Here is a 57671-nt window from a genome sequence, read left to right as displayed (position 1 = left end):
TGATGGCGTTCCACTCCTGGTTGTTGTTGCCGATGTAGTGGTAGATGCCGAGGGTGATCGGCTTGTGTGTGGCGCCGCCCGCGAGGGTGCTGGCGAAGACGAAGTCGGACCAGGACCACAGGAAGGCGAACAGGGACACCGTGACGACGGCGTTGCGGCTCATCGGCAGGACGATCGACCAGAAGGTGCGCAGAGGGCCGGCGCCGTCGGTCTTCGCGGCCTGGAGCAGTTCGCCCGGGATGCCGGACATGAACGCGGTGAAGATGAGGACCGCGAAGGGGACGGCCAGGGTGGAGTCGGCGACGATCAGGCCGGGCACGGACTGGAGCAGGCCGAGCTGCAGATAGATGGCGTAGAAGCCCATCGCCATGATGATGCCGGGGATCATCTGGGCGGCCAGGAGGAGGAAGCTGAGTACCCCACCGCCGCGCGGGCGCAGCTTGGCCAGCGCGTAACCGGCGGGCGCGGACAGGGCCACGGTCAGTGCGACGGTGCCCAGGCCGATGACGAGGCTGGTGCCGAGGTAGGGCAACTGCTCGTCGAGGACCCTGCGGTAGCCGGCCAGCGTGCCGTGGACGGGGAACAGGTCCGGTGGGCTCTTGCGCATGTCCTGGTCGCGGGTGAAGGACACGTTCACCATCCAGTAGACAGGGAAGAGCATGATCCCGGTCAGCAGGAGGCCGATCGTCGTCTTTCCCCAGGTGCGCTTCCCGCTTCGTGTCATGTCAGCTCGTGTCATGTCAGCGCCTGCTTTCTCTGCACCCGGACGTACACCAGGCCGAAGACCAGGGCGGCGACCACGAGCAGGTTGCCGACGGCCGCACCCGGGCCGAAAGCGGGCAGCAGGTTGCCGAAGCCGAGCTGGTAGGACCAGGTGGCGAACGTGGTGGACGAGTCCGCCGGGCCGCCCTTGGTCATGATCCAGATGATGTCGAAGACCTTGAGCGTGTAGACCAGCCCCAGCAGCAGGGTGATCGCGGACACGGGGCGCAGCAGCGGGAAGGTGATGCTCCAGAACCGGCGCCAGGCGCCCGCCCCGTCGAGGGCGGCCGCCTCGTACAGACCGGCGGGGATGGACTGCAGGCCGCTGTAGAGCACGACCAGATTGAACGGGACACCGATCCAGATGTTGGCGATGATCACCGAGGTCAGCGACCACGACGGTGACGTCAGCCAGTTCACCGGGTCGATGCCGACGGCGTGCAGGGCGGCGTTGACGACACCGGAGTCGCTGTTGAGCATCCATGACCAGGTGGAGGCGGACACGATCAGCGGCAGCAGCCAGGGCACCAGGAACAGGGCGCGCAGGGTGGCGGAGAGCCGGAAGTGCTGGTTGAAGAAGACCGCGAGGGCCAGGCCGATGGCGTACTGGAAGAACAGGCACACGGCGGTGAACACCACGGTGTGGAACAGGGCGGGGGCGAAGGTCGAGTCGTCGAAGACGGTGCGGTAGTTGGCCAGGCCGGTGAAGGGTGCGTCGCCCTGGACGAAGGAGCGGACGGTGTAGTTGCGCAGGCTCAGATCGAGGTTGCGGTACAGCGGATAGGCGTAGAAGAGGGCGAGGTAGAGGGTGACCGGGGTGAGGAAGGCCCAGGCGGCCCACTGCTGGGAGCTGGGGCGGCGCCGTGCCCGGGGCGGCGCGGTGGGGACCGCCGTGTGGTCGGGCACGGGCCGGCGATGCGGCACTTGTGTCGTGTGACTCATCAAAAGGCCCTGGAGTGCGTCACTTGACGGCGGACTGAGCGGTGCTCAGTGCGTCCTTCGGGGACTTCGAGCCGCTCAGGGCGGACTGCACGGCCTTCCACAGCTGCTCCGAAATCTTCGGGTACTTGATGCCCAGGTCGTCGCTGGTGCGGCCCCGGGCGGCCTTGACCGCGTCCACCCACGGCCCCAGCTCGGGGTTGGCCGCCACCTGCTTGTCCTGGACCTCGGAGGTGGGGGCGACGTAGGAGAGGGTCGTGTCGGTGTCGTACAGGTTCTGGGTGCTGGTCAGGCAGGTCGCGAGTTTCTGCGTGGTGGCGTAGCGGTCGGTCGAGTCCTGGACCGGCACGGTGACGAACTCGCCGCCCGTCGGGGCCGACGCCTTGCCTCCGTCGATGCCGGGGATGGGCAGGACGCCGTAGTCGAAGCCCGCCTTCTTGGCGTTGGCGAGCTGCCAGGTGCCGTTCTCGCTGAACGCGTAGTCGCCGGTCGCGAACTCCTGCCAGCTGGTGGTCTGGGTGTTGTTGAGCACCGAGTTCGGGGCGTAGCCCTTGGCCAGCCAGTCCTTCCACAGGGACAGCGCGGAAACGGCCTGGGCGGAGTCGAGCTCGGTCAGCTTCGCGCCCGAGCCCCAGAACCATGGCAGGAACTGGAAGCTGCCTTCCTCGGTGCCGATCGCCGAGAACGTGATGCCCTTCTTACCCGCCTTCTTGACCTTCTCCAGCGCCGCGGTCAGCGACTTCCAGTCCCTGATCGAGGCGATGTCGACCCCGGCCTCCTTCAGGACCTTCTTGTTGTAGTAGAGGGCGAGGGTGTTGGCGCCGATGGGGGTGCCGTAGGTCTTGCCGCCCGACTGGCCGGCCGCGAGCAGGTTGGGATCCACCTTCGAGGTGTCGAGCTTGTTGTCGTCGGTGGTGGTGAGTACGCCCGCCTCGGCCAGGGTCGACACCACCGGGTTGTCGACGATGAGGACGTCCGGGGAGTTGCCCTGTTGCGCGGCCAGCAGCGCCTTGTTCGCCAGGTCGCTGGTGTCGAAGCCGGTGCGCTTGACCTTCACGCCCGCCTTGGTGCCGCACTCGTCCAGCAGCTTCACCCATGCCGAGCCCTTGTCGAACTGGGGATACGGGTCCCAGATGGTGTACGTGCCGCTGTCAGCCGCTTTCGCCCCGGTGCCTCCCGAGCCGCAGGCGGTGGCACTGGCCGCGACGGCCAGGGCGGTCAGAGCTGCGGCGGTCAGGCGACGCCGTCTGGAGGAGCTGTTCATGGCCGGTTCCTTTGTTCTTGGCATGCGGGTGCCGAGGGCTGGGAGTGCCGATGGGCGTGAGGAGGTGAGCGTGGGGTGCGGTCAGGGGGTCGTATCGGGCCAGGTGTCCGCCGCGGGCGTGGCTCCCGAGGGCCCGGTGCTGGCCCGCAGGGAGATGGGCGGCGTGAGGAGATGGTGCCGGGGCGGCGCGTGGGGATGGTCGAGCCGCTCCACCAGCAGCTCGACGGCGAGCCGGCCCATCTCGGCCGCCGGTACGTCCGCCGCGGTGAGCTGCGGGGTCACCGTCTCCGCCCAGCGGCCGGCCACCACTCCGGTGACGGAGAAGTCGCGCGGTACATGGCGGCCGGCCAGGGCGAGCCCCCGGTAGAGGCCGCCAAGCGCGGCCTCGTTCAGCGTGACCAGGGCCGTGGTGGCGGGATCGTCGTGCAGGATGCGCTGTACGCACCTCTGGCCCGAGGCGGCGTCGTCCCCGCAGCAGTACGTCCGGACCGTCAGCCCGCGCTCCGCGGCCGCCTTGGTGAAACCGTCCAGACCGCGGTGCGCGGACTCGTACCCGGCCCGCAGCAGCTGCTCGGGACGGTTGACGAAGGCGACCCGGCGGTGGCCGAGATCCGCCAGGTGGTGGACGCACGCCTGCACCAGCGCGGTGTGGTCCAGGGCGACCCACCGGACGCCCTCGGGACGGGCGGTGCGGCCGATGGTGACGGAGGGGAAGTCCAGAGCGGCCAGATGATCCACTCGGTCGTCCTCCAGTCTGATCTCCATCAGGATCGCCCCGTCGACCCGCCGCTCCCCCAGCAGTCGCTGGAACGACCGGTCACTGTCCACGCCGCTCGGCGACAGCAGCACGTCGTAGTCGTAGGCCGCGGCGGCCTCCACCACACTCCCGATGAAGTCCAGCTGCATCCCCGTGTAGTGGTTTCCGGCCGGCGGGAAGACCAGGCCGAGGGTGCTGGTCCGCCCGTTGGCCAGGGCGCGGGCACTGGCGCTGGGCCGGTAGCCCAGCTCGTCGACGACCTGCTGGATCTTCCGGCGCGTGTCCTCCGACACCGGGCGCTTGCCGCTCAGCGCGTAGGACACGGTGCTCCGCGAGACACCGGCCCGCCGCGCGATCTCACCGATGTTCACGGCAACTCCTTGCTCGAACCAGTTCGACGCTTCACAGGAGAAGCGCCCGCCGGTTGTCGGGTCGTGGGGCGGGAGGAGAGGGGCGCCCCGGCCGTCGAACCGGTTCGCGTGAAGCGACGGTAGAAACCGCCCGAACGCCTGTCAACACCCTGGACATCACTTTCTCGATCCATCCAAAAGCTGGGAATCGCAGTTGCGTCGCAGGGATTGCTGGTCAGGTTTCCCGGTGCTAGCTTCGCGAACCGGTTCGACGAAGCGATCCTTCCGGCAACCCTGGGCGCACTCCGTACACCCCCGAACTCTCCCGCCGGGCCGCGCCCCATGGACGAGCAGCCGACCGAGATCGGCCGACCGGAACCGCCAACTCAAGGATGAGGACGCAATCCATGCCATCCGCTGACAGATCCGCCCGGCGCCGGGCACCGGCCGCCGTGGCGCTGGCCCTCGGCGCGGGCCTGCTGGCCGCGCCGACCGCCCCCGCACAGGCGGCCGACACACCTCAGCCCACCGCCCGCTACACCTTCGACCAGGACGACCTGTCCTCCGGCAAGATCACCGACAGCTCCGGCAACGGCCTGACGGCGAGTCTGGTCAACGGCTCCACCGCCCAGTCCGTCGCCGGCACGGGCGGGGGCAAGGCGCTCGCTCTCCCCGGCGGGGCGCCCACCTCCACCGGCGCGTACGTCCGCCTGCCCCGCGAAGTCGTCGGCGACACCGACAACTTGACGGTCTCCGCCCGGGTGAAGTGGGGCGGCGACACATCGTCGTGGCAGCGGATCTTCGATCTGGGCACCAACACCACCAAGTACCTCTTCGCCACCCCGTCCAACAACAGCGGGCTGCTGCAGACCTCCGTGACCACCGGCGGAGGGGGTGCGGAGACTCAGATCCGCGGCTACGCACCACTCCCCGCCGACGAGTGGCGGACCGTCACCGTCACCCTCGACACCACCGCCGGCCGGCTCACCACCTACCTCGACGGCGTGGCGGTCTCCTCGGCCGCGACCGGCGTCAAGGCCAGTGAGCTGTTGGACACTTCGGCAACCGCAGCCGGCTACATCGGCAAGTCCCTCTACCCGGATCCGCTGTTCAAGGGCGCGATCGACGACTTCGCCGTATGGCACTCGGCGCTCAGCCCCGAGCAGGTGGCCGGTATGGCCGGGGAGGTGCCTGCCCTCCAGCAGCTCTCGAAGACGTCGTTCGAGGTCCGTACGGCGACCGGGACCGCCCCGTCCCTCCCCGCCGCCGTCCGCTCCTCCTTCTCCGACGGCTACGACCGCGACACGCCGATCACCTGGGACGCCGTGGCTCCCGACAAGTACGCCCAGCCGGGCACCTTCACCGTGGCGGGAACGGCCGCCGGGCGCGCGGTGGAGGCGACCGTCACCGTGGTCCGCGAGGGGCAGCTCACCGTCGACCTCGGCTCGGACACCGGCGCGTTCCACGGCGGCGCCTCCGGCACCCTCTACGGCGTGTACGGACCGGACGTCCCCACCAACAACCTCATCGAGGGCATGGGCCTGCGCACGGTCTCCACGAAGGCGCAGGACGGCCCGCAGCACCCCGGCGCCGACGCTCTGGAGGTGGTGGGGCCGCTGGCCGACTCCACCGACGGCGACGTGTACATCTACATGACCGACATCCACCGCGGTTTCCCGTACGAGTGGCCGGGCGACACCCCCGAGGAGAAGCTGAAGCTCTACAAGGAGAAGATCGCGGCCCAGGTCGACCAGGTCCTGCACCTCCCGAAGGAGTACCAGGACAACATCGTCTTCGTGCCGTTCAACGAGCCCGAGGGCAACATGTTCGGCACCGGGGAGTGGAGCTACAACAAGGTCAGCTGGCTGAGCGACCCGGACGACTACTTCGCCGCCTGGGACGACGTCTACAAGCTCATCAAGCGCAAGATGCCCGGCGCCCGCATCGCCGGCCCCAACACCAGCGTCCTGTACAACCAGGTGAAGGGCTTCCTCACCCACACCCTCGCCGCGGGCACCCTCCCGGACGTCATCACCTGGCACGAGCTGAGCCACCCCGAGGCGGTCCGCGAGAGCGTCGCCACGTACCGGGGGTGGGAGAAGGAACTGTTCAAGGGCACCGACAAAGAGGGCACCCGGCTCCCCGTCAACATCAACGAGTACGCCTTCAACTACCACACCTCCGTCCCCGGCCAGATGATCCAGTGGGTATCCGCGATCGAGGAGTCCAAGGTGGACGCCGACATCGCGTACTGGAACATCGACGGCAACCTCTCCGACTCCGCCGTGCAGTCGAACCGCGCCAACGGCCAGTGGTGGCTGCTGCACTCCTACGCCTCGATGAGCGGGCACACGGTGAAGGTCACCCCGCCGTTCCCGGGCGAGAACTACACCATGCAGGGTGTCGCCACCGTGGACGAGAAGAAGCGGCAGGCCCGGCTGCTCGTCGGCGGGTCCACCGGCAAGGGCCACATCACCTTCGCCGATGTCCCGAAGAAGCTCTTCGGGAACCGTGTGCACGCGTGGGTGCGGGAGATCGAGTGGAGCGGACAGGTGGGCGACAGCTCCGGCCCGAAGCTGCTCACGGAGACGAACCTGAAGGTCGGTGACGACGGCAAGGTCGTCGTCGACTTCGGCGACGGCGGGCTGCCGAAGCTGAAGGAGTCCTCGGCGTACGAGATCGTCCTCAGCCCGGCCGGGAAGGCGAAGGACACGCAGTCCACGCCCGTGCGCTGGCAGGCTTCGTACGAGGCGGAGGACGCCGCCCACACCGGGTCCGGCTACTCGAAGAACGGCCCGGAGGGCTCGCCCCGCGACGTGTCGAAGTTCTACACCTCCGGCGGCTACGACGTGGGCGGTCTGCGCACCGGCTCGGACGTCACGCTCGACTTCACCGTGGACGTACCCGAGGACGGCACCTACGACCTGGGCGTCTTCGCCAACTCCCTCAACACCTTCGACAAGGTGAAGGAGCAGGGCCCCACCAACGTCTTCCTGCGCGTGGACGGCAAGGCGGACAGCGAACGGGAACTGCACCTGCCGCTCGGCTACAAGTGGGTGGTGTGGGACCACACGGACACCAAGGTCCACCTCACCAAGGGCAAGCACACCCTGACACTCGCCGCGAAGAGCCTCGACGGCAAGCGCGCCACCAAGGGCGACGCCATCGTCGACCGCCTCACCCTCGCCCTCCCCCGGCCTTCCGCCGCCACCCAGGTGTACGAAGGCGAACTGGCCTGGCCGGGCGGCGGCGCACGGCCCGTCTACGACCTGCCCGAACAGGCCGGAACCCCCGCCACCGGCTCGGGCGCGATCCAGCTCCCGAAGAACGGGACCGCCACCTTCTGGGTCTACTCCCCCGCCGACCGCGAGGCCACCCTCAAGGTCGACACCCTCGGCGGCGCGAACGCCCGGCTCTCCGTCAACGGACACCACGTCCTGGGCCTGTCCAGTGGCAAACACAGCGTCGCGGTCTCCCTCTCCGGCGGCATCAACAAGGTGACACTGACCGGAGGCTCGTCCGCCACCCTCGTCGACCGCCTCACGGTCACGCCCACCGAGGGCACGCTCACGGCGCGCACATACGAGGCCCAGGACGCCAAGCTCGCGGGCTCGGCCACACTCACCCCGCTCTCCCTGGCCACCGACGGCACGGCGATCACCGGCATCGGCGGCGACCCCGGCAACGGCAACACCGCGACCTTCACCGTGAATGCCGACCGGGCCGGCCTGAACGCGCTGCGCATCCGCTACTCCAACCCCGAGCAGTCCGAAGCCACCCACTACAACCCGGACCCACTCGCCCGCCACGCCGACATCACCGTGGACGGCGGCAAGGCGCAGCGCGTGACCTTCCCGCACAGCTTCCACCAGAACAACTTCTGGGAGCTGACCGTCCCGGTACGCCTCGAGAAGGGAAAGAACACCATCACCTTCCGCTCCGAGGAACTGCCGAACTTCGACGGCACCACCTACGCCTCGGACACCTTCCCCGGGGCACTCCTCCGTTCCCGCTACGCACCGCTGATCGACCGGATCACCGTCGCGCCGTACGCGCAGGAGGTGCGATGAGGTGATCACCCGCCAGTAGCCCAGTAGCCCGGGTCCGCCATGGTCGGCGGCCCCGGGCTACTGGCGCGTGATACGCGTCAGGCGCCACTTCAAGCCGCGGAACTGTCGCGCAGGAACCCCGCGAACGCCTCGGCAGCAGAGCGCGTCAACCAGCCGCGTCGGCGCGGAGTATCAGGTCGAGCAGCCCGGGGAAATGGTTAAGCGCAGCCGCAGGAGGCCCGCACAACGAGCTGGCACGGGAACCTACGCTGACGTTCGTCCTGGGCGTGTTTGACCTGTGCGGACTCTTCGACCGCGTCCATCGCAGCGCGAGCCATGGCCATGCGGTCCGAAGCGACAGTTGTCAGCGGCGGATCGACCAGAGCCGCCTCTTTCACGTTGTCGAAACCGACTACCGCCACCTGCCCGGGCACATCGATGCGCAGCTCACGCGCCGCTCGCAGTATGCCGATCGCCTGATCATCGGTGGCACAGAAAACAGCCGGTGGGCGGCTTGCGTCCCTCAGCAGTTCCAACCCCGCGCTGTAAGCGTGATACCGGGTGTACGGAGTGTGGAAGAGGAGACCTTGAGTAGGGAGTCCAGCCTCCTGCATGGCCTGTCGCCATCCCACGACATGATCGGCGACCGGGTCACCGGGCTCCAGGGTTTCCTCGGGGCCTCCCACGCAGGCAACGCGCTCATGGCCATGCTCCAGGAGGTGCCGAGTGGCCAGCCGCGCCCCGCCGACATCGTCCGTGACCACGGTGGTCCCGCCGATCTCCTTGAGGTGGCGGTGGAGGAGAACCACCTGTCCTTCACGCGCCTGGATCTCGGCCGCTGCGTGGTCGCTGGGGCCTTGGCTGATCAGGATGAGGCCTGACACTTGCATGTCCAGAAAGGCGCGAAGGTAGTGCACCTCGCGCTCGGTGCGGTAGTCGGAGTTACCGACAAGGAGCATCTTCTCCCGTTCGGAGGCAACCCTTTCCACCGCGTGAGCCATCTCTGCGAAGAACGGCTGGCGTGCGTCGGGGACGATGAGGCCTATGAGGTCGGTACGGCCACTGGCCATGGCCTGGGCCATCCGATTCGGGCGATAGCCAAGCTGTTCAATCGCGAGAAGAACACGCTGCCGGGTGGCAGGAGCAACCGGGCGGGGGCCGTTATTGACAACATAGCTGACTACCGCGGTCGAGGTCTCGGCAAGCCGGGCCACATCGTCACGCGTCACCTTGGGCACACCCACAGTTTATGCGGAAGACAAACCGGTAAGCCACAGGCCAAGTTCCTCCAATGGTTCATCACACGTGCTGCTGGGACGTCCAGCCCGGGTAGGCCGAAGGGCCAACTACCTTCTGGAGCGACGATCACCTGTTCAAGGGAACAACTTCTCCCTTGTTCGTTTCTGCGCGCCGTTCCTCTACGCTCAAGGAGGTCATCAACTGCCACATGACATCTGCCCGGTGACGGAGTCGGCGTGGGGTGCGCGTCCCCGCTCCACGTCGCCACTGGACGGCTTCAGGCGCAGCCATGGGTCGGGTCACCCGGACGCCGACGACCCCGTGTGGCGCGCCCCGCCGGGCGGCGAAAGGGATGCGTCGTGCCTTCGGCTTCGGCGAACTACCGTACTTTGCTGCGCACTTCGGGTGCCGCAGCCTTCTTCCTACCCGCCGCTGTCGGGCGTATAGGCATCGCCATGACGGGGATCGGCATCGTCTGGCTGGTGCACGCACGCACCGGGTCGTACGCCGCCGCGGGTCTCGTCACCGGCGGGTTCGCCGTCGCGGACGCCGTCGCCGGACCCCAAATCGGGTGGCTCGTCGACCGATTCGGGCAGGCGCGGGTGCTTCCCTGCGCACTGGGCGCACATGCCGGGGCCGTTGCGCTGCTGCTCACCGGCGCCGTTCCGGACGTCGTCGCCGGAGTGCTCGTCGGGGCAACACTGCCCCAGCTCGGTGCCCTGTCCGCCGCTCGCTGGTCCGCCCTGCTGTCCGGCGAACGGGCTGCCGCGCTGCCCACCGCCTTCGCCCTGGAGGCCCTCGCCAACGGTGTGTCCTACGTGGCGGGCCCGGCCCTGGTGAGCGTCCTTGGTGCGGCGGGACGCCCGGGCGCCGGGGTGCTGCTCGCCGCCGCGCTCGTTGTCGGCGGCGGTCTCGCCCTCGCAGCCCAGCGCCGCACCATGCCGCCTCTCACCGGCCACTCCGAACGCCGGCACGCCGGACGCGCCCTGCTCCGCTCTGCATTCCTGCGGCAGGTCGCGCTCGGCCTCGTGCTCGGGGTGTTCTTCGGCGCGATGCAGGTGTCCGTCGCCGCGTACGCCGTCGGACGGGGCACGCCGGACGCGGCAGCACTGCTCTACTTCGCCTCCAACTGCACCAATTTGGTGGGCGGTTGGGCCTACGGAGCATGGCGCCACGGCGACTCACCCCGGCGCCACCAGGCCGCGGCCGCCGCCTGCCTCACCCTCGCGAGCCTCCCGCTGGCCTTCCTCGACGCGCCCCTCGCGGTCGGCGCCGTCCTCGCCCTGACCGGACTCGCCGTGCCGGTCCTACTGATCCTCGCCTCCGTCCTCACAGAGGCGTCGGTCCCGCGCGCCGTCCTCACCCAGGCGTTCACCTGGGGCAACTCCGCAAACGCGGCAGGAACAGCGGGCGCCGCGGCGGTGGCAGGGCGAGTGGTGGACACGGGCGGTGCGCACGGCGGTTTCGGTGTGGCGGTAGGGGCCGCGGTGGTGATGACGGTCCTGGCGCTCAGCGGTCTCCCGCGACGGGCGACCCGCCTGTGTCGTACGTGAAGCACGTGCCAAGCGAACCGTCTGACTCCCGAGTCAGCCGATCAAACGGTCACTGACCGCAACGACACCCCTTGGACTCATCCATCTGGGCGGTGTGGGGGCGGGCGACGGAGTAGCGGGTGGTGCCGTTGTCGTGACCGAGGTTGTCCGGCACGCCGACGACGTCCAGGTGGAGGGCGCGCAGGCGGTACTCCCCGCCCCACTGCTCCCACTCCGGGGCTATGTAGCCGTCCAGGTGGGCCCACAGCCGGTCCGCTACGTCTTCGTTGGTGGCGTCCTTGAACGGGAGGCGGGTGAGTTCGTGGATGCGACGCAGCATGGCTGCGTTCGTCTCCTCGAAGGAGGGGTATCCGTGACGACCCACGGTGTCGTAGACGACGGTGACGGCGCCGGTGTGGGAGTGGGCGCGCAGGCCCATGGGCCGGTTGACGTTGGTGAAGAAGATGGGGAGCGGGCCAACTGTGACGGTGCCGATGAGGCCGGTGGTCTCGAGGGACATGGGCGGTGGTCTCCTGTCGTGCTGCGTGGTCACTGGCGGAGGCGCTGTTGAGGTTGGGTTGGTAGTGGTGTCCTCTCCGAGATACAGGTGCGGTCCGGGGGGCGGGTGTTGCGGGCGCGGGTGGCGAAGGCCCACCCGCCAACCCACAAACCAACCACTACCGGAAGCCTGAGCCGAAGAAACCGCCTCATACAGGTAGCCGTTTCGCCGCCTGAACGGCCTCGGCCAGCGTGTCAACGACGGGCACTCCTGCACTCATGAGATTGGCGCGGCTGTGCGAGCCCCCGGTATAGAGGACGGCGCGCGCTCCCGCGTGGGACGCCGCGACAGCGTCGTCCACTGCGTCCCCAATCACCACCATGCGGCGTGGATCGACATCGAGTGCCGCGACATGGTGTGCCAACTGTTCCGCCTTACCGGTGCTGGTCTGTCCGGTCCTCCTGCCGTCCACACGGACGAAGTGCTGTTCGATGTCGTGCGTGCGAACAAGCGGAACCAGGGACTCGTGCGGGGCCAGGGAGCACAGGGACTGCGTATGGCCGGCTTCCTGCCATTCGACCAGCAGCTGCTTGGCGCCGGATGCAAGCACGGTGCTCTTGGTCAATGCCTCATAGTGCCGGTAAAACGAAGCATCCATGATGCGGCACTCAATGTCCGTGGGTACTCGTCCCAGCAGCCGCGCGTAGAAGCGAGGGACCGGGACGCAGAACAGATCTCTATAGCGCTCAAGGGTGAGGGGCGGTAGGCCAACCTCTGCGCAAGAGGCGTTCACCGCCGCAAGCATGACGTCTACGTCGTGTAGGAGCGTACCGTTCCAGTCCCAAACGATGTGCGTTAAGTGACTCCCCATGAGGGTTGACAGTACATGGTTTAGGGGGAAGTTGATGGGGCTCGTTGAAAATGGCTCTGACCGCGCTTTCGTGATGAGGCACACTGGTAAAGGTGGTGTCCTCACCCTGTCAGTAGGCTCATGACGTGGGTTCTGTTCGAAGCCTCCACGACCTGGCCGGCTTCCGGATCGTATTTCAACGCCGTCAGCGAGGGTTTGAGTCACTGTTGGCTGTGCCCATAAGGGACACGGAGGTTGACTGTTCATCCCCGCTGGAGAACTGCGACGAGTTCTGGACCAGCGGAAAAAGGGATGCGATGGCCAGTGCCCCTGTGGAACGGGGGGAAGCCAGGCAGGCTGTCCTGATTTCATGCAGCACCGAGAGATAGCCCGTGTGAGACTTCGGTAACTGCTTACCACCCCTCGGGTCTTCTCGCCGGCTGTGCGTGCGGTCTGCTCGAACGAAGGCTTCACTGTGGAGTCTGGAATGGAGTGACGCAATGCTCCTCGGGTCCTGCGGCGGCGCCTGCCATGAGTGCACAGGAGGATAAGTGATTGACATTGCCGTTATCTCCGGCATTCCCCACCTTGGCCAGCTTTCCGCACTCGGCAGCATTGACATGGCACTGACTCACCTCGTTCTCGACCATCCCGCCTATGCGGAACATTTCAGATCCCGCTCACGGGCAGGTGTTCAGGTGATCCTGGACAACAGCGCTTATGAACTGGAGGAGTCCACCGGCGCCGGCATGTCCGCTGGTCCCGTCCTCCGCGCCGCAGAGCTTATCGGTGCCCACGTCGTCGTCTGTCAGGACGTGTTGTTCGATGGGCCTGCCACGATCAGCGCCACTCAGCAGTTCCTTGAGGAAGCCCGCAAGCACAGCGAGGGCGAAGTCCCCAACAAGTTCATGGCAGTGCCCCAGGGTCGCACCAGACAGGAGTGGGTGTCCTGCTATGAAGAGCTTGTGGCTCTGCCGGAGATCGACGTTATCGGACTGAGTAAACTCTCCGTAGCGCGCTGCTTCGAGGCCGCTGTCGCCGAAGCGCGGCTGGAGTGCGTGGCCGCCTTGCTGGCCCGTGACGCCCCCAAGCCATTTCACCTGCTCGGTGGCGACCGATCGCTGCCCTGGGAACTTGCCCGTCACCAGGCTATGGGGCATGACGAAGCCGAAAATGGCGGCGTGCGGAGCAACGACTCCTCGTTCGCCTTCTGGTACGCCGCGATGGACATCTCGGTAGATTCCGAGGGGCGCGCTCACCGGGAAGCCGAGAGCAAGCCCGACCTTGTGGCTGCCACACTCACCGACGAACGCCTGAACCACGCGCTGGTGAACGTGGCACGACTTCGCCGCGCCGCAGGTCTGCCGGAGCACAACCCTTCTTCGGAGCCAGGCGGCGTCACATGGCAGCCTGAACAGTGATAGCCGCCCTCGCCGCTGCCTGTGCCACAGAGTACGGGTGGGCCGTCGCCAAGGTGCCTGCCGCCGACACAGCATCCGGGTCCTGGGCGTGACCGCGCACCCGACCGCCTACAACGCTCATGCTTCGGCGACGACTGGGACATGCGGATGCCGCCCGAGGTGGCCGGGCGGCATGCCTCCGGCGAGGCGGACCGGCGCGTCCTGACCGAGGTCGGCCTGCCGCAGATGGTCACGGATCTGCTGGTCTTCGGGGACATCGCGACCGGCGAGCCGCGTACGGTGGCCTCGGTCTTCTCGAGCGTCGCCGAGGAACGGGTGAACTTCGGGGACGACCTGGTGATCGCCAGCGGCATGGGTGGCCTCACCTGCCTGTCGGGCAAGGACGGCCGCGTCTACTGGTACAAGCCGGGCGACGCGAAGCGCAACGGCGGTCTGATCAACAGCACGCTGGAGTGCTTCGTCGAGACGCTGTGCCGGGTCTCGCTGCTCTTGGCCGACCTGCACCCCGGGGACGAGTCGGAGGTCGGCGAGCTGCTGCGGGCGCTGATCCCCGAGGTCAGCGCGATCGACCCGCCGTCGTTCGAGAGCCCGGTCCAGTACTGGCAGCTGCTGCTGATGTTCAGCCTGCGCTCGATCGCCGCGGAGTAGGGCCTACCGCGAGCCGGCTGCCCGCAGCTCGGCGTGGACACCGGCCACCAGCCGGTCCGTTGATCCCCGCCCAGCGTGTCGGACGTTCCCGCTCAACGGCCCTGCCCGGGTGGGTGGAGGGACTGGTGTCCTCGTAACCGCCACACGACCGAGCAGGGCCACTCTGATGAGCAGGGCCACTCCGATGTTCAAGAGCCGCCGGAGCGGAACCCACGTGAACAAGCCTCCGGGTGCGCGAGCCGGACCATGAGCTCTCTGACCCCGATGGGCGGGCGGATCAGCGCAGTCCGGCGAAGAGGTCGTTCTCGGGCACGGCCGCGCCGGTGGTGTCCTGGACACGTACGAAGGTCTCGACGCCCATCAACTCGGTGAACCTCTCCTGGCCCATCCTGAGGAAGAAGATGTTCTCGCCCTGGCTGGCGTGCGCGGCCAGCGCATCGAACTTCTGGCCGCCGAACGCGGTGGTGTCCACCCAGGTGGTGATCTCCTCGTCGGGCAGTCCGATCTCGGCCAACGCGGCGGCCTCAGCGGGATCCGGCTCCTGCCCGTCCGCACCGAACTCGCGCATGACCTCCCCGAACCGCCGCATCATCGAGTGGGGCGCCGTCGTCCAGTACACCTTCGGTGTCAGCGCGGTCATCGCCAGCGCCGCCATCGTGATGCGGTTGGCCTGGATGTGGTCGGGGTGGCCATAGAAGCCGTTCTCGTCGTACGTGACGACCACATCGGGCTGATAGCGCCGCAAGAGTTCCGCGAGTCGGGCAGCACCCTCCTCCACGGGTGTCTTCCAGAAGGAGCCCGGTGCGTCATTGGCCGGCCAGCCCATCATCCCGGAGTCGGCGTAGTCCAGCATCTCCAGATGACTGACCTTCAGGACTTTGCAGCTTGCCTCGAGTTCTTGACGCCGCATCAAGGCGACGGCCGCCCCATCGTGTCCGGGATCGCCCGGCTTGACACCCTCAGGTCCGTCACCGCAAGCGCCGTCGGTACACGTCACGAGGACCGTGCGAATGCCCTCCGCCGCGTACCGCGCGAGGACACCTCCTGTTCCAGTGGCCTCATCGTCGGGGTGGGCGTGTACCGCCATGAGCGTCAAGGGCAAGTCATTCATAAACAGTCCTCCTGTGCGAAAAGGCCTTGGTCCGAGTCCGCAGCGGGCATATGGCCTCTGTGTTCCCCACCCGTGCGGCGCCGCTCTCTTGGCAGTGCAACAGTGGCGGCCGGACCGGCTGTTCCCGCCGCAGGTGTCGTTCGCCGGTGATGGGGAGTCGGTCGGGGCATGCGGCGCGGGCTGTGCGTGTCCATCGTTCGGCGAACGCGTTGGACCGGGGCTCTGCGGCGGAGTCGGGATGACGGCTGTGCCGTTGCCGGCGAGCCGTCCGACCGTCCTCATCGCGCAAGCCGGCCGAGGAGACCCCCGCCGCGTACAAGGACGTCGACGCGGTGGCCACCGCCACCGAAGGCGCCGGGCTCGCCAGAATCGTCGCCCGGCTGATCCCTTCGGTGTCGTCGAAGGATGAGAAGGCCCCGCGAGCGCGGAAGGCATACGGCGCCGAGGGCTGCCCGCTTCTCGTGGGCCCGGATTGCACGGTGCGCGACTTCTCGCCGCTTCTCCGTGTCTGTTTCTCGCCCTCGGTGCCACTTCCATCACACCACCACACGGCCCGGAAGGCCAGGGCCGGCCGTCACGCCGGGGCAGGGGTCTCGTGGACGGTCCAGTCCGGCGCGACAGGGACGCTCCGACTGCGGACACTTGGGTCAAGGGGCCGCAAACCATGACCATGGGGAGAGCTCGTGGCCGGATTCCGGGATTTCCTGCTGCGGTTCCGTCCGGTCGGCTCGCCGGGCCGGGCGGCGCCCGGGGGTGTCCCGGCGGACCGCGCCGCCGAGCTGGCCGCCGAGCTGACGCCGCCGCTGTCCCTGCTGGAGGAGGTCGAGGCCGAGGCGCGGCGCATCCGTGAAGAGGCCGCCCGCGTGGCGGCGGACAGACGGCGGGACGCCGAGCGGCAGGCCGACACGATCGTGGGGCGGGCACGGGCGCGGGCCGACGAGGTGCGGGCGCAGGCCGCGGCCCGGGTCCGCCGCGCCGCGGAGGCCGAGGCGGCGGAGTCGCTCGCCACCGCGGAGCGGAACGAGGCCGAGATGCGTTCCCGGGCCCGGGCGCGGATGCATGTCCCGACTCCCTTCGGACACTCACTCTTCGGCCTGCTCGTGTCCGCCACGCGGCGGAGCCGGCAGTGCCCATGTGCGGCTCCGCCGCGTGCGGACACTGCCAGCCTCGCAGCCCGCGTCCACCACCACATGAGCCGCATGGCCCCGCTCACCGGACCCCGGCCCGGCGCGAGGGCCATCGGGTACCCACGCGAGGGCCTTCCGCCCATGCCATCGCTCGCCGAACGTGAAACGCTGGACGAAGGAGACCGGCGGAGAGGCGGGGATGCCGATGCGTGCTCATATCGGCGACCACCTGATTGTCGAAAGCCCGACCACGGGTGCGACCAGGCGCGACGGCGAGATCGTCGGCGTCCATCACCACGACGGGACGCCTCCGTACGACGTGCGCTGGTCGGACTCCGGACAGGTGTCTCTCGTGTTCCCCGGACCGGACGCCCATATTCGGACAGAAGCACCTAAGAGCACACGGCCGCTCTCCGACGCGGAGGTGACGGCGCTGGTGCGGGACGCCTCGGCCGCCCCCTCGATGCACAACGCACAGCCCTGGCGATTCCGGTACTACCGCGGCAAACACCTCTTCCACATCACCGCGGACCTGACCAGGACCCTGCCACACTCCGACGCAGACCTCCGCGCCCTCCACCTGGGCTGCGGCGCCGCCCTGATGAACCTGCGCGTCGCAGCCGCGCACACCGGCCGGCCACCGACGACCCGGCTCCTGCCCGACCCCGACGAGTCGACCCTGCTCGCCGCCGTATCACTGACCGGGCCTCCCCGCGACGAAGAAGACCTGGACGCCCTCTACCCGGCCGTCCACACCCGGCACACCAGCCGGGCCCCGTTCGCCGAGACCGAGATACCCGAACCCGTACGCACCACCCTCCGCGAGGCGGCCAAGGCGGAAGGCGTCTCACTGTCCTTCGCCTCCGGATGGCATCTGCAGACGGTCCTGGATCTGACCCTGGAAGCCGAGGCACGCAACCTCACCGACTCGGGCAGCACCGATGACCTCACCCACTGGGCCCGGCTCTCCGAGCAGACACCGCGGTCCGCCGCCGAAGGCGTACCGCCGTACGCCTTCGGCCCCCGCCGGCGCGGCGGCAAGGCCCCCGTACGGGACTTCGCCGGCGGCAAACCCGTACCCGGCCGCGAAAGCGCCGACTTCGAAACCTCCCCCCAGTTGGCACTGCTGGCCACCCCCGGCGACACACCAAAAGACTGGCTGCGCGCGGGCCAGGCCATGGAACGCGTCCTGCTGACCGCCACCCTCGAAGGACTCTCCAGCTCCTTCATCACCCAGGCCCTCGAATGGCCCGACCTGCGCTGGCCACTGCGCGACCCCGTAGCGGGGGCAGGACACGTACACATGGTGCTGCGCCTCGGCTACGGCCCACCAGGCCCCAGAACACCACGGCGCCCGACCCGCCACACACTCGACATCCAGCCCTGACCACGTGTCCGCCACGAGGTGTTGTCAGGAGACGCGTGCCCCCTGAGATCGTCCGGCACCGGTGAAGTGGCATTCGACGTCCACAACCCCTTCCACCGCCCGGATGAGACGTGCGGCCACGGGAATCATCGCGGTGTTCGGGATCTGTCCGCCAAGAGTGACGACGCCCTCGACCACCCGCACGTGTACGGCATGGCTCGCCCCGGGGAAGAGATAGGAAATCACCGTCCGGCGAACCTCTTCCTCGATGTCCTCGTCCGGCCGGAGGAAGACTTTGAGGAGATCGCCCCGGCTGACGATGCCCTGGAGTTTCCCCTCGCTGTCGACCACGGGAAGCCGTTTGACCCGCCGAACGGCCATGATCCGGGCCGCTTCGGCCAGCGTGGCTTCTGCATGGACGGTGACCGCCGGGGCGCTCATCACCTCCTCCGCCGTCACCGCCCCCGCCTTCGCCAGGTCGGGGAGGCGCCGCAACTGCTCGAAGCGGTCCGGATCGCTGTCCCGGAACTCCTCCTTGGGCAGGAGATCCGCCTCGGAGACCACACCGACCACTCGCCCCTCGCCCTCCAGGACCGGCATGGCGCTCACCCGCCACTGGCCCATGGTCCTGACCATTTCCTTGAACGACGCATCGCGCCCGACAGCGACGACCGTGCGCGTCATCACGTCACTCACCTGGTGCGGAGTCTCGGACACGGGAACCTCCTCGTTCCGCCTCTGCCTCACTGAACACTCGACGTACCGGCCACCCCGCCACCTCGATCCCCCATGTGCGGATCCGGGACGGTGAAGACCGGGCACCGCGCGTGGTGAAGCACGCCCTGACTCACCGAACCCAGCAGCATGCCCGCGAACCCGCCGTGCCCCCGCGTCCCCACCACCAGGCCGACCGCGTGGGCGGCCGCCTCGGTCAGTACCTCCACCGGGTGGCCCTTGACGACCTCGTGGTGCAGCTCCACCTCCGGGTGGGTCGCGGTACGACCCGCGACCGTCTCGGACAGCACACGGCGGCATTCCCGCAGCGCCGCGTGCTCGTCCACACGACCGCCGTGGCATCCCCCGCCTGTTCGCGTAGGACCCACGCCGGGTCCCCTTCCGCCAGCAGCATGGACACCTCCACCTCGGGACGCCGGGATTCGGCGAAGGTGACCGCTTTCCTGAGTACCTGGTCACCCGCCGCGTGCAGCGCCTGGTTCCACTCCTCCCAGGACGGCCGCACCTCCCTCGACCGGTATCCCCCGGTCGGAACGCCCTGGGCGTTCACCAGCCGCAGCGGCAACCGGCGCCGGGCCGCCTCGTCCACGGCCCAGGCAAGCGCCATCCGCCTGGCGGGGTCGGGATCGACGCCCACCACGACCGGCCGACGCCCCTGCGGACTCGTCATCGCGGTCTCCCGGGAACCAGGCTCGTCCCTCCCTTTCGCGCTCTCACTGTCCAGCCTGCCCCCGTCTGCCGCCGGTCACCATCCGGCGGCAGCGCCACTGCCGGGTGCCACGCCGGGGCTGGGACGGCCCAGCCCGCAGCCGACATCCCGTATATCCGGATTGCACCCTTGTGTGGCTGCCACCACGATGAGGTCATGGTTCCGATGGGTCCTGCGGACCGTTTCGACGCGTTCCGGGCCCTGGCCGACCGGCGCGGGCGGCCGGGAGACCGGCTGATCACGTCGCTGGCCGAGGCCAGGGCAGGAACGGCGGACAGCCCCGAGGGCTGGGCTCCGAACATCGCCGCCGGTTTCGGTCTGCCCGCTGCCGCCGCGCTCGGACCGGCCGGTTACTACGCGGACCTCGCCGCTCCGCACGGCCGCCGGCACGTCCGGGTCTGCGCGGGCACCGCGTGCTTCGCCGCCCAAGCCGGACGGCATCTCACCGAGGTGGAGCGGGAGCTGGGCGTTCCCGCGGGCACGGCCTCACCGGATGGCGAGACGTCGGTGCAGGCGGTCCGCTGTCTGGGGTACTGCTACGCGGGCCCCGCCGCGCTCGACGGTGACCGGCCCCGTGCGGGCCCGACGCTGGCCGGTCAGCTCGCGGGGCGCGAGCCGCCCCGGGCACCGGAGATCCCGGTGGCCGACGGCACGGGCGCCCCCGTGCTGCTGGCGGGTGTGGTGGCCGGTGAGCCCGCGTGGCAGATGTGGCCGCGGACGGTAACAGCGGGCTCCCCTGACGAGGTCCGGCGAGAGGTGGCCGCGTCCGGGCTGCGGGGGCGTGGCGGGGCGGGGTTCCGGGTGGCCTCGAAGTGGGAAGCGGCGGGCCGGACACCGGACACCGTGGTGGTGGTCAACGGCGACGAGGGCGACCCCGGCTCCTTCGCCGATCGGCTGCTGATGGAGGCGGATCCGGAGCGGGTGCTGGAGGGCCTGGCACTGGCCTGCTTCGCGTGCGGGGCGCGCCGGGGTGTGGTGCTGGTGCGCTCGGAGTATCCGCGTGCGCTGACCCGCGTGCGGGAGGCGGTCGAGCGGGCTTACGCCGCCGGACACTTCGGTTCTTCCGTTCACGGAACGGCCACGGCCATGGACGTCGAGGTGGTGGAGGGGGCGGGTTCGTACGTCGCGGGTGAGGAGACCGCGCTGATCGCGAGCTTGGAGGGGGACCGGGGGTGCGCCCGGCCGCGCCCGCCCTACCCGACCCGGCGCGGGCTGTGGGACGCGCCGACGGTGGTGAACAACGTGGAGACCCTGGCGGCCGTCCCGTGGATCGTCTTCCGGGGCGGCGAGGCGTACGCCCGGCGGGGGGTTCGAAATGAGACCGGTACGAAGCTGGTCTGCCTGTCGGAGCGGTTCGCCCGGCCGGGGGCGTACGAGGTCGAGCTGGGCACCCCGCTGTCGCGGATCGTCACCGAGTTGGGCGGCGGTCTGCGGGAGGGGTGCGAGCTGACGGCTCTCCAGGTCGGCGGGCCGCTGGGTGGTTTCCTCGCCCCCGACGCGCTGGACGTGCCGCTGACCACCGCCGATCTCACGGCCCGGGGCGCCGCTCTCGGCCATGCCGGACTGGTCGCCTTCGACCAGCGGGTGACACCGGAAGAGGTGTTGCGGCACATCTGGCGGTTCGCCGCGGCCGAGAGCTGCGGCGCCTGTTCGCCCTGCCGCGTGGGCTCGCGCCGCGGCCTGGAGCTGGCGTCCGCCGACACTCCGCCCGGGGAGGAGTGGGAACGGCTCGCGCGTGTTCTGGCCGAGGCGAGCCTGTGCGCCTTCGGCCGGCGGATCCCACCCGCCGTACACAGCCTCGCCCGCGCCTACGGGGACCGGCTGGCGGGATGGGCCCCATGACCGGAATCGAGATCGAGGTCGATGGCAGGGGCATCGCCGTCCCCGAGGGGGCCTCACTGCTCGCGGCGGTGCGGATGGCCGGAATCGAGCTGCCCACGCTCTGCTCCGACGACCGGCTCAGCCCCGCGGGCTCCTGCCGTACCTGTCTGGTGCGGGCCGACGGACACATCGCGGCGGCCTGTGTGACCCCGGCCGTGTCCGGTGTCCGCGTCGAAACCGCCACCGACGACCTTCAGCGGCTGCGTCGGGACGCGGTGGAGCTCATCGTCTCCGCCCTGCCCTCCCGTGCCCTCGCGACCGGCAACCCCAGCGAACTGGCGCAGGTCTGCCGGTCGACGGGTATCGGTCCCGAGGCGGCGCGGGGTGCCGGAGGCCGGGGCGGGGACGACTCCCATCCGTACGTCCACCTGGACCGGGATCTGTGCATCGCCTGTGGCCGGTGCGTCCGCATGTGCGCCGAGGTACAGGGCACCTTCGCCCTCACCCTGGTCGGCCGGGGCGCCGACACCGTGGTCGCCCCCGGCACCGGCGGGCCCTGGGCCGAGTCGGACTGCGTGGCCTGCGGCGGCTGCGTCGACACCTGCCCCACCGGCGCGATCACCGAGCCCGGACCGGGGCGCGGGCTCACCTCCGCCCACCGGCCGCCCGCCACCAGGCCGACCGCCACCCGTACGACATGCGGCTACTGCGGTGTCGGCTGCGCGCTGGACGTCGTCACCCGCGACGGCGAGGTCGCGGCGGTCCTGCCCGCCCGGGACGGCCCCGTCAACCAAGGGCACGCATGTGTGAAGGGCCGCTTCGCCCACGGCTATCTCACCTCCCCCGAACGGCTCACCCGGCCCCTGCTGCGGCGCGACGGCCACCTGGAGGCCGTCGGCTGGGACGAAGCGCTCGGCGAGGTCGCCCGCGGACTGCGCGCGGCCATCGGCGCCGGGGGCCCGGACGCCGTGGCGGCGATCTCCTCGGCCCGTGCCACCAACGAGGAGAACTACCTCGTCCAGAAGTTCATGCGGGCCGTGGTCGGCACGAACAACGTCGACAACTGCTCCCGGCTGTGCCACTCCCCGTCCGCCGCCGGCCTGACCGCCTCCTTCGGGCTCTCCGGCGGCACCGACACCTTCGACGACGTCGAGCGGTCCGACTGCCTGCTGGTGGTCGGGGCCAACCCCGTCGAAGCCCATCCGGTGGTCGGAGCGCGACTGCTCCGGCGCGTGCTGCGCGGGGCCAGGCTGGTCGTCGCCGATCCCCGCGCCGTCGGCCTCGCCCGCCACGCCGACGTGCATCTGCGCCCCCGACCCGGTACCAACGTCGCCCTCTTTCACGGGCTCGCCCACGTCCTGCTCGCCGAAGGCCTCGCCGACGAGGGGTTTCTGCGTGAACGGGCCACCGGCCTGCCGGAACTCGCCGAGTTGCTGGACGACTACCCGCCCGACCGGGTCGCGGAGATCACCGGCGTCCCCGTCGCGGACCTGATGGCCGCCGCCCGGCTGTACGGCCGTGCCCGACAGCCCGCCATCGTCTACGGACTGGGCGTCACCGAGCACCTGCACGGCACGGACGGGGTGCGGTCCCTGGCCAACCTGGCGATCCTGCGCGGCGCCGTGGGCACCGACCGCGGGTACGGGATCAGCCCGCTGCGCGGCCAGAACAACGTCCAGGGCGCCTCGGACATGGGCGCGCTGCCCGACTTCCTGCCCGGCTACGGAAAGGTGACCGACCCTGCCGTACGGTCCCGGGCCGAGGCGGTGTGGGGGACACCGGTTCCGGGGCGGCCCGGCCTGCGGATCCCGGACATGTTCGCCGCCGCGCGGGCGGGGGATCTCCGGGCCCTGTGGGTCATCGGCGAGGACGTCTGCGCCACCGACCCCGACACGAACCGGGTGGCCGAAGCCCTGGACACCTGCCCGCTCGTGATCTGCAACGAACTGTTCCTGTCCGAAACCGCCCGCCACGCCGACATCGTGCTGCCGGCGGCGTCCTGGCTGGAGAAGGAGGGCACCTTCGTCAACTTCGACCGACGGTTCCAGCGGGTCAGGCCCGCCGTGCCCCCGCCGGGCGAGGCACGTACCGACTTCGAGATCGTCCACGCCGTGGCGACGGCCATGGGCACCGCCGTCGGCTGCCCGACTCCGGCCGAAGCCCTGGCCGAGTGCGGCCGGGTCGCACCCGTCTTCGCGGGCCTCTCACATGGCCAGCTGGACCGCGACGGTGCCATCCCCTGGCCATGCCCGGACCCGGACCGCGCCGGCGAAGCCAAGCTGTACGAGGAACGGTTCGCCACACCCGACGGACGCGCCCACCTCGCCGCACCCCCCTATCTGCCGCCGGGCGAGCAGCCCGACGACGACTATCCGCTGATCCTGGTCACCGGGCGGCGCTGGGCCCACTACAACTCCGGGAGCATGACCCGCCGCGGCGCCAACCTCACGCTCGATCCGACCGACTTCCTCGACCTCAACCCCGACGACGCCCTCCGGTACGCGGTGCGCGACGGCCTGCCGCTCACGGTGGAGAGCCGCCACGGCCGAGCCCACCTCATCGCCCGGATCAGCGAACAGACAGCCCCCGGCCAGGTCTTCTGTTCCTTCCACTTCCCCGCGAGCGGAGTCAACCGCCTGACCTCCGGCCACGCGGACACCGTCACCTCCTGCCCCGAGTACAAGGTCACGGCGGTGCGCCTGACCGTGCCGTGACCGCGTCCAGGGACACCGCGGTTCCCGCCGTGACCCGCGGAGCCGGACATCCCCCAGCCTCGGGGGGCGACGGGTGCTCTCCCGCGGCCCTGTTCCGTCAGCCTCGCTGAGGAACGACGGCGACCGGGCACTCGGAGTGATGCAGCAGGGTGTGGGCAACCCTGCCGAGCTGCAGACCGAAGTGGCCGTGTCGTCTCAGAGCGCCGACGACAATCAAGTCGGCACCGGCCGATGTCTCCACGAGGGCCTTGTGAGCGGGGCCTTCGACCGGCCTGCGATGTACATCGACTTGAGGATGCTCCCTCACCGCCTCGCGTAGTGCGTCGGTGAGTTCGGCCGAGGCCCGTTCCTCATGTACTCGAGCCGCATCGTCCGCGAGCAGAGGGTGGTCCACGTGTTCATGGGCCGGACAGCGCCAGGCCCGTACGGCCTCCAGGGCGCAGCCGCGGGCCTCGGCCTCGCTCAAGGCGAACCCCACTGCGTCCGAGCCCTTGGCCGGGTCACCGACCCCGACCACCACCCGCCCGAAGGCTCCCCGCCGGTTCTGCTCCGAACCACGGACCACAATGACCGGACACTCGGCGCGGGCGGCCACCGTGAGACCGACCGACCCCAGCAGCAGCCCGGCCAGCTCGCTACGGCCGCGAGAACCGGTGATCAGGACACCTGCCTCATGGCCCTCGCTCAGCAGCGCGGAAACGGCATCGTCGGGCATGACCTCGCCCGACACCTTCACCTCTGGATCGCGAAGCGCGGCCCGTTCCGCGCACGAGGCGATGATGTGCTCCGCCATGAGCTCTTCGGCGGGACGATCAGTGCTGAAGGACGGACGCCCTCCCTCATAGCGCTCCCACCGGGAGGCGTAGACAAGCCGCAGCGGCAGCCCGCGGCGTGCCGCCTCGTCCACCGCCCAGTCCACTGCCTCCAAGCTGGAATCCGACCCGTCGACGCCCACGACCATAGAGGTTTCCATCGTCCCTACCGCCTTCCGTCCCGGCAGCCGAGCACCCCCCGTAAATACCCTCGCACCGCTCAGGTGCCATCGCGACACACGGACCGCTCTCAAAAGCTGGGCAGCCCGTGGCCACTCACCGGCCGACCGGCCCCATGCGCCGGGCACGTGAACGCCCAGATGGTGCCATCGACGGCGGAAGCTGAGGTGGCAGCCTGTTCCGTACTCTGGCGGCATGCGCATGCGTCCCACTTTGAGCTGGACCCCTGCCGAGGACCTGCCGCCGGGCAGCACGGATCTGGAACCGGTCGCCAAAGCGCTGAGCACCGGCGGTGTGCTGGTACTCAGCGGGGCCGGCATCTCCACCGAGTCGGGCATCCCCGACTACCGGGGCGAGGGCGGGAGCCTGAGCCGGCATACCCCGATGACCTACCAGGACTTCACAGCCGACGCCCAGGCCCGGCGCAGGTACTGGGCTCGCAGCCACCTCGGCTGGCGCACCTTCGGCCGCGCCCGCCCCAACACCGGGCACCGGGCCGTGGCCGCGTTTGCTCGGCATGGCCTGCTCTCAGGTCTGATCACCCAGAACGTCGACGGCCTTCACCAGGCCGCCGGCAACGAGGGCGTCGTGGAACTCCACGGAAGCCTGGACCGGGTCGTCTGCCTTTCCTGCGGCGCCCTCGGCCCGCGCCGCCAACTCGCTCGACGACTGGAGGAGGCCAATGAGGGCTTCGAGCCGGTGGCCGCCGGAATCAACCCGGACGGTGACGCCGACCTCACCGACGAACAGATCGGGGACTTCCGCGTGGTGCCCTGTACGGTCTGCGGCGGCATCCTCAAACCGGACGTGGTGTTCTTCGGCGAAGCCGTTCCGCCACGGCGGGTCGAGCACTGCCGCAAGCTGGTCCACGAGGCGACCTCGCTGCTGGTCCTGGGGTCCTCACTGACGGTGATGTCCGGGCTCCGGTTCGTCCGCCAAGCGGCCCAGGCCGGAAAGCCGGTGCTGATCGTCAACCTGGCCCCGACCCGGGGCGACCAGCACGCCGTCACCCGGGTCGCGCTCCCGCTGGGAACGGCCCTCACCGCCGTGGCCGGCCGACTGGGCATCCCGGAGTCGGCACAAGCCTGACGCGAAGCACCCCGGCTCCCCCGGTCCCGCTCAGCATCGCGACTCCTGGCGGCGCAGTCGGTCGACCCGCTTGGCCCCCTGGTCTCGCTGCTCGACCAGACCGGCGCCACGCAGGACCGCGCCCGAGCAGGCGCGCAGCGCCTTGGAGGTGGCGGGCCATCGCCAGGCTGGACGCGGACTTCCGGCTCGGACGGTCGGCGGTCGGACTGGACAGACCCCGCCCGGGAAGTAGGCGCCCGCCGCGCCCTTCCATCGTGACCTCGCCGTCCGGAGCGGTCCGCGGCTGCTCGATCATCGCGTCGTGCGGCAGCGTCACCGCCCGAAAGGGGATCACCTGACCGGAGAGTTCCGCGAAGGGGTTGACCTTGGGCCGGACCTGCCAGCCGTCGTTGAAGGACGTGGTGTGCCGGAGCCCTGGGCAAGGCGCCCGCTCCCGGGCTCGTACTGGGCGGCGTGTGCGGAATCCAGTTCGGCGCCGTCTTTTCGCCCCGGATATACCCGCAGGTAGGCGCCCCCGGCGCCGTGTTCCTCCGCTTTCTGATCGCGGGCGTACTGCTGTGCCTGCTGTGGTGCCGACGACGCGAGGCGTTCGACGCGATGAAGGGCACCTGGGGGACGGTGATGGGCCGGCTACACCCTCGTCTCCTCCCGCATGGCACGACGGATGAGCGGCGGCCAGGGACTGGCGGCCGCGGTGCCGTGGGCCGGACTGCCGAGCGCCCCGTACGGCGTCGCCCACGCCGGGAGCGCGCTTCTCGACCCCCGCGTCCTGGCGGTGGCGGCATTGGTGGCGGTCTCCGCCGGCGTGCCGCCCTACTCGTTCAATCTGAAGGCTTTGCGCCGGATCCCGCCCCGCGTGTTCGGCGTGCTGACCAGCATGGAACCGGCGGCCGGCGCCTTGTTCGGATTCCTCCTGCCCGGGCAGCGGCTCACCGCCGCGTTCCCCCGCCACCGGCAACCGTCCGCGCGCCGGTGCTGGAGTGTCCTCACCGTACGATGAGAGAACCGTCGGCGGTCCTCACGGCACAAGGTCGCAGCGAGGTGTTGTCCCCACGCCGGGCAACCAGAGGACGGTTCACCATCCGGCCGGCGGCAGCCAGCCGGGCCGGCAGAAACAGGCAGAGATGAGTGAGCAGCGCGACCGCAGCGACCCCACCGGTACGGCAGTCGGCGCATCCGCGTCGGACCATTACCGACAGCGCCGCCGGCGACGGGTTCTCTGGCAGCTCGGCCTGTGCGTGGTCGCGCTCGTACCCTGGACTGTCTACCTGGCGGTATCGCTGCCGGATCACTTCGAGGCCCGGTATTGGCCCATGGTGTGGGTGGGCTTCGACGTAATGCTCCTCGCGTCGCTGGCCGCCGCGGGAGTGGCGGTGTGGCTGCGGCGGCAGGCTCTGGTCCCGCTCTCGTTCGTGGCAGCAACGCTCCTCGTCTGCGATGCCTGGTTCGACATCTCCCTGAGCTGGGGGAAAGACGATGTCTGGTGGAGCCTCGCTTCGGCAGCGCTGTTTGAGCTGCCGCTCGCCGCCCTGCTCATCGCGCGGGCACGACGGGTGCTGAAGATATCGGCCCGGCTGGCCTGGCAACGGCTCGGCCTGCCGGGAGATCCACCACCACTGCACAAGATGCCCCTGTTCGTCGCCCTCGCGTCAGTGCACGGCGGTGAGGCCCCGACGAAGGGCGGGAGGCTCGGCCTGCACGAGAGGGCATCAGGCACGTAGAGCGCAGGTCACGAGGCCGGCGCAGCTCCCGGTTTGCCCGGAGTGGCCAGCATCAGCATCATGCGCGACGAGATGCCCGCCGAACGGCTCGGCTCAACACCGCCGCCCGCACAACCAAGGGGAAAGCCAACCGAGTTGGGCATGGTGGCGACGTGCCCGCGCGGGCTGGAACCCGGCCGACGCCATCCGGGCCGCTTGCGCATGGAGCCGACACACTTAAAGTTAAATCAACGGGTTGATTTAAAGAGAGAACGCGACCCACCGCCGCCCCTTGCCATTCACTCCGCCACGACGTCACACCCGAGGAAGCGAGCTCGGCCCACCGCGCCCTGCTGGAGTATGTCGCCGGCCAGGTCGACGAGAAGCTCGCCCAGCCGGGGGACGACCTGCTGTCCGAGCTCGCCACCCGCGTCCACGACAGCGACCTCACCCACCAGCAGGCCGCGTCGATGGGCCTGCTGCTCCTGGGCGCCGGCCACGAGACCTCCGCCAACATGATCGCGCTGAGCACCGTCGCACCGCTGGAACACCCCGACCAGCTGGCCATCGTCCGCGACACCGATGACCCCAAGGTGCTCGCGAGCGCGGTGGACGAACTGCTGCGCCACCTGACCATCATCCACCTCGGCAACCGCCGGATCGCCCTGGAGGACATCGAGATCGGCGGCCGGACCATCCGCGCCGGGGAGGGCATCGCCATCCCCAGCAACACCGCCAACTGGCAGGCCGACGTCTTCCCCGACCCACACCGCACGGTCGGTATCGCGCCGAGCATCACCGCCCCAGCCACCGGCACGACCTGATGACACATCACGACGGCGGCGGCCATATCCGGCCAGAGTCCCGCCCCTCCTTGAAGCGGGACACCCTCAGAGATACTTTAAATAAGTCCATTGCTTTAAAAGCGAAACGGACTGCGTCCATCCCCCACCCGAAGAGGCCAGATGAGCCAGAACGACCCCGCCGTCCGCCTGCCACTGCCCACCGACGGACCACTGGACCCGCCGCCCGAATGGGAAACGCTGCGCGCGCAGTGCCCGGTGGCCGGCGTGGAACTCCCCAGCGGGGACACCGGCACCCTGCTGACCCGCTACGACCACATCAGGACGCTCCTGTCGGACCCCCGCGTCTCACGCCCGACCCCCGCAGACAACAGCGCGAGGATCGCCCCGGAAGGGCGCGGCGGCGTGTCGACCAACAGCGACATGGCGCTTTCGATCCAAGTCAACGGCGAAGGCCACCAGAGGTGGCGGCGGCACGTGGGAAGGTATTTCACCGCCAAGCGCATGACGGCGCTGCGGCCCGGCATGAAAGCGACGGCAGAATCTCTCGTCGACGCCATGGTGAAAAGCGGTGCGCCCGCCGACCTCAAGGCGGCGCTCGGCTTCCCGCTGCCGGTCTATGTGATCTGCGATCTCCTCGGCGCCCCCGCCGGGGACCGGGACCGCTTCTCGTACTGGTCCGACGCGTTCCTGAACGTCAGCCGCTACTCGCTGGAGGAGACCCGAACAGCCCACCAGGACTTCTCCGCCTACATGACCGAACTCGTCGAGGCCAAGCGCACCGAGCCCGGCGACGACCTGATCAGCACCCTCATCAAGGAGAGCCGGGCCGAGGGCGAGGGGCTGACCGGCCCCGAACTCCGCGACACCGGCATGGCCCTGCTGGTCGCCGGGCACGAGACCACAGCGAACATGATCGGCAAGATGGCCGCCATGCTGCTCGCCGACCGCACCCAGTGGGCCAGCCTGCTCGCCGACCCCTCCCTGGTGCGCACCGCGGTCGACGAGGCACTGCGCTCCGACGCCAACCTGGGCGGCTTCGGCGTCCGGCGCTACCTGCCCGAGGACTTCGAACTCGACGGGACGTTACTGCCCCGCGGTACCACCGTCTTCTGCGCCCTGTCCTCCGCCAACCGCGACGAACGGGCCTTCAGCGACCCGGACCAGATGGACCTCACCCGCAGCCCCAACCCCCACCTCACCTTCGGCGCCGGAGCCCACTCCTGCCTGGGCCAGTCCCTGGCCCGCACCGAACTGCAAGTCGTCCTCGAAGTTCTCCTGCACAAGCTGCCGAGCCTCGACCTGGCCGTACCGGCCACGGACTTGCAAAAGGTCGAGGGACTCTCCGTCGGCGGCCTGCGCGAGGTCCCCGTCCGATGGTGACCCGCCCCACCGAGACCACCACACCGACCGACACCACAACCGAAGGCACAACCGAAGGCACGGCCAAGAGGCCGGCCACGAAGAAGGGAGCCATCATGAAGATCACCGTGGACCAGGACAAGTGCTGCGGCGCGGGGAGTTGCGTCCTCGCCGCGCCGGACGTCTTCGACCAGCGCGACGAAGACGGCATAGTCGTCCTCCTCGACCCCGAGCCCGCCGAGGACCACCACGCGGCCGTCCGCGACGCGGCCGCCGTATGCCCCGCCGCCGCCATCGCGCTCAGCGACGCATGACGGCTTGAACCACGCCTGAGAGCCAGGGCGCGGGGCACATTCGGCAGTCCCGGACGCGCCCCGCCCCCGCGGCGGGTCCGCCCCTCGAACCTCGGGCGGACCCGTACCCGGGTGCTGACCAGGCGGCGGCGAAGTCGTCCGCCCCGATAGGCATACGGCTCCACGGCGACGCCGACGGGGGCCGGCATGATGATCCTTGACGACCGCCACCCGGCGACCTGCGCGGCGCGCTTCGGCCGGTGGCCTCCGGATTCCTCAGCGGGGCGGACTCACAGGGCGTTGGAGCCGGTGTAGCGCAGGCGCTGGTCATGTGCGGAGCGCTGCCGGTGGGGCGGCGATGATCGTCCGCGCCGTCGCCACCGCCGACTCACCAAATGAGGCCGACTCTTAACTCTCTCGGCCGTCCTCGACCACCTCCACCCGCGGTGTTCGCAGGTTTCTCGGGTCGACGCGCAGCGCGCGGCGGTCCGTGTTCCGCATCGCGATGAGGTCCTCGTCCCACCGCGCGTCGCGCAACTCGGTGTCGGTGAGCAGCAGGTCCGGGTCGTCTCGCCCGGTGGCGGCCAGATGGCCGACGAAGCCGAGCGGCAGCCGCTCGACGCGCCATCCCGGCCAGGCGGCGGCCGTGCGTACCGTAAGTCGGCGAGGTACGGGCTCCGTGGTCCAGTAGCGCAGTCGGCGTGCGGGGAGGTCGACGACCACGCCGGCGTTGACGGTCCCTTCCATCGGCATGGGGTACGGGGCGTGGGCAGGCAGCGTCTCGGTGAGGGACTCGCCGTGCCGGGCCAGCCACGGCACGACCTCGCGGATGGCCAGTTGGTGGTCCAGCACTGCGCGATCGGCCCTGATGAGGCTCACCACCGCTTCGGCGGGCGCGAGGAGGTCGGCGATGATCTCGCTGTGGAGCACCGAGATCCGCCATTCGCCGGGGTCCCAGCCGACGAACCAGTCCTCGCGTGAGGTCAGCGGCACCGCGTCGGGCAGTGCCGGGTCCGTCTCGACCTCGGCGAAGACCGGCTCCGCCCCCGCCACCATGTCGGCGAAGTCATCACGTCCGCCCCAGGCATACTCCACATCCCAGCCATCCCAGTCCGATGCCGTCGCCCGCCGCCGCGCGTGACAGTCGAGGTAGTGGACGCCCGGCGGGTCGCAGCTGTAGTAGCGGTACCGGCGGGCGACCAAGTCGAGGGCAGCGCCGCGGCAGAAGGCACCGCCCAGAAGACCTCGGGCGCGGCCGTCGCCCACGCGCGTGCCGCCGCGAAACACCGCCTCGACAAGGCGCATACGGTCGGTCGCGTCGGTGAGGTCCCACATGCCCCACTTCTCCCCCATGACCCAGCTCGTGCCGTCCTCGGCCCGCAGGGCATACGCCGTCCAGCACCCCATGTCAGCACGGTAGCGCCCGGGCGGCTGCAGCGCGGGTTCAGACAGCGCTTGACCCGCTCACCGCGCCACGCCCCCATGCTGCGATTTGAGCGGCTGTGCAGGTCGGGTCGCGTAGCAGGTCGCGCAGGGCTACAGCGTCGTCGTGGGTGGTTTGACGGGGATGCCGGAGGCTTCCAGGTACATCACGCCGGTTGCCGCCGCGACCGCGAGGCGCGGCAACCGGGATTCCGTAGTCCTCCGGAGCCGGATTGCCTGCGCCGGCGATCTCGGCGACCCGCAGGATCCATGAGACGTCGACGTGCAGATCCATGACGCGGCGCGCGCCCCCGAAGCGGGCTTGTGGGCGTCCCCGGCATCGTCGAACACGTGCTGATGCTCGTCAAGGAAAAGTCGTCGGCTTTCAGAGGGATGCGGAACGGTTCACAGCTTTTCGAACGGATCGTGCTCGGCGAGCAACTTCTCCATCCGCGCCTGATCGACCCGGCTGACGATCTGCCCGGCCTCCTGCCGGTCCCGGATCACCTTGGCCAGGGTAAAAGCGGAGGTCACCAGATAGAGGACGGCGATGGCCAGGAAGCCGCGTACCCAGGCGTCGGCGTTCAGCCGGAAAATGCCGATAGCGGTGGCCGCCATGGCGACAGCGAAGGAGGCGACCGCCTGACCGTAGAACGCGGCCGTACTCTGCTGCCTCACTGATGTCTCACTCATGCGGACAAGAATCGGCCGAGGCCGCCCGCCCCGCATCCGACCCGATACTCAGCTATGTACTCAGAAATCAGGCCCACGACGCCGCACGCCGAGTGGGCGCGGCGGCCGACCGGCCGGCGTGACGACCTGTTCTTCGCCCCTTGGACACCGTTTTGCCGGACCGGCAACAGTAGTGGCGTGCACGGGACACGACGGGCGACGGTGGGTCCATGACCGACAACATCGCAGCAGGATCGCCCGCGTCCGGCACCCCCTCGCCTGCCGACGGCTACGTCGGAGACCCCGCGGTGCGGGCCGAGTGGGACAGCCGGTACGCCGACCGACAACAACTGTGGAGCGGCCGGCCCAACGGTGCGCTCGTGGCCGAGGTCGCCGGGCTCACCCCCGGGCGGGTGCTCGACGTCGGCTGTGGCGAGGGCGCGGACGCCGTCTGGCTCGCGCGCGGCGGCTGGGACGTGACCGCACTCGAGGTTTCGGGCGTGGCGCTGGAGCGGGCGGCCGGGCACGCGCGGGAAGCAGGCCTCACCGTTCGCTGGGTACATGCCGCCCTGACGGAGGCGGCGCTCCCGCCGGCCTCCTTTGACCTGGTCTCCGCGCAGTACCCAGCCCTGCTGCGCACCCCCCACGCCGCAGCCGAGCGAGCGCTCCTCGCGGCCGTCGCGCCCGGCGGCGTGCTGCTGCTCGTACATCACGCGGGGATGGACGACCAGCAGACGCACGACAGCTGCTTCGACCCGGCTGACTACGTCTGGCCCTCGACGGTCGCCGCTCTGCTCGGCGACGACTGGGAGGTGGAGGTGGACGAGCAGCGGCCACGCGTGGCACCCGACGGCGGCGCCGGCGCGCACCATACCGACGACCTGGTGCTGCGCGCACGCCGGCTGCGCTGAGCTTGTCCCACCTTCCTACCTTCCAAGCGTGGGTCTGAGCTGGTCATTTTCACGCCGACTGCCACAGGAAGGCGACCTGATCGCGGTGCGTGGGGCACTGCACGATGTAGCCCGCGCCGTTGTCGCCCCACACATGAGGCACCCCGCGTCCGGAGTCGATCTGCAGGACCGGCTGCGTCATGCGGTGGTCCCCGCGGGGGCAGTTCGGGTACCCGGGGTCCTGGACCCAGTTCGGCCACCCTCCCAGCTTGTCGCCCTGGCGGTTGAGCCCGAACACGGCGGCACGTTCCTCCGGGAGTAGTTCCGACTCGTCTGCCTCGCGGTACGGATAGTCCCTGACCGCACGCGCCCACCCGGCAATCGGCCGCTCCGGGAACAGTCGGACACCGTCGGGCGGTGTCGGCGACGACGCTTGGCCGGCCGCGTCGACGACCCGAACCAGGTGGCCACCCGAGAAGGCGCGGTACGGGTTGCACGCGGTGCAGTGGAACAACTGCAACAACCCCGTGCCCAGATCCCGCGCCTGCTTGGGCGCGCCCGCGAGGTCGAGTTGCACGAAGAACGTCAGCGGGGCCGCGCAGTCGGCGCAGCCAGGCCATGGTTCATCCGCGCCCAGCCAGGGCAGGCCGCCGAACCGCGAGGCGCCCGGTTCCCCGTCCCCGTCCGTGGCGCCGATGAGCGGGCTCCATGCGAGGCGGGCGACATGGGCAAGCTTGGCCTTCACCGCCCGTGTGATCTCCTGTGGCGTCCGCGCGTTCGCTCCGGCGGTGCGCAGCAGCCGCACGATCTCGGTGCGGCCCTGCTGCCGGGCCACTGCGAGTGCGTTGCGGCCTTCCTCGTCGCGGGCTTGGATGTCGGCCCCGGCGTCGAGCAGGTCGCGCACCACCTGGACACGCCCGCGGTCGGCGGCCAGGACGATCGGTGGGGTGCGGTAGTAGTTGCCGGGTGCGTCCGTGTCGACCCCGGCGGTGATCAGGTGCGGCACCACTGCGGGCACGTCGAAAGCGATCGCCTGGCCCAGCGCCACCCCCAGATCGTTCGCCCCGACCTCACCACGCTCCAGGACCGCCACCGCGACATCGACTTGCCGCTCCTGCACGGCGACGATCAGCGCGCCGCCCTGTGCGGCCGGCTCCTGCGTCGGCAGCAGTTCCCGCACCCGGGCGAGGAAGCCCCGCCGTGTCGCCTGGACCAGGTCAGCCTCTTCAGGCGCGAAGACCGTAGCCCCTCGTGCACACAGCAGCTCCGCTATCGCGGTGCCGCCCGTCTCCAGGGCGACGTCGAGCGGGCGACGCAGGGCGTCGGTCAGTGCGTTCGGGTCGGCGCCTCCGTCGAGCAGGGCCGCGACCGCGGCGTGCGCGTCGGCGCGGATGGCGCCGACCAGCGGGAGGCGGCAGCCGTCCGGGCTGTCCCGGTCGTCCGTGCGCGCGTTCGGGTCCGCGCCGGCTTCCAGGAGTAGCCGCACGGTATCCACATCCCCCACTGTCGCCGCGGCCCACAGCGGGAACCTCTGCCACCCCGGCGCCGGCCGAGCCCCGGCGGCCAGGAGCGTACGCACGAACGCCGCACTCCCCCGACGCTCGGTCGCCGTCGACAACGCGGCATCGAGATCGAATTGCGGCGGCTCGTGCCCAAGGACGAACTCGAGCACATCCAGACGATCGCCGTATGACGCGGACTGCACCGCATACCCGACTTTCTCCGGATCCTCCCGCAAAATCGTTGCCAGTTCACCGCTGTCGAAGAGCTCCGCCGTACGCATGCCGACACCGTAGCGACCAGCCCGGACACCGCCCCCGCCCGAGCGGAGGGCCGTCGACCGCCCGCGGCAGGCGGCCCAGTTGGTCACCCGTCAAATCGACCACGTGTCCGGGTCACTGGCTGCATAGGTTCGACACCAATGCGGCTGAGGCCACGAGTGACCTCTGTAGGGGATCCCGAGGTCGACACTGGTGCTTGCTTTGGGTTTCCGGCCCGTACCTCCCGGTCGGCCGGACTGAGTGAGAGGACAAAGATCTGCTGTGAAGGCGTGCGGAGTGTCCGGGGCCGAGAAGGAAGTCGCCCTGCTGGAGTTGCCCGAACCGTCACCTCCCGGGCCCGGTCAGATCCTGATGGCGGTTGAGGCAGCCGGGGTCGGCCCGTGGGACGAACTGCTGAACGGCGCCGGCTGGGACGTGGGGCTGCGCCCCCCGGCGGCGCTGGGAGTGGAGGGCGCGGGCAAGGTGCTGGCCGTCGGCGCGGGTGTCACCGGGTTTGCCGTAGGCGACCGGGTGCTCGCACACGAGGCCCCGTTGCCCGGGGGGAGCGGCTTCTGGGCCGAACGCGTTCTGGTCAACGCGGATCACGCGGCAGCCTGCCCACCCGGGCTGGACACCGTGCACGCGGCGGCGCTACCGGTCAACGGACTCACCGCGTTGCAGGCCCTGGAGAAGCTGAACCTCGGCCGAGGACAGCGGCTCCTGATCACCAACGGAGGCGGGGCCACCGGAGCCCTGGCCATTCAGCTCGCCGCGGCCAAGGGCATCGAGGTGACCGCGACCGCGTCCGCTGCCGCCGCAGAGCGCCTGCTGGGTCTGGGGGCGATGGAGGTCGTCGACTACCACGACCCGAACTGGCCGGCCAAGGTACGCGGCGGGTTCGACGCCGCCCTCACCATCGCCACCGGCACGGCGGACGCCGCCCTGCCTCTGGTGCGGGACGGCGGCCGACTGTGTTCCCTGACCTCGGACGCGCCTCCGGAGGAACGAGGCATCACGAGTTGGGACCTCTACGTCGAGCCCAACGCCGCGCAGCTTGTCCAGCTGGCGGAGCAGGCCGCCGCGGGAACCTTGAAACTCGCACCGGAACCCCTGCCGCTGAGCGAAGGACCGGCCGCGTTCGCCCGGGTGGTCACCGGACGGGCCGGCGGTAAGAAGATCGTGCTCACCCGAACATGACCCGACCGGGGGCCGGACGGGACGGTCGGGATCCGCGTGACCTTGTGAAGTGCGGGGCCCGGACAGGCCGGACCCCGCACAAGAGGGTGCTCACGATCCCTCGTACATCGTGCTCACGGCTTGTCGAGCACCGTCCCCGTCAGCACCGGCCGGTCGCGCAGCGGCTCGGCGTTGCGGTCGGTCAGCGCGAGGCGCATCGACTCGGTCGGCTCGGCCACCTGGTCCCGCACGGTCGGCACGACGAAGTCCACGCTGGTGCTCCCGGGCGGGATGTTCAGCCACACCCACAGGTTCGCGTCGGACAGCGGCCGCTCCGGGTCGGGCACGTCACCGGACGACTCCTGGAGCCACTGCGGGTCCACGTCCTTGGTGGACAGCTCGGCGCCCTCGGTGACCGGAAGCACCCGCACCGGCTGCCAGATGTCCACCGCCGCGGGCGCGTCCACGGACATCCGCCAGGTCAGCGTCTCTCCCTCGGTCACCCGGTCCACGACCGGCGACAGGGTGATCACCGGCTCGGGGTCGTCGTTCTCGACGGTGAGCCCGCCCCGGTGCTTGCCGACGACGGCGTTGTGGACGGCCTTGACGGCGATGTCGTGCTCTACGTCGTCGCCGTAGACCGTGTCGCCCTTCACCTCGACCGGCACGTCGATCATGTCGCTGCCGGGCCGTACGGTCACGAGGCGGTGCTCGGCCGGGCCGCCTTCCGGGTCGAGGACGTACACGCGGACCTGCCCGCTGCCGTGCCCGGAGGTCTCGACCGGGACCCGGTAGGTGCGGGTGCCCGAGTCGCCCTCCTTGACGATCGTGCGGCCCACGTCGACACGCGGCAGTGCGGCCGCCTTCACCGCCAGAGTGCCGGGCGCCCAGCCCCAGGCGTCCATCAGCCAGGCCCGTCCGGACCGCGAACGGGGCGTCAGCTCAAGGGACTTGACATGCCTGAGATCGAGCCCGGCCCGGGTCGCGGCCGACAGCGGGACACGCAGCTCCTGAGCCCAGTAGGAGGCGGTGTCCGCGGAGCCCGGGAGCCCGTCCACCTGGACCGAGCCCAGCGTCACCCGACGGTTGGAGGAGTCGGTGACGGACACGTCGAACTTCGTGCCGGTCGTGTTCGGCGGTACGAGGACCCGGAGCGCGAGCTTCTGGGCGTCGCGGAGGGAGAGCGGCTTGGCCGGAGTGATACGCGCGGGCGTGCCCGGCGCGGACCACTTCAGGTCCACCGCGCCGCGGCCGGTCTCCTGTTGCGTCTCCCACGTCGCGAAGTGCGGTGACGATCCGAGGGTCTCCGGGTCCAGACAGGCCACGGCCGGGTCGGGGTCGATCGCCGAACACAGCCGGGCGCCGGTCACCCTCGCCCCGCCGTCCGGCAGGAAACCACCGCTGCGGCGGCCGCCGACCGCGTGGGTCAGCACCCGGGCCGGGTCCGCGGACGGGGCCCGCTTGCCGGAACCGTCGAGCAGCGGACGCACCCGATCGTCCCCGGCGAGGAAGAGCCGGGCCGCGGCGGCGATGTACGTGGCGCCCGCCTTGTGCTGCTGGGCGGCGGTCAGCCGGGTCGCGGCACCCGGCGCGCACACCGGGTCCGGATGCTCCGGGTTGGTCCCGAAGTCGTCCATGGCCGGTGCGACGGCCTCGCCCGGGGTCCACTCGCTGTTGAAGTAGTTGTGGTTGGCGCCGACCATGTAGACCGCGCTGTGCAGTGCCGTGCCCCGGCTGATCCCGCGCGTCCCGTCGACGAAATCCTCGCCCTGCAGGTCCGACACGTCGCCGTCGCAGCCCGGCAGCAGCGTCACGGACGGCACGTCGGCGACTGGATTCTGGCCGAAGATCGTCGGTCCGATGAGCACAGTCCCGCGCACCTTCCAGCGCACCGGGCCCCGGTAGCCGTCCTCGGCGGCCGGCGGCGGGTAGAGGCTGTCCATGGCGGCCCGGTTGACGCCCTCGCCACCGCGCGAGTGGCCGACGAGCAGGACACGGGAGAGGTCCGCCTGCGCCGCCTCGCGTACGACGGCCGGGGCGGAGGAGCGATGGGCGGTCCAGTCGGCCCAGCGGGCGAGGTGCTGCCGTACCAGCGAGGAACGCGCCTGCGCGCCGGCGTCCTCGGCCTCCCCGTCCTGGGCGTTGATGCCGTTCGCCGAGATCGACACCGTCACATAGCCCTGGGAGGCCAGCAGTTGCTGGTCGCGCAGATAGCCCAGGTGGCTCGGGATCGGCTGGTAGCCGTCCGCACAGGGCCAGTCGCCGGTCACGTCGTTTTCGGAGCCCGGCTTGTAGCAGGTGTCGTGGCGGCCGTGCAGGAACAGCGCGAGCGGCCGGCTGCCGGTGGCACCCTTCGGCGCCACCACCTCGGCGGTCATCTCCACCGGGGTGTCGAACCCGGGCAGGCGCACCGGGTCGAGGTCGTACTCCCCGGTGACCGTGCGGTACGAGCCGGGCTTGCCCGGATCAACGCCGTTCGCCGGCGCCTGCGCGGGCATCCGTGCCCGGCGCGAGCCGGACTTGTGCGAGTCGTCGGCCGCCGCGTCCAGTCGGCGCCCCGCGGCCGTCACTTGAAGGTCCGCCAGCTTCTTGGGCCGCGTCTCGTGGAGGGCGAGCCGGAAGGTCCGCCCGTCCCTCGCCGGCTTCGGCACCCCGAGCAGCCGGTCCCCGGTACGGAACTCGACCCGCGCATCCCCCATGGGCACGGCCTTCGGCGCACGCCAGACCAGCTCACGCGCCCCGCCCTCCCCGTCGATCCGCCACCCCGGCGGAAGTGGGTTGTCGCTCGTCGCGCTCAACGGCCGTGGCTCGTGAGGCTGTTCGGCCTGTACCAGTCCGGGCGAGCCCGCCAGAGCCGCCAGCACCGCCACGGCGGTCACACATATTCGCCGGGCACGGATCAATGGCCCTCTCCTCAAAACCCTGTGCGCAGCGTCCCGTCGGTCCCGGGCGCCTCTCGCGTCACTTAGGACGGGGGCGAGGTGTCCGTGGGTTGTCTGTGAGGAGACGCCGACAGCGGGCGGGCGACGCGATCAAGCCAGCGCAGCCGCGGGCTCCGCGGTACCGCGCCGCGCCACGAACACGAACTCCCCGCCCGGCCGGTCGGGTGCGTCGCGTACGTCCTCGACGACGAAGCCGTGCTCGTGCAAGTCCCGCTCGATCTCCCTACGTTCGCGGAAACGAAGTGTCGATTCCGAGGTCAGTACGTCCCCGTCCGCAGCGAACACGTGCGTACCCCGGAAGCTCACCAGCGGCAGGCTGACGTCCGTCAGCTCGGCCCAGGTCTCGACGTGGCCGACGCCCGGGATGTCCGTCATGCGGTACGTGGTCTCGCGCGTCCACTCCGCCCACTCCTCCCACACGCGCCGCGCCGGATCGCGCGTCTCGAAGACAAGCCGCCCGCCGGGCCGCAGCGCCTCGTACGCGCCGCGCAGCGTCGTACGCCACGCCTGCGGATCGGCGATCGCCTGGGCGACGTTCCCGGTCATCGTCACCAGGTCGATCTGCAGGGGCGGCAGGTCCCCCGCGTCGCCGTCGAGCCAGCGCACCCGCTCCGCGCCCGGCTTGCCACGCGCGACGTCGACGGACGCCCGCGCGGGATCGATCCCGGTGACCGTCATCCCGCGCTCGGCGAGCAGCAGCGCGAACACGCCCGTACCGCACCCGATGTCCAGCACGGACCGCGCGCCGAACTCCTCCGCCATCGCGAGATACGCGTCGAGATCGCCGCGGTCCGGATCGAGCGGGTCATAGATGGCGGCGAGGCGCGGATGTCCGAAAGCTGCGTCAACCATGGTGGCGAACGTACGTGGCCCCGAGCCCGCGCGGCCACTGCTTTTCGGGTTCCTGGGACCGACCGACCGACCGTACCGCTGGCCTTGCCCGCCGACCCAGTGACCGAGACGGTGATCCTCCCTGGGTTCCCGGTGCCAGGTCAGGGCAGGAGGTCGGCGATGAGCTCGGCGAACTCGCCGGGCGAGACGATGCGGATGCCGAGGTCTTCGGCCTTGGCGCGTTTGGCCCCGGCGCCCTCTCCGGCAACCAGGAGGGAGGTGCGCTTGGAGACGCTGGAGGAAGACCTGCCGCCGGCCTGTTCGATGAGTTCGTTCATCTGGTTGCGGCCGAGCTGTTCCAGTGGACCGGTCATGGCACCGGTGACTACCACCGTCATGCCATGCAGGGAGCCTGCTGCCTCGGCGGTATGGGCCGGGCCGTTGCCGGCAGGTGGAGTGGCGCCGGGTTCGGTCGTGTTCACTCCGGCGGCGATCAGTTTGTCGATGACGGGTGCCAGCTGGGCCAGCTCGGCGACAATCACGGGTGCCTTCTCGACACCGATGCCATCGACCTGCTGCATCGCATCCGCGTCAGCGGCCCGGACCGCCTCCATGGTGGCGAAGTGGCGCGCGATGCGGCGGGACATCGAGCGGCCGGTGCCGCGCACACCCAGCGCGCACACTACCCGCGACAGCGGCCGGGTCTTGGCCTGCTCGATCGCGGCCAGGAGGTTGTCGGCGCTGGTGGGGCCCATCCGTTCCAGCGTCAGGAGCGCATCGCGGGTGAGGGTGAACAGGTCGGCGAAGTCGCTGATGAGGCCCGCGTCAGTAAGCTGGACGACTCGGGTCAGGCCGAGGCCCTCGATGTCGAGCTGGTCTCTGCCGACCGCGTAGGAGACGGAGGCGACCAGGTGGCAGTCACGTCCGCGTTCGCACCGCCAGCGCTGCTCGGAGGCATCGATGCCGGATCCGCACTGCGGGCAGGTCTCGGGGAAAGCGATGGGCTGCTCGGCCCCGGTGCGCAGGTGAGCGACGGGGGCTTCGATGCGCGGGATGATGTCGCCGGCCTTGTAGACCATGACCTGGTCGCCGATGCGCAGATCGCGGCGGGTGATGTCGGAGGGGTTGTGGAGGGTGGCGTAGGTGATGACGGAGCCGTCGATCTCGACCGGTTCCAAAACGGCGCGGGGAGCGATGATGCCGGTGCGGCCCACGTTCCATTCCACGTCCAGCAGTCTGGTGATCTTCTCTACCGCGGGGAGTTTCCAGGCGATGGCCCAGCGAGGCGCCCGGGTTCCGGATCCGGCGGCCTGCCGGTCGGCGGCCAGGTCGGCCTTGATGACGATGCCGTCGATACCGAACGGCAGGTCGGCCCGCAGGCCCGCGAGCTCCTCGACGCGGTCCTGGACCGCCATCACGGAGGTGACGGTGCGGCCGGGCACATCAGTGGCCGCCGCCGTTTGCACACCCCAGCCGACTATGCAGGCCATCACCTCGCTGTGAGAGGAGTCGGTCAGACGCTCCGCGAGCTCAGTGTCCGTGGTGGGCAGGGGCAGGCAGCCGTAGCCGAAGAACATCATCTCCAGCCGGTACGCACGGTCCCTCGCCCGCAGCGTGCCCGCCGCGGCGTTGCGCGGGTTCGCGAACGGCTCCCCACCATGCTCGGCACGCACCGCGAGCGCCGTCTCGAACTGGACCGAGGTCATCAGCACCTCGCCGCGCACCTCCACCGTGACCGGCTCGGCCAGCTGACCGGGCAGGCCGCTCAGAGTGCCGATCGCGTGCGAGACGTCCTCCCCGGCTGTCCCGTTGCCGCGAGTGATCAGCTGCACCAGCCGGCCGTCGCGATAGCGCGCGGCTATCGCAAGGCCATCCAGCTTCGGCTCCACGCTCCACGCCTGAACCGGCCGGCCGATTCTCCGCTCCAGCGAGGCGGCCCAGGTGGTGAACTGCTCAAGGGAGAAGACATTGTCCAGACTCAGCATGGGCTGGGTGTGCGGCACATCCCCCTGCCCAACGCCTCCGGCCACCTTCCCCGTCGGCGACCCGGGCACAATCTGCTCCGGATGGTCCGTCTCCCAGGCGGTGATCTCCCGTATCAGCCGGTCGTACGCCTCGTCGTCCAGCGCACTGTCCCCGCCCCTGTAGTAGGCAGCCGCAGCCTTCACCGCGGTTTCGACCGCTTGCGCGTACCCAGTGTTGTCGGCAATCACAGCATCAGCGATGGTCATGACCACCATCGTGACTGCCACCACTGACAACGCTGCGAAGGCCGCAGCCGAACTGGCCGCTACCAGCGACAACCAGCCGCAGCGCCTGCAGCTCACCGGAATCGCCCCGTTGCCCGTCGGATATGCGACCATCACCCAATGCTGCGCAGCCTTGAGATCAGTGCGGTTCTGTCGGGAGTGGAGCGGACCCACCGTGATCGGTTGTTCTGGGAGCGCACGATCGAGTTGAGCTTGGACTGCTTCGTCTGTGAGCGAGTGGGCCGGACGACGGTACTGAAGTGGGGAGCCGAGCGGGCCGTCTGCATGAGCGGCCGGGATGAGCACCACTTCACGGCAGCACGGATCGCGGCGTTCGACGTGACGAGCCAGGATGACCGGCTCACGTTGAAGTCCGTGGTCGACTTCTGGTGGGCACCGTTCCAGGACGCCAAACGCGGAGGGCAAGCGACGCCGCTCAGTTCATGGGTCCGCCTGCAATACGGCTGCTACTGCCCACATCAGGAGACGTCGAGCAAGGGCTCGATCCAGACCAATGTGCGGCGCCCCAGCCCCGTGTATTGCGGAGAGTGCAAGACCGAGATGGCAGTTGATGCCGAAGCACCCTCGATTCGGCTGCTGGTATAGGCCCTGGGGAGGGGGCGCCGGGACGCCCCAGCCCGTTGGGTCAACAGGCGGGACGCCCCGGCGTCGTGCTCGGGTTCTACTGCGGGCCGTAGACCTCGAATTCGACGAGGCGCGAGTAGTTGCTGCCGCCGAAGTGGATCAAGACGCGCACCGCGTCGGTCTGCTCGGCGGGGAACGTGGTGACGACGTGCTCCTGCGCGTTGCCCACGACCTGCGCGACGGTGCGCCAGGTGTCGCCGTCACGGACCTGGATGTCGAAGTCCCGGATACCGCTCGTGGCGGCGGGCGTCTTCGTCCACAGCTCGGCCCGGTCGACCCTCTGGACCGTCGGCCACTCCACGCCGTACCAGTCGGGGAAGACGTCCCGGGTGGCGTCGTTCCAGCCGGTCAGGGTGTCCCAGTGGCTCTGGTCCTTGTCACCGTCGACGGCGCCGCAGAGCGTGAAGTTGCCGTGCGTGGAGGAGGCGATGGCCTGCTCGCCGTAGGCGAGGTTGGCCCCGGGCCCGCGCTCGGGGACCGGCTGGACCGTGACCGGGACGACCTCCTTCTGCTTGCCGCTGGTCACAGTGACGTCGTACGTCCCCGGTTTCGTCCCGCGCGGGACGCGCACGCCGAACGACTTGGTCACCGGTTGGGCCGGGTTGTTGGGCGGCAGGTATGTCTGGAAGAGCGTGTCGGAGAGGACGAGCGGTGCCTCGGCCTTCAGGGTGGCATCCGCGAAGACCGGTTCGGTGCCGGTGTTGGTCAAGGTCACCGAGATCGAGGTGGGCAGGCACGGCAGTTCGCTGGCGGACACCGCGGCGGGCGAGGCCCACATCACGACGTTCGAGCGGGACTTGCCGCCCGCGGCGGCGACGGCGTTCTGGGCGGGAGCGGTGAGGGTCACTCCGGCGGTCAGCACGCCCGCGACCGCGGCGGCGGTCAGGGTTTTCTTCATGGTCGTTCCTCTTCTCAGGCCTGCTGAACGGCGGCGACGCCGCTCTCGACGGCGAGCTTGGTACGGGTGCTCATGGTGCCGTCGGGCACCGTGACTCGGTCGCACACCCGGAACTCGGACATCCAGCGGTCCGGCGTGATCTCGCAACTGATGTATCCCCGCAGAAAGTTGCCGAACTTGATATGCGGGTTCTCCTCGAGCAGCACCCGCCCGCCGGCGTCCAGGTCCTCGCCGTCCCGCGCCGAGGTGAGGGAGGTGCCGACGAACTCGGTGGCTACGACCTTCGAGTCCGGGTCGGTGAAGTCGAGCGCGAGGTCACTGACCACCGTGCGGTGCAGGTCGCCGGCGAGGCTCACCACGTTCTGGACGCCGCGCTCGTCGATGCCGCCGAGGAGGCGGTCGCGCGATGCGCTGTACCCGTCCCAGGCATCCATCGGGACGGCCACGCCGGGGCCGGAGACCGTGTCGAGGAGAGTGATGGCGGTCTGGTGGCCGAGGACGTTCCAGGTGGACTGCGACGCGCTGAGGCCGTCGAGCAGCCATCTCTCCTGGGGGAAGCCGAGGATGGAGCGGCTGGGGTCGGCCGTGGCCTCGTTGGGCGCCTTGACGCCGTCGCCGTTCACCTGGTCATTGCGGTACTGGCGGGTGTCGAGCATGGAGAACTCAGCCAGCCGCCCGTACCGCAGGCGGCGGTAGAGCTGCATCTCGGGACCGGAAGGGAACTGCGGTGCGCGCAGCGGCAGATTCTCCCAGTAGGCGCGGAACGCGTTGGCCCGCCGGACCAGGAACTCGTCGGGGGGCGTGCTCCCGGCGTACCGGTCGGCCCAGTTGTCGACGACCTCGTGGTCGTCGAAGACCACGATCCACGGGGCGGTGTGGTGCGCCGCCTGCAGGTCCGGGTCGGTCTTGTAGTACGCGTAGCGCTGGCGGTACTCGTCCAGGGTGACGGTCTGACGGGTCCGCAGCGGGTCGTCGTCGCCGGGGCGGACGCCGCGGTCGTTGCCGAACTCGTAGATGTAGTCGCCGAGGAACAGCACCACGTCGTGGTGGCGGGCGGCCAGGTCACGGTGGGCGGTGAACCAGCCCTCCCAGATGGCCTGGCAGGAGGCGACGGCGAGGGTCATGCTCGGCAGCAGCTGGTCCGGCGCCGGAGCCGTCTTCGTCCGGCCGGACGGGCTGATGAACCCGCCGGTGCGGAAGCGGTAGTAGTACTCGCGGGCCGGTTCGAGGCCGCGGACGTCCACATGCACGGAGTGGCCGTACTCGGGTGCGGCCTTCGCCGTCCCGCGCTTGACCACCCGGCTGAAGCGCTCGTCGGCGGCGATCTCCCACTGGACCGAGTAGGTCCGCTGGTCCATGCCGCCGTAGGGGGCCAGCGGGTCAGGGGCGAGACGGGTCCACAGCACGACACCGTCCGGCAGCGGGTCGCCGGAGGCGACCCCGAGCGTGAACGGGTCCTGCTTGGTGGCGGAGGTGGTCGCGGCGGTGGCGGGGCTGATCCCGGGCAGCATGCCGGAAAGGGCGAGCCCGGCGGCGGCACCCGTGACTGTGAGGAATCGTCGCCGCGTTGCCGCGCTCAGCGCTGAAGGAAGAAATGGGGAGTGTTTCACGTGCGTGGACGTTGGCGGCGCCAGGTGAAGAACCGGGCAACATTTGGTAACGGTACCGTCAGGGCTTCAACACGAACTGGCGCCGGAGGGGGTGTTCTTCTCCGGAGGCGCCCCCGCCAGGAGCGGGCGGTGGCCGGCAGTACCGTCGGCGCGATACGTGGCCGGCGGTCTGTCCATGGCAGATGGTCAGGCCAGAGGGGAAGACGACGCCTTGGGCCCCCGGCCCCGGCCCCGGTCCCAGCCCCCGCCGAGCCGCATCGATCCGCGTCGATCCGCGTCGATCCCACAAGGAACAGGGCAGCATGATCCGCCGCTACATCTCGATGCCGCCGGCTCCCGGATTGTGGTGCCCGCCGACAGGAGGCAGGGTGGTATCGAGACCACCAACGCAAGATCGTCCATTCCGGGCAGGCTTACGGAGGTGTGGTACATGTCCGCGGAGAACCCAGAGCACGGGAGCGCCCACGAGGTCTCCTTGCCGCCCGAAGTCAAGTTGTTGCAGGAAGTCACTCCGCCCTTCTTTCCCGAAGGTGGTTCGGGAATGACCATCCTCGTCGACTGGCCCCCCGGTCACCCCGGGCTCCCTCCGCATCGCCACTCGGGCCCGTCGTTCGGCTACGTGATGGAGGGCGCGCTCCGGTTCGAGCTCGAGGGGGAGCCGGAGCGTGTGGTCGAGGCCGGTGGGACGTTCTGGGAACCAGGCGGTGACGTGATCCACTACCAGGACGGCAACGCCCTGTCGGATGCACCGACCAAGTTCGTGGTGACCATGGTGTGCGCGCCGGGTCAGCCGATGCTGACGCTGGTCGACGAGGAGGAGCTGAAGGAACGGGCGCACCTGCGCGCCCCGCGTCCCTCCGAAGGCTGACACGGCTGGATGCTTCGTAGTCGTAGCGGTCGGCTCCGGTCCTCAGCTCGGGTTGACGGAGTGTGAGAGGTGCCGGTCAGGCCACTCACCTCCCAGTACCCAGCTGAGGTCGTGATCCGTATGCTCCCGGGACCGGGCGCTGAGCTGGTCGCTGATCCACATCTTGGTGTGCTGCGGCACCTGTGGGTGCGCGACGAGTTCTTCCAGGTCGTGGCGGGTTGTTGGATAGGCCCGGCGGACCGCGCAGCTCACCAGCCCCAAGGCGTACCGTTCCGGAAAAGCCACGTGGTCGACGTCGCCCTCCGCACCGGGCTCCTTGAGGTGCTCCCACAGTCTCCGGTACACAGCCGGGGAACCGTGGTCGAAGATGCTGTCCATCGCGCCGCGGAACGCCTTGGCCAGGTGGTTCTCCGCGGCCGGGCCCTGTTGTGCGGCCACGGCCCTGCCGATGACGCGGATCAGCAGCTCGGAGGCGGGTGCCGCGCCGTGTGCGGTGCTGAGCCGGCGCACCAGCTGGCCGAGCCCGCTGATCAGTCCGGCGTCGGTCGGTGGGGCGAAAGCCAGGTCGAGGGCCTTGGTGACGGCCGTGTGGGTGAGAGGGCCGGACTCGCAGGCGGCGTGGAGGAGCGCCTTCCGGGCGGCGTTTCGGGTGCCGGCCGATGTGTCGTCGAGGCGGGGTATGTCTCCCGCGGCGTCGAACACCAGCTCCGAAAGGAAGAGGTCTGCCGTGGGGTACTGGCCGGGTTCGCGCGCGGCGATGGTTCCCACCAGCCCGACAAAGGCCGCCCGGCTCTTCTGATCGGAGAAGATGCCGTACCGCGGAAGGAGCTCGGTCAGGCCGGGCACGGGGAGAACACCGGCTGACACGGAGCGTTCCCAGAGCGTCAGTGCCTGGCGCTGCCGCTTGCCGCTGTTGCCCTCGGCCGTTTCGTCCGCGATCAGTCCGGTGAGGGCCGGGGCCGATGCCCGTAGTGCGCCCAGCACCCGCTCATGGGCGAGGGGGGCCAGCGGGCCGGTGCCCTTCTTGGCCCGGCCGGTGGTGATGGCCTCCAGGAGCACGGTGTCGGCGTCCAAGAGTGACAGGGTCACCAGCAGGCCGATGTGGCGCTCGGTGTGGAGACCGGCGTCCGTGACCGCTCGGTGCAGGGAACGGCGGATGAGGCTCCGGGCGGCTGCGGGGGCGGTCGTCGCCTTCTCGATCCTGTGCACCGCGGTGGGGTGACCGCCGAGCGCGGCCGGCAGCAGGAGCGTCGCCAGGCCGTCCCGGGACAGCCACACGTCGGAGTCGGCGTCCCAGCCGGAGTGCTCCAGGACCTGCCGGACGCGGTGCGGGGGAACGTCCGGGTGGGCGAGGATCCGGCGGGCGACCAGTGCTCGCCGTTTCGAGGGCGTGACCGGCTGGTTCTCGGGGCAGGGCAGCGCCTTCAGCATGGCCGCGAGCCTGTGCATGAGAACCGCCGCCGCGGCGCAGTCGCTGCTGAGCAGCGAGGGGAAGACCATGCGGTGCTGCAGTGCGTGCGGCGCTCCGTGGCCGGTCAGCTCCAGACAGCGGTCGAGGGTGGTCTCGATGGCCCAGTGTCCGTGCGGCAGCGTGGTCAGGATCGCGGTGACGGCGATGAGTCCGGCATTGCCCACGGTGTCCTGGTCGTCCGCTTCGAGCAGCGCCAGCGTATGGTCGAGGCGGTGTGTCCAGGGGTGGGTTCCGGCGTCGGGACGGCCGTCGGCGCCGTCGCCCGGGAGCCCGTGGTCATGGGTCCAGGAGGCGGCCGCCACCCTGCCCAGGGCTGTGCGGAAGATTCCGGCGTCCTCCGACTTCGGCGCGATGCGCACCCGCTGGATCCGCTTCTGGACGGCGGCGGCCCACTCCGGCGAGCCCAATGTGCTCCAGTGCCGTGCCCACAGGGTCATGACGCCGGATGCCAGCTGCGCCAGCCCCCGGGACAGGGCGAAGTCGAGCACCCCCATGAGACCCCTTTGGGCGGATGCCACATCGAGGTGTGAGGTCAGCACGAGAAGCCGAGGCAGGATGTCGATGCCCGCGCTGCCCGTACGGCGCCCGGTCAGTTCCCGGACGCAGCCCCAGTCGGCCAGGGCGGCGTGCACGGCGAGCGAGTTCTGCGCGGCCAGCCGTTCCAGGGCTTCGAGCACGGCCTCCTCCAGACTGGGTTCCTTCCTTTCCCACAGCCCGCGCAGCCGCGGGAGGAGCGCGTCGACGTCCGTGTCGCGTACGGTCGGGGCCAGGACCGCGTACCGCCGGACGACGCCGTGCGACGCCGTCGCGAGCAGAGGCTCGACGGGCACGCCCACGGCCGGGTTCCGGGCGGCGACGGCTACCGCGACGGTATGGAGGATCACGGCGTCCGGGTGCGCCGCCATGCGGCTCAGCGTGTCCCGTACCGGCCCGCGATACCGCTCCGGCCCCGCCGCGAGCATGAGGAACTGTTCGAGGATCGCCCCGACGAAGAAGTCATGGGGATGGGACCCGACCCACTCGGACAGCGACCGCAGCGCTCGCACCCCGGTGAGGCCCAGCAGGCCACGCGCGGCCGCGTACTCGAACATGGTCTGGTGGAAGAAGTGGATACCGTCCGAAGCTCCTCTGGCCAGCACTCCCCGGTCGATCAGCAGATCCATGGCCGCCCGGACGCGGGCCGGTTCGTACGGCCGCGAGGGGCGGGGGCCGGCGTCCGCCGAGGTGAGCCGCTCGATCAGGTCCTCGTGGGAAAGCTCGGTCCGGCCGGCCGACATCAGTACGACGGCGATCGCACCGGTGATCGATGAGAGATCCTCCGGCGCCGTGGCGCTCTGGTTGCCGTAAACGCGCCGATCGGTGACTACCCGGTGGTCCCAGTAGCGACGGTAGAGGCCGGTGGCGTCGATCTCGGCGCTGGGGAACGCCCCGTCGTCCCGCGCGAGTTCGAACAGCAGCCGCAGCTGGAGGGGGCTTCCGCACACCTCGCGCACCGGCAGTCCGCGGGCGACGGGCTCCATCAGCCTCCGCACCCGTGCCCCGTCGTCCCGGGGCACGGCATCGGGGCAGTAGAGCGCGGCGTGTCCACGGATGGCGTGGGGGATCTCGCCGTCGTCGTAGGGGCCCAGCGACATCCGGACGAAGCCGGTGCGCAGCCGGTTCGCCTCCTCCGGCCGGGAGGTCAGCACCAGGCGGACACCAGCGGCGGCGAGGTCCTCGCACAGGTCGAGCAGCGCCATCTCGTGGAAGTCGTCGTGCAGCAGCAGATCGGCGGTGTCGAGGAGCACGACCGGTGCGCGCCCCCGAGCCCGGGCGTGGTCCGCCCCGGACACCACTGTCCGGGAGGTCAGCATGGGGCTTCCGGAGGTGCCGCTCAGGGGGCGCAACAGCCAGGCGGCGTTCACCAGGAAGACCTCGGTGTCCTCCAGCGCGGTCAGGTCCTGGGCGATGCCCCACAGCAGACTGCTCTTGCCGTTCCCGGCGTCCCCGGTCACCAGGATTGCCTGCGGATCACCGTCGCAGAGGGCCTCCATCACCCGGTCCTGGACAGTGCGCCGCACATACAGCCCGCCGCTGAGCTGCGGCGGGGAGCCGGTGCCGCCGTCCCGCCGGGGAGAGGCCACGACGTCCAGATCGTCCGAGAACCTTCGTGCCCATCGGAGGAGCTGCCGGTGTGCGGCCGATTCGCTGTCCGACGGCCTCCCCTCATCGGGATCCGGTGCCGGTGTCGGTCCCGGCTCGGGTGCCGGTGCCGCCGACCCTTCCGGGCCCAACTCGTACGCCGACGCCGGGCCCGTGGAATTTCCCGGCCCGGGTGGGGCCGGATCGCCACCGGGCGGCAGTGCGCGGAGAACGGAGAAAGCGAAGGCGGCGGCATGGCGGGCCGCCCGGGACTGCCAGCCCTGGGCATCGGCGTCGTACTTCTTCCCGTCGGCCCGGTCGCTGATACCGCGGACGATCAGGGCGGGTAAGGCCGCGTTGAGATGGGCGGCCAGCGCCACTCCGGCGCCCTCCATCTCGATGGCGGCGGCGTCCTGGTAGTTCCGGCGCAGTTGCCGGCGCAGGGGCGAGTCCGCCGAGTTGAGGACGACCTCCCCGGCGGCCACCGGCTTGAGGTGGACGGCCGGGAGGGAGGTGCCGGGCGGGAGGGAGGTGCCGGGCGGGCGCTCCCGCAGCAATCCGGTCCATGAACCGGACCTGCGGGCGAAGCGGGCCAGCTGGTCGAGTTCCTGGCGCACCGGCCAGACCCTTGGGCGGGAGTGAAACTCGCCGTCCTCGTCCTTTCCGCCGTGGTACGCGTACACATGCGTGGCCACGACCACGTCGCCGAGCTCGATATCGCCCTTGAGCGCCCCGGCCACCCCGACGAACGCCACGGCCCGCGGGCGGAACATGGCGATCGCCCGCTCGGTCAGCACGGCAGCCCCCTGGTTGCCGTCGCCGAGTTCGGCAAGCGCTACACGCCATGACGTACCGACAAGTCGGCCGACCTCGAACAGGGTGCCGGACGCGTGCATTCGCGGCAGCAGATCGACCAGATGTGCCCGAACGGCCTCGTACTCCACGTCCAGCGCGGTCAGCACGACGAGTGAGTCGCTGTGATGACCGGTGCTCTCCACGTTTCCCCCTGGCCCCGCGTCCACCATGCTGGCCCGCAGGCGAAATGCTACCGTTCAGGGCACTCCTGGGGTCGCGCCGAGGGCAGGCGCCAGGCTCCGGCTCACCGGCAGAACTCCGCGATGACGGCGGCGTCCTCCAGCTTCTGCTCGCCCCAGTCACCGTTGCGGTTCATCGTCATCGCGTGCCGCCCGTCACCGGAGACGACCGTGCGGGTTCCCGAACCGGGGATCATGCCGCCATGTCCCCAGGCCCAGCAGTCGCCGTCGCGATCGCCGTCGCCGTCGCCGTCGCCGTCGAGCTTGAAGCGGCGTATGCCGAGGCCGTACAGGTCGTCCTCACCGCCATGTCCCTTGTCCCCCGCTACGGACACGGCCGTGAGCAGTCGGCGCTGCTGTGCGGCGGGCAGCAGCTCGCCGCTGAGGAGCCGTGTCATGAACGAGTTCACATCGTCGGTCGTGGAGATGATCTGGCCGGCCGAGAAGGCCACCGTGAGGCTGAACTCCGTGACATCGCGCACCTTCGCGTCCGGTCCGTCCTCGAAGAGCATGGAGTAGTGCCTGGCATGGGGGTCGGGCAGGGCGGGGGTGGTGTCCGGGACGCTGGTGCCGCGCAGGCCCAGCGGCTTGATGAGGTAACGCTCGACAGCCGCCTTGTACGTGCCGCCTGTGACCTCCTCAATGATCATTCCGGCGAGGATGTAGTTGGTGTCCGAGTAGTCCCACTCGCCGGGCTCGCCAGGGCGGCTGCCCTGCTCCGGCTGGAAGTTCGCCGGATGGGCGAGGGCTATGTCCACCAACTGGCGCGGTGCCCAGCGCCGGTGGCGGTTCTGGTCGAAGGCGTCGCCCGCGTACAGGGCTCGGAAGCCCTCGTCCATGTTGTAGTCGTAGATGCCGCTGGTGTGGTTGAGCAGGTGGCGGACGGTGATGTGCCGGGGACGGTATCCCTCGCCGCGCACCACGCCCGGCAGCCACCGCTCCACGGTGTCGTCCAGCGATATGCGCCCCTCGGCCTCCAGCTTGAGCAGCACCACGGCCGTGAAGGTCTTGGTGACGCTGGCGATGCGGAACCTCTCGCCGACGGCGCGCGGCTGCTGTCCCGCGAGGTCGCCGATCCCCGCCCGGCCGTTCCACACCCCGTGTCCGTCCCGCACCTGGGCGATGACCCCGGGCGTGCCCTGCGCGACGATCCGGTCGAGAGCCGCCTGCGTACGGTCGTGCGCGCGACGGGGCGGGTCGGAGGCGTCTGCGAGTGCCGGGGCCGCGAGAGCCGGGGCCACGAGAACCAGGGTGGTCCATACGCAGAGCAGCGCCAGAGGGCGACGACGTAACCGATGTGATCCCATGAGTCCAGCTCACCAGCCGGGCGGCGGACAGGACATCGGGGAAGCCCCGGAGAACCCTCGGGGTACGGAACTCTCCATCCCTGAAGGGGTGTTGTCGCGCCGAGCGCGCACCGCAGGGTCTGTGGGCTGTGCGTGGCAGGACTGAGTCGCGATCAGCCGACACCCGCTCCCCGCGTCCCCGGGAAGGACCCCGTGGCGCCGGTAAGCGGTCGGCGTGGTGTTGAGCGCGCCCCGGAAATGCAGTCGCAGGTTGGCGGCCGAGCCCAGGCCGCAGTCGCGCGCCACCAGGTCGATCGAGTGGTCGGTGGTCCACGACGGCGCCCAGGTCGCGGCGGACGATGTGCAGGCACAGATCGATGCCGCAGCACACCCCGGCCGACCGTCCTTCGTCCGACGGCCCCCTCGGCCCGGATCAGCGAAAGAGCTGTTGCCGCCCGCCGTTCGTGGACTCCCGGGCGTGCAGCCAGTGCGGAGCCGTGTGCACCTCGAACGGCAGGGGCTCGTCCGAGCGGATGCGGGCCGCCAGGCACTTCACGGCCAGCGAGGCGATGGCGGTCTTGTCGGGGACCACGGACGTGAGGGACGGCGTGCTGAAGAGCGCCTCGTCGGAGCCGTCGATGCTCGCCACGGCGACATCGTCCGGAATGGTCAACCCCGCTTCGAACAGGGCGCGTTGAGCACCGACGGCCAGCAGGTCGCTGAAACAGAAGACCGCGTCGGGGCGTACGCCGGCCGGCAGGGCGGCCAGGGCGCGCATCGCCAGCGGGCCATTGCGCCGGTCGAACTCCTTGATGGCGGGGGCGAGCCGAGGGTCGTAGATCACCCCGGCCTCGTGCAGGGCGAGTTGGAAGCCCTCCAGGCGCTGACGACTGGTCGCCGACGCCTGCTGGTCCACACCGATGGCGGCGATCCGCGTACGGCCGAGGGCGGCCAGGTGCGCGGTGGCGTCGCGTGCCGCCGCGACGTTGTCGATCAGGACGTGGTCGGCCCCCACCTGGTCGCGCTCGTAGCTGCGCTCCCCAAGCAGGACCAGCGGGAACTCGTTGGCCACGGCGGCGAGTTCGTCGGGCGAGACACCCAGGGGCGACAGGATCACACCGTCCAGCAGGGACGCGCCGACGCCGGTCGCCAGGCGCAGTTCCCTCCCGCGCCCGCGCCAACATGGTTCGCTTCGCCCCCGGCGCCCGCACCGCCTGGCACTCCCACGGCCTCGGCCAGAACCTGCTCATCGTCGAGGGCATCGCGCTCATCCAGGCCCGTGGCGGCGAAATCGTCGAGGCGCACCCGGGCGACGTGATCTGGTCCCCGGCCGGTGAGGAACACTGGCACGGCGCCGCCCCCGACCAGTTCATGACCCACCTGGCGCTGTGGGAGACGGACGAGGTCGCGTGGCTCGAGCACGTCACCGACACCGAATACCTCGGTCCCCGGATCAGCACCCGGATCTGATCCGACCCGCACCAATACCCGGGGCAGGCCGAGTCCGCCCCACCAACCAGAACTTCGAGGAACCATCATGCGCGGAGCCGTCATTCACGCTCCCGGGGACGTCCGCATCGAGACCATCCCCGACCCGAAGATCCTGCAGCCGACCGACGCGATCATCCGCACCGTGGCCACCTGCGTATGCGGTTCGGACCTGTGGGACTTCCGCGGCATCAACCCCGTCGGTGAGCCGCACCCGATCGGACACGAGTACGTCGGTATCGTCGAGGAGGTCGGCAGCGCGGTCGCGGACGTCAAGCCGGGCCAGTTCGTCATCGGCTCCTTCTTCGCCTCCGACGGCACCTGCCCCAACTGCCGGAACGGCTACCCCAGCTCCTGCCTGCACAAGGAGTTCGTCGGCGGCTGTCAGGCCGAGTACGTGCGTATTCCGCTGGCCGACGGCACCCTGGTAGCCACCCCCGAGGTCCCCGGCGAGGAGCTCGTCCCCAGTCTCCTGGCCCTGTCCGACGTCATGAGCACCGGCTGGTACGCCGCCACTGCCGCCGAGGTCGAGCCGGGATCCACCGTCGCGGTCGTCGGCGACGGCGCGGTCGGCCTCTCGGCGGTCATCGCCGCCAAGGAACTCGGCGCACAACGCATCATCGCGATGAGCCGCCACGAATCGCGGCAGAAGCTGGCCCGCGAGTTCGGCGCCACCGACATCGTCGCCGAGCGCGGCGACGACGGAGTGGCCCGGATAAAGGACCTCACTGGCGGAATCGGTGCCGACAGTGTCCTGGAGTGCGTCGGCACCGGCGAGTCCATGCAGCAGGCACTGCGCTCCACCCGACCCGGCGGTAACGTCGGCTTCGTCGGCGTCCCGCACGGGGTGGAGATCGACGGAGCCGCCCTGTTCTACTCCCACGCCGCGCTCCGCGGCGGCCCCGCCCCGGCCCGCCACTTCCTGCCCGACCTCATCGACCGGGTCCTGAAAGGCCACATCAACCCTGGCAAGGTCTTCGACCTCACCCTCCCGCTCGACGAGATCGCCGAAGGCTACCGCGCGATGGACGAGCGCCGCGCCATCAAGACCCTGATCCGTCCCTGACCCTTCGTCGCGTTGCACTCGGACCCTAACCGCTCAAAGTTCGTTGGCATCCGCTCAAGGTTCGACAGCACGGGACAGCAAGTTTCGTGCCATCGAGGTCTGAGCAGCATGAAGTGCGGGTGCGGGGCTGCAGCAGCTGTGATCCGTACGGTCGAGCGACGTGTGACGCGACGCTCGGAAGGACGGCGTGTGACCGGCGCTGCCTGGACGTGCAGTGGGTGGGGAGATGCCATGACGCAGGAAACGGGACGGGCCGGGGGCCTGGACGGCAAGGCGGTGCTGCTGGCGGCCGGGCTGGCCGATCTGGCGGTGAGCACACTGGGTGCGGCCCTGGGGACGGTGCGGGGACTGCTGCGCCGCTCGGACGCCGCGGAGCTGGCGGCGGAGGCCGGGGACGACCTGATGGCGCGTGGGCGCCTGGTACTGGACCGGTACGCGGCCGTACCGCCGGCCCACCTGGAGATCCTCGCCCGGCACGCCCTGGCCCGGAAGACCGCTGATGATGGTTGACCGATGGGAGCCGGCCGCGTTCAAGGTCCGCGTCGACGAGGTACTGCACCGGTTCATCGCCCAGGAGGCCGACCAGTTCGCGGCGATCGATCCGCTCCTGGCCCCGGTGGCGGAGCAGTTGGAGGCGGCAGTAGCGGACGGCAAACGGCTTCGGGCGGCATTCTGCTACTGGGGCTGGCGTGCGGTGGGACAGCCGGACAGCGACGCGCTGGTGCGGGCGGCGGCCTCCATGGAGCTGGTGCACGCCGCCGCGGTCGTACACGACGACCTTATCGACGACAGCCCGCTGCGGCACGGGCGCCCCACCGCACATGTCGCCCTGCGCGGTGCCGTACGACGTCGCCCGCGTGCCGACGCCGCCGCGAGGTCGCTGGCGATGCTGGTGGGAGACCTGCTGATGGCGCTGGCCGGGCAGTTGTTCGCCACGAGCGGTCTGCCCGGCGCGTACCTCGCCCGGGCCCGCCCCCTGTGGTCGGTGATGGCCCGCGAGCTGATCGCGGGCGAGTGCCTGGAGATCCTGCGTACCGGAGCCGGTCCGGACACCACGGCGTCGCTGAAGGTGATCCGCTACAAGACCGCCAAGTACACCGTCGAGCAGCCCCTGCTGATCGGCGGCGCCCTGGCCGGGGCCGGCGCGCGGCTGCGCGAGGGCTACCGCGCGTACGGGCTGCCGCTGGGCGAGGCGTTCCAGCTGCGGGACGACCTGCTGGGCCTGTTCGGAAATCCGGAAAGCACCGGCAAGGCCAACGCCGACGATGTGCGCGGCCACCGGCCCACGGCCCTGCTGGCAGAGACCTGGCGCCTCGCCTGCGACGAGGACCGGGAGGGGCTCCGCGCGGTACTGGGCCGACGCGGCCTGGACGCGGAGGATCTGGATGCGGTCCGCGGGGTGATGCGCCGGCTCAGGGCACCCGACCGCATCGAGGACATGATCAGCGCGCGAGTCGAGGAAGCGCTCGGCGCCCTCCACGAACTGGATGTACCAGCGCACGCCGAAGCTGCCCTGACCGCGCTGGCGCATTCGGCGGCGGTCCGCCTGTCCTGACCCTCGCACCGGGGTGGCACAGATCCGTGGACGGTCCCGTGGAAGACAAGGAGCGAGCCCTGCCATGACCTACACCGAGACGTCGATGGACGCCCTGCGGCAAGCCGGTGACGAACTGGCCGACGCCACCGTCGCCGCACTGTTCGAACGCGGGGAGGTGGGCATGTTCAACAGCCTGATGCGCTACGTCTCCACCGCCGGCGCTCCCCTGCCGGACGGGCTGCCCGACGTGGCGCGGGACTACCTCGAGGCCACCCGTGTCCCGCCGTCCTGGGTGGACTGGGCTGAGATGGAGAAGGCTCGGCTGTTCTTCATCGACAACAACGTGCACATCTCCACCGCACTGTCCTTCGCCTCCATGCCCGCCTGCTACGTCGTCCCGCACCTGGCGAAACTGCTGTCGGCCGCCCACGGTCTGAAGTACCCCTCCAAGCGCATGGCGGAGACCGGCCAGTTCACCGTCTACCTGATGCAGCCCGACGCCTTCGAGGCCGGCAGCCGCTTCATCCCCGCCGCCCAGAAGGTGCGCCTTCTGCACGCCTCCATCCGCCACCACCTCAAACGCGAGAACCGGTGGGCCACCGACGTGCTCGGGGCGCCGATCTGCCAGGAGGACATGATCGGCGGGCAGATGTTCTTCTCGCTGCTCGTGCTGGACAGCCTGCACCGTCTCGGCATCCACATGTCGCAGGAAGGCGCGGAAGCCTACTACTACGCCTGGCGCGTGGTCGGTGCCATGCTCGGCGTCGACCAGGACGCCGTCCCCAAGACCCTCGATGAGGCGCGCCGGTTCCTCGACCTGTACATGGTCCGGCACATGGGGCCTTCCGCGGAGGGTACGCACCTGACCCGGCAGCTCATCGACCTCTACGAGGAGGTGGTGCCCGGCACCTTCTTCGACCCGATCGTCTCCGCCCTCATCCGCTACCTCATCGGCGACACCTGCGCCGACTGGCTGAACGTGCCGCACACCCCGTGGGACACCGTCGTCAAGGCCGTGCCCCACCTCCTCGGCGTCCTGGAGACCATCGAGGACCACTCCCCGCTCGGCGCCTGGGCCCTGGACCGCCTCGGCCACCTCACCACCGTCTTCGAGCTGTCCTCCCTCACCCGCGGACGCGTCATGCACTACGCCATCCCGGAACAACTCAAGAAGGACTACGGCATCTCCAGCACGGTGCCGCGTACCCGGCAGTGGACCCCACCGGCCGCCACACTCTCTTGAGCACCCACGACTCAAGCTCCGGTGGCACCCGGTCGAGGTCGTGAGGGAAATCGTGTCGCGCGTCCACGGCCTGGCTTTCGGCTCTCGACCGCCATCTCTCAGGAGGGCAAGGCCGTTCCTGGCGGGTACGTCTTCGGACGCCGGCGTCGGAACAGCCGCTCAGGGGAGGGCGTGGTCAGCCGACGGGGTTGACGAAGGTGGCGGGGCGGGTGGCGCTGCGCTGGTCGACGAGGGAGTCGTTCTCCCAGGGCCACTCGATCTTGAGGGACTTGGTCTCGTTGGGCGGGGTGATCTCGACCCAGGCCGGCTGGTAGAAGCCCTGGTCCTCCT

45 protein-coding genes and 4 pseudogenes (1 of these 49 running past the window's edge) are annotated in these 57671 nt (G+C 70.1%); 23 read left to right on the top strand and 26 right to left on the bottom strand.

Features of this window, described 5'->3' with window-relative positions:
- From ACWDSL_RS01825 to ACWDSL_RS01810, 4 genes are all read right to left on the bottom strand, one after another.
- Positions 1–724, bottom strand: partial view of a carbohydrate ABC transporter permease gene (locus tag ACWDSL_RS01825; RefSeq protein WP_450480660.1) — the 5' portion only. 101 nt of this gene lie to the left of the window's left edge; 724 of the gene's 825 nt are visible here — the first part of the coding sequence; its start codon is at positions 722–724; the stop codon falls past the left edge of the window.
- An 11-nt stretch (positions 725–735) separates the two neighbouring features.
- Positions 736–1704: a carbohydrate ABC transporter permease gene (locus tag ACWDSL_RS01820; protein WP_450480658.1), complete on the bottom strand. Its 969-nt coding sequence runs from the start codon at positions 1702–1704 to the stop codon at positions 736–738.
- 19 nt (positions 1705–1723) lie between these two features.
- Positions 1724–2965 carry a sugar ABC transporter substrate-binding protein gene (locus ACWDSL_RS01815; protein ID WP_450480656.1) on the bottom strand — a complete coding sequence of 414 codons (1242 nt, stop codon included), beginning with the start codon at positions 2963–2965 and terminating at the stop codon, positions 1724–1726.
- Between the two features lie 81 nt (positions 2966–3046).
- On the bottom strand, positions 3047–4093 hold the full coding sequence (locus ACWDSL_RS01810) for a LacI family DNA-binding transcriptional regulator (protein ID WP_450480654.1): 1047 nt from the start codon (positions 4091–4093) through the stop codon (positions 3047–3049).
- A 386-nt stretch (positions 4094–4479) separates the two neighbouring features.
- Here ACWDSL_RS01810 and ACWDSL_RS01805 point away from each other — a divergent pair, with 386 nt between their 5' ends.
- Positions 4480–8142, top strand: coding sequence for a LamG-like jellyroll fold domain-containing protein (locus tag ACWDSL_RS01805; RefSeq protein ID WP_450480652.1), 3663 nt, complete (start codon positions 4480–4482; stop codon positions 8140–8142).
- A gap of 197 nt (positions 8143–8339) precedes the next feature.
- On the opposite strand, the gene ACWDSL_RS01800 is transcribed toward ACWDSL_RS01805, so the two are convergent.
- Positions 8340–9359, bottom strand: coding sequence for a LacI family DNA-binding transcriptional regulator (locus ACWDSL_RS01800; protein WP_450480650.1), 1020 nt, complete (start codon positions 9357–9359; stop codon positions 8340–8342).
- 324 nt (positions 9360–9683) lie between these two features.
- Between ACWDSL_RS01800 and ACWDSL_RS01795 the strand changes: the two genes are divergently transcribed.
- Positions 9684–10913, top strand: coding sequence for an MFS transporter (locus ACWDSL_RS01795; protein ID WP_450480648.1), 1230 nt, complete (start codon positions 9684–9686; stop codon positions 10911–10913).
- Between the two features lie 49 nt (positions 10914–10962).
- Here the strand turns inward: ACWDSL_RS01795 and ACWDSL_RS01790 are convergent, their stop codons facing one another.
- Both ACWDSL_RS01790 and ACWDSL_RS01785 read right to left on the bottom strand, forming a co-directional pair.
- Entirely contained in the window at positions 10963–11412 is a 450-nt protein-coding gene (locus ACWDSL_RS01790; RefSeq protein ID WP_450480646.1) for a hypothetical protein, read from the bottom strand.
- Between the two features lie 187 nt (positions 11413–11599).
- The gene (locus tag ACWDSL_RS01785) at positions 11600–12262 is read right to left on the bottom strand and encodes an HAD family hydrolase (protein ID WP_450480644.1); all 663 of its coding nucleotides are present in this window, start codon (positions 12260–12262) and stop codon (positions 11600–11602) included.
- 530 nt (positions 12263–12792) lie between these two features.
- On the opposite strand from ACWDSL_RS01785, the gene ACWDSL_RS01780 reads away from it, so the two are divergent.
- A complete protein-coding gene (locus ACWDSL_RS01780; protein WP_450480642.1) occupies positions 12793–13662 on the top strand; it encodes a hypothetical protein in 870 nt (289 codons plus the stop codon).
- 21 nt (positions 13663–13683) lie between these two features.
- Positions 13684–14310, top strand: coding sequence for an SUKH-4 family immunity protein (locus tag ACWDSL_RS01775; protein WP_450480640.1), 627 nt, complete (start codon positions 13684–13686; stop codon positions 14308–14310).
- 277 nt (positions 14311–14587) lie between these two features.
- On the opposite strand, the gene ACWDSL_RS01770 is transcribed toward ACWDSL_RS01775, so the two are convergent.
- Positions 14588–15421, bottom strand: a complete 834-nt coding sequence (locus ACWDSL_RS01770; RefSeq protein ID WP_450480638.1) for a PIG-L family deacetylase — start codon at positions 15419–15421, stop codon at positions 14588–14590.
- Positions 15422–15666: 245 nt separating this feature from the next.
- Between ACWDSL_RS01770 and ACWDSL_RS01765 the strand changes: the two genes are divergently transcribed.
- Positions 15667–16089: an RtcB family protein gene (locus ACWDSL_RS01765; RefSeq protein WP_450480822.1), complete on the top strand. Its 423-nt coding sequence runs from the start codon at positions 15667–15669 to the stop codon at positions 16087–16089.
- Here the strand turns inward: ACWDSL_RS01765 and ACWDSL_RS01760 are convergent.
- Positions 16069–16482 carry a hypothetical protein gene (locus ACWDSL_RS01760; RefSeq protein ID WP_450480636.1) on the bottom strand — a complete coding sequence of 138 codons (414 nt, stop codon included), beginning with the start codon at positions 16480–16482 and terminating at the stop codon, positions 16069–16071. The genes ACWDSL_RS01765 and ACWDSL_RS01760 overlap by 21 nt on opposite strands.
- Positions 16483–16708: 226 nt before the next feature.
- Between ACWDSL_RS01760 and ACWDSL_RS01755 the strand changes: the two genes are divergently transcribed.
- Positions 16709–17935, top strand: a complete 1227-nt coding sequence (locus ACWDSL_RS01755; RefSeq protein ID WP_450480635.1) for an Acg family FMN-binding oxidoreductase — start codon at positions 16709–16711, stop codon at positions 17933–17935.
- A 24-nt stretch (positions 17936–17959) separates the two neighbouring features.
- Here the strand turns inward: ACWDSL_RS01755 and ACWDSL_RS01750 are convergent, their stop codons facing one another.
- Together ACWDSL_RS01750 and ACWDSL_RS01745 are read right to left on the bottom strand one after the other, a co-directional pair.
- On the bottom strand, positions 17960–18631 hold the full coding sequence (locus ACWDSL_RS01750; protein WP_450480633.1) for a CBS domain-containing protein: 672 nt from the start codon (positions 18629–18631) through the stop codon (positions 17960–17962).
- A gap of 26 nt (positions 18632–18657) precedes the next feature.
- Positions 18658–19319 (bottom strand): annotated as a pseudogene (locus ACWDSL_RS01745) (universal stress protein).
- Positions 19320–19514: 195 nt separating this feature from the next.
- On the opposite strand from ACWDSL_RS01745, the gene ACWDSL_RS01740 reads away from it, so the two are divergent.
- Positions 19515–21200, top strand: a complete 1686-nt coding sequence (locus ACWDSL_RS01740) for an NAD(P)H-dependent oxidoreductase subunit E (protein ID WP_450480631.1) — start codon at positions 19515–19517, stop codon at positions 21198–21200.
- Positions 21197–23893, top strand: coding sequence for a formate dehydrogenase subunit alpha (fdhF, locus tag ACWDSL_RS01735; RefSeq protein ID WP_450480629.1), 2697 nt, complete (start codon positions 21197–21199; stop codon positions 23891–23893). The genes ACWDSL_RS01740 and fdhF overlap by 4 nt, the downstream gene beginning before the upstream one ends.
- A gap of 97 nt (positions 23894–23990) precedes the next feature.
- On the opposite strand, the gene ACWDSL_RS01730 is transcribed toward fdhF, so the two are convergent.
- Positions 23991–24866, bottom strand: coding sequence for a universal stress protein (locus tag ACWDSL_RS01730; RefSeq protein ID WP_450480627.1), 876 nt, complete (start codon positions 24864–24866; stop codon positions 23991–23993).
- 214 nt (positions 24867–25080) lie between these two features.
- On the opposite strand from ACWDSL_RS01730, the gene ACWDSL_RS01725 reads away from it, so the two are divergent.
- The 3 genes from ACWDSL_RS01725 (at position 25081) to ACWDSL_RS01715 (ending at position 27695) form a co-directional block, all read left to right on the top strand.
- Positions 25081–25974 (top strand): NAD-dependent protein deacetylase, encoded by an 894-nt coding sequence (locus ACWDSL_RS01725; protein WP_450480626.1) that lies wholly within the window; start codon positions 25081–25083, stop codon positions 25972–25974.
- Between the two features lie 652 nt (positions 25975–26626).
- The gene (locus tag ACWDSL_RS01720) at positions 26627–26974 is read left to right on the top strand and encodes a hypothetical protein (protein ID WP_450480624.1); all 348 of its coding nucleotides are present in this window, start codon (positions 26627–26629) and stop codon (positions 26972–26974) included.
- A gap of 124 nt (positions 26975–27098) precedes the next feature.
- A complete protein-coding gene (locus tag ACWDSL_RS01715; RefSeq protein ID WP_450480622.1) occupies positions 27099–27695 on the top strand; it encodes a hypothetical protein in 597 nt (198 codons plus the stop codon).
- A gap of 278 nt (positions 27696–27973) precedes the next feature.
- Here the strand turns inward: ACWDSL_RS01715 and ACWDSL_RS01710 are convergent, their stop codons facing one another.
- A complete protein-coding gene (locus tag ACWDSL_RS01710) occupies positions 27974–28174 on the bottom strand; it encodes a hypothetical protein (RefSeq protein ID WP_450480620.1) in 201 nt (66 codons plus the stop codon).
- Here ACWDSL_RS01710 and ACWDSL_RS01705 point away from each other — a divergent pair.
- From ACWDSL_RS01705 to ACWDSL_RS01695, 3 genes are all read left to right on the top strand, one after another.
- Positions 28145–28498, top strand: a complete 354-nt coding sequence (locus ACWDSL_RS01705; RefSeq protein ID WP_450480618.1) for a cytochrome P450 — start codon at positions 28145–28147, stop codon at positions 28496–28498. The two genes, ACWDSL_RS01710 and ACWDSL_RS01705, sit on opposite strands and share 30 nt — an antisense overlap.
- Before the next feature lie 141 nt (positions 28499–28639).
- Positions 28640–29860 carry a cytochrome P450 gene (locus ACWDSL_RS01700; protein WP_450480616.1) on the top strand — a complete coding sequence of 407 codons (1221 nt, stop codon included), beginning with the start codon at positions 28640–28642 and terminating at the stop codon, positions 29858–29860.
- Positions 29861–29955: 95 nt separating this feature from the next.
- Positions 29956–30153, top strand: a complete 198-nt coding sequence (locus ACWDSL_RS01695; protein WP_450480614.1) for a ferredoxin — start codon at positions 29956–29958, stop codon at positions 30151–30153.
- A gap of 387 nt (positions 30154–30540) precedes the next feature.
- Here the strand turns inward: ACWDSL_RS01695 and ACWDSL_RS01690 are convergent, their stop codons facing one another.
- The 3 genes and pseudogenes from ACWDSL_RS01690 to ACWDSL_RS01680 form a co-directional block, all read right to left on the bottom strand.
- Entirely contained in the window at positions 30541–31539 is a 999-nt protein-coding gene (locus tag ACWDSL_RS01690) for a hypothetical protein (protein WP_450480612.1), read from the bottom strand.
- A 37-nt stretch (positions 31540–31576) separates the two neighbouring features.
- Positions 31577–31849 (bottom strand): annotated as a pseudogene (locus ACWDSL_RS01685) (hypothetical protein).
- Positions 31850–31959: 110 nt separating this feature from the next.
- A complete protein-coding gene (locus ACWDSL_RS01680) occupies positions 31960–32247 on the bottom strand; it encodes a YiaA/YiaB family inner membrane protein (RefSeq protein WP_353596635.1) in 288 nt (95 codons plus the stop codon).
- Positions 32248–32456: 209 nt separating this feature from the next.
- Here ACWDSL_RS01680 and ACWDSL_RS01675 point away from each other — a divergent pair, with 209 nt between their 5' ends.
- Positions 32457–33137 (top strand): class I SAM-dependent methyltransferase, encoded by a 681-nt coding sequence (locus ACWDSL_RS01675; RefSeq protein WP_450480610.1) that lies wholly within the window; start codon positions 32457–32459, stop codon positions 33135–33137.
- Positions 33138–33186: 49 nt separating this feature from the next.
- On the opposite strand, the gene ACWDSL_RS01670 is transcribed toward ACWDSL_RS01675, so the two are convergent.
- A complete protein-coding gene (locus tag ACWDSL_RS01670) occupies positions 33187–34899 on the bottom strand; it encodes an ankyrin repeat domain-containing protein (protein ID WP_450480608.1) in 1713 nt (570 codons plus the stop codon).
- A gap of 274 nt (positions 34900–35173) precedes the next feature.
- Between ACWDSL_RS01670 and ACWDSL_RS01665 the strand changes: the two genes are divergently transcribed.
- On the top strand, positions 35174–36073 hold the full coding sequence (locus tag ACWDSL_RS01665; RefSeq protein ID WP_450480606.1) for an NADP-dependent oxidoreductase: 900 nt from the start codon (positions 35174–35176) through the stop codon (positions 36071–36073).
- 113 nt (positions 36074–36186) lie between these two features.
- On the opposite strand, the gene ACWDSL_RS01660 is transcribed toward ACWDSL_RS01665, so the two are convergent.
- The 3 genes from ACWDSL_RS01660 to ligA all read right to left on the bottom strand — a co-directional run bounded on the left by ACWDSL_RS01660 (position 36187) and on the right by ligA (position 42065).
- Entirely contained in the window at positions 36187–38931 is a 2745-nt protein-coding gene (locus ACWDSL_RS01660; RefSeq protein ID WP_450480604.1) for a hypothetical protein, read from the bottom strand.
- Positions 38932–39084: 153 nt separating this feature from the next.
- The gene (locus tag ACWDSL_RS01655) at positions 39085–39846 is read right to left on the bottom strand and encodes a class I SAM-dependent methyltransferase (RefSeq protein WP_450480602.1); all 762 of its coding nucleotides are present in this window, start codon (positions 39844–39846) and stop codon (positions 39085–39087) included.
- A 140-nt stretch (positions 39847–39986) separates the two neighbouring features.
- Positions 39987–42065, bottom strand: coding sequence for an NAD-dependent DNA ligase LigA (ligA, locus tag ACWDSL_RS01650; protein ID WP_450480820.1), 2079 nt, complete (start codon positions 42063–42065; stop codon positions 39987–39989).
- Positions 42066–42194: 129 nt separating this feature from the next.
- Here ligA and ACWDSL_RS01645 point away from each other — a divergent pair, with 129 nt between their 5' ends.
- On the top strand, positions 42195–42680 hold the full coding sequence (locus ACWDSL_RS01645) for a hypothetical protein (RefSeq protein WP_450480600.1): 486 nt from the start codon (positions 42195–42197) through the stop codon (positions 42678–42680).
- Positions 42681–42756: 76 nt separating this feature from the next.
- Here the strand turns inward: ACWDSL_RS01645 and ACWDSL_RS01640 are convergent, their stop codons facing one another.
- Both ACWDSL_RS01640 and ACWDSL_RS01635 read right to left on the bottom strand, forming a co-directional pair.
- Positions 42757–43617 carry a galactose-binding domain-containing protein gene (locus tag ACWDSL_RS01640; protein WP_450480598.1) on the bottom strand — a complete coding sequence of 287 codons (861 nt, stop codon included), beginning with the start codon at positions 43615–43617 and terminating at the stop codon, positions 42757–42759.
- Between the two features lie 14 nt (positions 43618–43631).
- Positions 43632–45128, bottom strand: coding sequence for an alkaline phosphatase D family protein (locus ACWDSL_RS01635; RefSeq protein WP_450480596.1), 1497 nt, complete (start codon positions 45126–45128; stop codon positions 43632–43634).
- 529 nt (positions 45129–45657) lie between these two features.
- On the opposite strand from ACWDSL_RS01635, the gene ACWDSL_RS01630 reads away from it, so the two are divergent.
- Positions 45658–46095: a cupin domain-containing protein gene (locus tag ACWDSL_RS01630; RefSeq protein WP_450480594.1), complete on the top strand. Its 438-nt coding sequence runs from the start codon at positions 45658–45660 to the stop codon at positions 46093–46095.
- 42 nt (positions 46096–46137) lie between these two features.
- Here ACWDSL_RS01630 and ACWDSL_RS01625 read toward each other — a convergent pair whose 3' ends face one another.
- From ACWDSL_RS01625 to ACWDSL_RS01610, 4 genes and pseudogenes are all read right to left on the bottom strand, one after another.
- Entirely contained in the window at positions 46138–50685 is a 4548-nt protein-coding gene (locus tag ACWDSL_RS01625) for a phosphorylase family protein (RefSeq protein ID WP_450480593.1), read from the bottom strand.
- A 101-nt stretch (positions 50686–50786) separates the two neighbouring features.
- Entirely contained in the window at positions 50787–51962 is a 1176-nt protein-coding gene (locus ACWDSL_RS01620; RefSeq protein WP_450480591.1) for a serine hydrolase domain-containing protein, read from the bottom strand.
- A gap of 261 nt (positions 51963–52223) precedes the next feature.
- Positions 52224–52337, bottom strand: a pseudogene (locus tag ACWDSL_RS01615) (AraC family transcriptional regulator); the annotation flags it as partial.
- A 103-nt stretch (positions 52338–52440) separates the two neighbouring features.
- Positions 52441–53133, bottom strand: a complete 693-nt coding sequence (locus ACWDSL_RS01610; RefSeq protein WP_450480818.1) for a substrate-binding domain-containing protein — start codon at positions 53131–53133, stop codon at positions 52441–52443.
- Positions 53134–53159: 26 nt separating this feature from the next.
- On the opposite strand from ACWDSL_RS01610, the pseudogene ACWDSL_RS01605 reads away from it, so the two are divergent.
- The 5 genes and pseudogenes from ACWDSL_RS01605 to ACWDSL_RS01585 form a co-directional block, all read left to right on the top strand.
- Positions 53160–53477: pseudogene (locus tag ACWDSL_RS01605) on the top strand (cupin domain-containing protein); the annotation flags it as partial.
- 67 nt (positions 53478–53544) lie between these two features.
- The gene (locus ACWDSL_RS01600) at positions 53545–54561 is read left to right on the top strand and encodes a zinc-dependent alcohol dehydrogenase family protein (protein WP_450480589.1); all 1017 of its coding nucleotides are present in this window, start codon (positions 53545–53547) and stop codon (positions 54559–54561) included.
- A 231-nt stretch (positions 54562–54792) separates the two neighbouring features.
- Entirely contained in the window at positions 54793–55071 is a 279-nt protein-coding gene (locus ACWDSL_RS01595; protein ID WP_450480587.1) for a polyprenyl synthetase, read from the top strand.
- Positions 55061–56116: a polyprenyl synthetase family protein gene (locus ACWDSL_RS01590; protein WP_450480585.1), complete on the top strand. Its 1056-nt coding sequence runs from the start codon at positions 55061–55063 to the stop codon at positions 56114–56116. Before ACWDSL_RS01595 ends, ACWDSL_RS01590 begins: the two co-directional genes overlap by 11 nt.
- A 64-nt stretch (positions 56117–56180) precedes the next feature.
- Complete coding sequence (locus tag ACWDSL_RS01585) at positions 56181–57341, top strand: oxygenase MpaB family protein (RefSeq protein ID WP_450480583.1); 1161 nt, start codon at positions 56181–56183, stop codon at positions 57339–57341.
- Positions 57342–57671: the final 330 nt, after the last annotated feature.

It is taken from the genome of Streptomyces sp. NPDC000941, assembly GCF_053599555.1.
Note: the sequence above shows the minus strand (reverse complement) of the source record. Positions and strands in the feature narration are given on the sequence as shown.

What these genes read in the sequence shown, in the direction of transcription:
- ligA (WP_450480820.1), bottom strand. Translation starts at nt 42,065, where the DNA reads ATGGTGGTCATGACCATCGCTGATGCTGTGATTGCCGACAACACTGGG.
- ACWDSL_RS01720 (WP_450480624.1), top strand. Translation starts at nt 26,627, where the DNA reads ATGGCACGACGGATGAGCGGCGGCCAGGGACTGGCGGCCGCGGTGCCG.
- ACWDSL_RS01680 (WP_353596635.1), bottom strand. Translation starts at nt 32,247, where the DNA reads ATGAGTGAGACATCAGTGAGGCAGCAGAGTACGGCCGCGTTCTACGGT.
- ACWDSL_RS01740 (WP_450480631.1), top strand. Translation starts at nt 19,515, where the DNA reads ATGGTTCCGATGGGTCCTGCGGACCGTTTCGACGCGTTCCGGGCCCTG.
- ACWDSL_RS01655 (WP_450480602.1), bottom strand. Translation starts at nt 39,846, where the DNA reads ATGGTTGACGCAGCTTTCGGACATCCGCGCCTCGCCGCCATCTATGAC.
- ACWDSL_RS01760 (WP_450480636.1), bottom strand. Translation starts at nt 16,482, where the DNA reads ATGCATCCGCGCCCGGGCCCGGGAACGCATCTCGGCCTCGTTCCGCTC.
- ACWDSL_RS01635 (WP_450480596.1), bottom strand. Translation starts at nt 45,128, where the DNA reads ATGCTGCCCGGGATCAGCCCCGCCACCGCCGCGACCACCTCCGCCACC.
- ACWDSL_RS01790 (WP_450480646.1), bottom strand. Translation starts at nt 11,412, where the DNA reads ATGTCCCTCGAGACCACCGGCCTCATCGGCACCGTCACAGTTGGCCCG.
- fdhF (WP_450480629.1), top strand. Translation starts at nt 21,197, where the DNA reads ATGACCGGAATCGAGATCGAGGTCGATGGCAGGGGCATCGCCGTCCCC.
- ACWDSL_RS01640 (WP_450480598.1), bottom strand. Translation starts at nt 43,617, where the DNA reads ATGAAGAAAACCCTGACCGCCGCCGCGGTCGCGGGCGTGCTGACCGCC.
- ACWDSL_RS01585 (WP_450480583.1), top strand. Translation starts at nt 56,181, where the DNA reads ATGACCTACACCGAGACGTCGATGGACGCCCTGCGGCAAGCCGGTGAC.
- ACWDSL_RS01725 (WP_450480626.1), top strand. Translation starts at nt 25,081, where the DNA reads ATGCGCATGCGTCCCACTTTGAGCTGGACCCCTGCCGAGGACCTGCCG.
- ACWDSL_RS01715 (WP_450480622.1), top strand. Translation starts at nt 27,099, where the DNA reads ATGAGTGAGCAGCGCGACCGCAGCGACCCCACCGGTACGGCAGTCGGC.
- ACWDSL_RS01785 (WP_450480644.1), bottom strand. Translation starts at nt 12,262, where the DNA reads ATGGGGAGTCACTTAACGCACATCGTTTGGGACTGGAACGGTACGCTC.
- ACWDSL_RS01730 (WP_450480627.1), bottom strand. Translation starts at nt 24,866, where the DNA reads ATGGAAACCTCTATGGTCGTGGGCGTCGACGGGTCGGATTCCAGCTTG.
- ACWDSL_RS01675 (WP_450480610.1), top strand. Translation starts at nt 32,457, where the DNA reads ATGACCGACAACATCGCAGCAGGATCGCCCGCGTCCGGCACCCCCTCG.
- ACWDSL_RS01700 (WP_450480616.1), top strand. Translation starts at nt 28,640, where the DNA reads ATGAGCCAGAACGACCCCGCCGTCCGCCTGCCACTGCCCACCGACGGA.
- ACWDSL_RS01600 (WP_450480589.1), top strand. Translation starts at nt 53,545, where the DNA reads ATGCGCGGAGCCGTCATTCACGCTCCCGGGGACGTCCGCATCGAGACC.
- ACWDSL_RS01670 (WP_450480608.1), bottom strand. Translation starts at nt 34,899, where the DNA reads ATGCGTACGGCGGAGCTCTTCGACAGCGGTGAACTGGCAACGATTTTG.
- ACWDSL_RS01690 (WP_450480612.1), bottom strand. Translation starts at nt 31,539, where the DNA reads ATGGGGTGCTGGACGGCGTATGCCCTGCGGGCCGAGGACGGCACGAGC.
- ACWDSL_RS01805 (WP_450480652.1), top strand. Translation starts at nt 4,480, where the DNA reads ATGCCATCCGCTGACAGATCCGCCCGGCGCCGGGCACCGGCCGCCGTG.
- ACWDSL_RS01645 (WP_450480600.1), top strand. Translation starts at nt 42,195, where the DNA reads ATGCTGCGCAGCCTTGAGATCAGTGCGGTTCTGTCGGGAGTGGAGCGG.
- ACWDSL_RS01590 (WP_450480585.1), top strand. Translation starts at nt 55,061, where the DNA reads ATGATGGTTGACCGATGGGAGCCGGCCGCGTTCAAGGTCCGCGTCGAC.
- ACWDSL_RS01770 (WP_450480638.1), bottom strand. Translation starts at nt 15,421, where the DNA reads ATGAATGACTTGCCCTTGACGCTCATGGCGGTACACGCCCACCCCGAC.
- ACWDSL_RS01595 (WP_450480587.1), top strand. Translation starts at nt 54,793, where the DNA reads ATGACGCAGGAAACGGGACGGGCCGGGGGCCTGGACGGCAAGGCGGTG.
- ACWDSL_RS01820 (WP_450480658.1), bottom strand. Translation starts at nt 1,704, where the DNA reads ATGAGTCACACGACACAAGTGCCGCATCGCCGGCCCGTGCCCGACCAC.
- ACWDSL_RS01695 (WP_450480614.1), top strand. Translation starts at nt 29,956, where the DNA reads ATGAAGATCACCGTGGACCAGGACAAGTGCTGCGGCGCGGGGAGTTGC.
- ACWDSL_RS01630 (WP_450480594.1), top strand. Translation starts at nt 45,658, where the DNA reads ATGTCCGCGGAGAACCCAGAGCACGGGAGCGCCCACGAGGTCTCCTTG.
- ACWDSL_RS01705 (WP_450480618.1), top strand. Translation starts at nt 28,145, where the DNA reads ATGGGCCTGCTGCTCCTGGGCGCCGGCCACGAGACCTCCGCCAACATG.
- ACWDSL_RS01815 (WP_450480656.1), bottom strand. Translation starts at nt 2,965, where the DNA reads ATGAACAGCTCCTCCAGACGGCGTCGCCTGACCGCCGCAGCTCTGACC.